Source organism: Alphaproteobacteria bacterium US3C007, assembly GCA_034423775.1.
In the GTDB taxonomy this organism is placed as follows: Bacteria; Pseudomonadota; Alphaproteobacteria; order Rhodobacterales; family Rhodobacteraceae; genus Thalassovivens; species Thalassovivens spotae.
This window is the reverse complement of the sequence record CP139918.1, coordinates 2,537,548-2,595,218: the sequence shown is the minus strand read 5'-3', so window position 1 is coordinate 2,595,218 and position 57,671 is coordinate 2,537,548. Positions and strand designations below refer to the sequence as shown.

The following is a 57,671-nucleotide window of genomic DNA, read 5'->3' as shown; positions in this document are numbered from 1 at the left end:
CAGATATTTTTTTGATTGAGAATACGATAAATTTGAGCACTCCGGTCGCAGGATCCGCACATCTGCTAGGGCAAACCATATATATCACAGCTCCGATTGCAGGTCCGCTTTACGCTTCGGGGCAGTCCATCACGCTCAGCACGCCCGTGGCCACAGTGGGAGATACAGCCCATTTGCTGGCACAAACGATCACTATTGGCTCGGCGATCAAGGGCGCCTTATACGCAACAGGACAGTCCGTTCTTATCAATGGGCCGGTTTCAAAAAACGTGCAGATCGCGGGAGAACGCATTCAAGTTAAAGGCCAGATCGATGGGCATCTGCGCGCTTTTGGCGAACATATTGAACTGCACGCCCCCATCTTCGGATCCGCATATGTAAGGGGCGAAACCGTTGTCATCGCCTCTGTAATTCACCAAGACCTTGATATTAAAGCTCAGAAAATCGAATTTAAAGAGGGCGCTGAACTCTTGGGAAAGCTCAGATTATCAGAAACGACAGAACTCAGCGGGCCCGCCTTAACGACGCTTATCAGCGAGGATCGCGTAACCATGACCCCCGCGCCTACCGCACTTTTTGAACGCGGCAAACCGGTCCCACCAAATCTGTGGCTGTTGCAGCAAGTCGGCTTTATTTTGAAAATAGGCGTTTTGATGATCTTATTTGGCTTGTTTATGCCCCATCGTATTTTTGAAAACTCCGAAACGCTAAAAACGCGCCCCTTCAACACAGGATGGAATGGTGTCCTCGCCTTCGCCATGATTTTAGGTCTGATGCTGGTTTTCGCGCTCACGGGCGTTGGCGTAATTCTTATGCCTTTCTTCCTGCTTGCAGCGGCCATTGCCGCCGGATTTGGGGGGATTGCGGCCGGATATTTACTAGGCAAAATTGCTTTGGAAAATATTTCTGGATTTGCGCCGGATCAGCGGAGTGACCAGCTGAAAGCCGCAGGTTTGGCGACCGCTCTGTTATTCATCCTCTCTTTGGTACCTTTTTTAAATTACCTGGCGTTTTTAATTCTGGCTTGTCTTGGTATGGGACTGACAATTTGGCCCCAGATCAAGCGTATGTTAAGATTAGCCCCTTGACCCTGGAATGATCTACCAGATGAAACTTGGCTTCCCTCTGGTTCGTGCCCTCGGTCTATGATAGCGGGCTGCATACGCTAAGGATAGAGCAGAGTGACATCATGAGAAAACCCAAATGGGTTGTTCAGAAAGAGCAACAAAAAAAGGCTGCCAGCCAAGAAACCATCTGGTTGTTTGGCATCCACGCTGTTCAAGATGCGCTTAGAAACCCGCAACGTGAAAAACTACGGCTGGTGGTCAGCAAAAACGCGGCCGATAAATTGGCAGAGGCAATCGCTGTGGCGGGTATCGAACCTGAATTTTCCGATCCCCGCAGCTTTGCCGCGCCCCTAGACAGCGGCTCAGTGCATCAAGGGGCTGCTTTAGAGGTGAAACCGCTTAACTGGGGTAGCCTTCAGGATGTTGCCTTGGCCGCGGGTGACGGCGCGCCGCGTTTGGTCTTGTTGGATCAAGTCACCGACCCGCATAATGTGGGCGCGATTTTGCGATCTGCAGAAGTCTTTGGTGCCAATGCGGTGATTGGCACCCAAAGGCATAGCGCCCCAGAAACTGGAGCCCTAGCAAAAACTGCCAGCGGCGCATTGGAACGCCAACCCTACCTGCGCCTGCGTAATTTAAGCGATACGATCATTGCGCTGCAAGAAATGGGATATTGGGTTATCGGGCTCGATGGAGAGGCCAATCTCACGATCGAGCAAGCGAGCGTCGGTAAACGCGACCGACCTCTTGCGCTTGTGTTGGGCGCCGAAGGGCCAGGCTTGCGACAGCGCACAAAAGAGACCGTGAATGTTTTGGCGAGAATACAGTCTGCTAAAAGCTTCGGATCGTTGAATGTTTCGAACGCAGCAGCGGTTTCGCTTTATTCCTTACAATCTTGATCCGAAAAATAAAACGTCCAGCTTCCAGCTTAAGAAAAGAAGCTGTCGGTTCAGAGTACAGTTCAAAAGCAATACTGCCTCTGGTCAAATCTTTTTAAACCCACTAAAGCAGGGCCAAAGCGCTGGAGCATAGCCATGAATTATGAAACTGCGGGCGAGGTCGAGAACGCCTATAGCGACATGATCTCTTCGATCGAGGAGATCATCGAAGACGCCCGAAACGGCAAGATGTTTGTTCTTGTTGACCATGAAGATCGTGAGAATGAAGGCGACCTCGTGATACCTGGCCAAATGGCCACACCGGATGCGATCAATTTTATGGCACAGCATGGGCGTGGGTTGGTTTGCTTATGTCTGACCTCTGATCGGATTGACCAGCTTGGGCTACAACTTATGAGTACGCATAATTCATCGCGCCACGAAACCGCGTTCACGGTCTCAATCGAGGCACGCGAAGGGGTGACGACAGGCATATCCGCGCAGGATCGGGCCCGCACCGTTTCGGTGGCGATCGACGCGTCAAAATCTGCGTCAGATATCGCGACTCCAGGCCATGTTTTTCCTTTGCGCGCACGCACAGGCGGTGTGTTGGTGCGCGCCGGTCATACTGAAGCCGCCGTTGACATCAGCCGTTTGGCCGGTTTGAACCCTTCCGGGGTAATATGCGAGATCATGAATGAGGATGGCACCATGTCGCGCCTGCCCGATTTGGTCGGCTTCGCGCAGCGTCATGGACTGAAAATTGGTACAATCAGCGATTTGATCGCCTATCGCCGGCGGCATGACAACTTGGTACGGGTTCAAAGCGAGAAAGAAATCATATCAGAATTTGGCGGCAGTTGGGTGATGCGCAGTTACGTAGATGAAACCCACGGGGATGAGCATATTGCGCTTTGCAAAGGCGATCTTTCGGGATCTGACCCTGTATTGGTGCGGATGCACGCATTGGACCCTATGCTCGACATTATTGGCACTGGCCCCAATGGGCGCGCCGCTGAATTTGGCGATGCCATGAAATTGGTCGCGCGCGAGGGTCGCGGTGTTGTGGTTTTATTGCGCGACACAGCGATGAAATTAGAAAGTAGTGAAGAAAGCTCGCCCAAGAAATTACGCCAATACGGGCTTGGCGCGCAGATATTATCTTCGCTCGGCCTGTCCAAGCTAGAACTTCTGACCAACTCTCCGATTCCTAAAGTTGTGGGTTTAGACGCCTATGGGCTGGAAATTGTGTCAACGCGCAAAATATCGGTGTTAGGGTAATGGCGCAGTCAGAACAACATTACACGCTAGCTCAGCCAAGCTTTGAGCAACCGGTCAAGCTTTTGATCGTGGTGGCGCCTTATTACAAAGATATTGCCGATAATCTTTTGCAAGGGGCCACGCAGCAAATCGCGGATGTGGGGGGCACGTTCGAGATGGCCGAAGTCCCTGGCGCTTTAGAGATTCCGACCGCGATCGGCATCGCCGAGCGCTTGCAGAAATTTGATGGCTATGTCGCGCTGGGCTGCGTTATTCGCGGTGAGACCACGCATTATGAAACCGTATGCAATGACAGTTCGCGGGCTATTACGCTTCTGGGTCTGCAAGGGCTTTGCATTGGCAATGGTATTTTAACGGTTGAAAACCGCCTCCAAGCCGAAACGCGCGCTGATCCGAAGGCGCAAAATAAAGGCGGAGGCGCCGCTGCCGCAGCGTTGCATCTGATCGCGCATAGCCGCGCCTGGTCAGGTGACCAAAAGAAAATCGGGTTTGCCCCCGGCCCCTTAGCCCCCAAGACAGGCCTATTATGACAAATTCCGATACCGCTTTTACGATAAGTGGAAATCAAAAGCGTAAGATGAAAAGTGCAAGCCGACTTTATGCGATGCAAGCGCTGTTTCAGATGGAAAGCTCTGGTCAAACCAGCGAAACCATCTGCACCGAATTTCTAGACCATCGCTTCGGCGCTGACTATGAGGGCGATCTGCTCGTTGAGGGCGATGTTGACCTATTTAAAAATATAATCACTAAGGCCGTAAACCTACAGGCGCCTATCGACCAATTGACCGATCAGGCTTTGGTTGCAAAATGGCCATTGGGGCGGTTAGACCCAGCCTTGCGTGCCCTATTTCGGGCTGCCGGAGCCGAGCTTTTAGACGGTGAGGCTCCTCCGAAAGTGATTATATCCGAATATATGGAAGTTGCCTCAGCTTTTTACCCAGAAGGAAAAGAGGCAAAATTTGTAAATGCCGTTTTGGATCATATGGCGCGCAGTACCAAACCAGAGGCCTTTCCCTAAGCCTTGATATGAATGCTCTGAACACGCGCTAATCGTCACGGTGCGTCAACCGGGTAATTCCGACAAAAACATCGTTTTTTTGATGCAGGATAAACTGATTTGGACGCGTGATAAATTTCAGGTTGACCTCGTGTTTTTCCCCTTGTACGAGGCAGTGTGCTCTTTCAAGAGAGCAGTGGGCGACAGGCCGCAAGGTGTGGCAGGGGACTGTAACTCCCTCGCGGAGACGCACGCCTGGTTCGATTCCAGGGTCGCCCACCATTCAGACTTCCTAAAACTATCGACGGTGCGCTTGTGCGGAAGAGTGTCTATATTTCCGTGGGTTATGGGGAAGTGGTGCGCCAGAGACCTCACAAATCGCCTCTGATCTCAGCACTTTCGGGGTTGTTTTGGGGAAAGTCTCAGCGGGGCATTTGCACGTGTGGTCTTGAGCTGCTCAAAACGAACTCAAGATTGCGCAAATCCAAGGATACGTTGCTGCTCGGCCCAATCCGATGGCAGCTCGGGAAGCGCGCGTAGTGTTTTCGCGGTGAGATGCGGTGGCTGACGACCTTCCAGAATCGCCGTTGAAATGTCTGGCGCCAGCCAGGCAAGCGGAAGAATGCGGCTGACCGATCCGCTACGCAGACCTTCCCGTTCAGTTATCTGCTGGATCGAAGACGCTCTCCCTTCAAGGAGTTCACTTGCCCACCGTCTTGCGTCTGCAATCAGTGCAATAAGGTCTGGGTCCTGTTGCGGAGCGTGTTCGGCGGCAATGACGATCGGTTTGGCACATCCGTTCTGACGCTTTTGGAACGGGATCTCGAAGGTTGCGGATATTGGTGTGTGAGTGGCATCAGGTTCCGCGAGCGCCGCGAAGTTCAGCGAGACGACCAACCGTTTTTTGTGAGCGTCGATACGATCAATGATGCTCAGGAAGTCTCGTGCTTGAGCATCGTCGTTGATGATGTCCTCATCCACGACGCGCTGTTCAATTGTCCGTAAAATGCAGACCGCGGTTGTTTCTCTTACCTGCCCGTTAATCTGATCCGCTAGCCACCGCATATCAGCGAGCCGCTCGTTCAGCGCGTTCATCACAACCCGTTCGATCTCATCCGCTGGAAAGCGCTCGGTCTCTGTTTTGTTTTCCGAAACGGACACTGCCGTCATGTAATACCAGTATCGCTTCGTTCGGGTTGTCCCATCTGTGTGGATTGACTTGCTGGCGTAAGTCGTTCGCATCGCTCGACCTTTTGCGTCGAATAGAACCCCATCCAGAAGACGCGTGGCGGGTCGCCGGGTCGACCTGATCTTTTTGCCACCATGATCCGCTAGTTGAGTTTGAACCAGCTTCCAGGTGGCGTCATCGATGATCGCCTCATGCAATCCTTCGTGCAGTTCCTCCTTGTGCCGGACTTTGCCGATGTAGATTGGATTGCGCAGGATGTTGTAGAGGGCCCCGCGCGAGAAGGTCGTACCACCACTGACCCGACCAAACCGATTGGTTCGTTGTTTGCTGACGATGCCCAATGCATCAAGCCGTGCGCGCAATTGGCGTACCGATCCTAGCGCGAGATATTCCGCAAAGATCGTTCGGATCGCAGTAGCTTCTGTCGGGCTCACCACCAGCGCTTTGTCCTCCACATCGTACCCAAGGGGAATGGCACCGCCCATCCACATTCCTTTGCGTTTGGAGGCGGCTACTTTGTCACGGATCCTCTCAGCCGTCACCTCGCGCTCAAACTGCGCAAAGGACAAAAGCACGTTCAGGGTCAGGCGACCCATTGATGACGTGGTATTAAACGCTTGCGTCACAGACACAAACGACACCTCTGCCCCGTCAAACACATCGACCATCTTCGCGAAGTCCGACAGCGCTCGCGTCAGTCGGTCTACCTTATAAACGACAATGACATCGATCCGCCCTGCCCTGACGTCTTCGAGCAGCTGTTGTAGGCCGGGACGTTCCATTGAACCGCCAGAGAAGCCGCCATCATCATACCTGTCACTAAGCTCGGCCCAGCCTTCGTGTTTTTGACTGAGGATATAGGCCGCACAGGCTTCCCGTTGGGCATCGAGCGAGTTGAAGCTCTGCTCAAGCCCCTCCTCTGTCGACTTGCGCGTATAGATGGCGCAGCGCTTGCGGATCATGACTTTCTCCCCTCACGCAGCCCGAAGAACTTTGGCCCGTTCCGATTTGTGCCAGTCATTGCTCGCGCAACGGCTGATAGTGAGGAATAGGTCTGCCCGTTCCAGGAGGCGCCGTCTTCGGTCACCAATACTTCATGCGCGGTACCGCCCCAATTCTTTAAGATGCGGGTCCCACCGCTGGCTATCGGATTTGGTGGAGTTTTGGCGGGGCTGTTAGTAGCGCCACCCCCTCTTCTCTTGATAATGCGGTTCCACTCTTGCCGAGTTTTGACTGGCTCGCGGCCCTCCCTCGCCGCTTGGGCATCCCATGCCAGCGCTAACCGCATCAGGCGTCCAGTGAAGGTTTTCGGCGGCGCGCTCCCTATGATCTCCGTCCAAAGCCTTCTAAGCATGGCGGCATCTGCCTCTTCGAGTTGCGGGATGTCCAGAGTGATGGCACTCACCTTCATCGCTCTTCGCCAGACACGGCGCGGTAGCGGGCGACCTTGCCAGACCAGTTGAGTTCGAGCGACAGGCCCGACGATCTCAGGCGCGAGATCGCAGCACGAACCGTATGAGGCTGCCACCCAAGTTGTTTCTGAAGCTGTGCAACGGTCGCCCCATGCCGGCGCGACAACAGTCTGCGCAAGGTATCGCTCTTGGGTCTACCAGGCTGCCCAGTGGGCCTGACTCCTGACGGGAGCGCTGAAGGGGCTTCTGTAATTTGTTCGGTCATTCTGATCTCCGTCCAGTCGCGAGGCATCCACGCCCCGTACTGACCAAAGCCCGACAATCCGGGCAGGAGATTTGGGTGTTCTGTGACGTCAGTAACGCTCTTGTCGCCAGCGAAGTCCAGTGGAAGATCGAAGACATAGCGAAAGGTCTAAAAAGAATGGCGGGCAGCGTTTGCCGCCCACCCTACCCTTAAATGTCGATCTTCTCGGCAATACTCAGCGCGTCTGCAAGTTCGACACCGAGGTAGCGAACCGTGCTGTCCACCTTTGTATGACCAAGCAAAAGCTGGACTGCGCGTAAATTGCCGGTCTTACGGTAAATCAACGCGGCCTTGGTGCGTCGCAGTGAATGTGTGCCGTATCCGCTTGGGTCAAGACCAATCGCCGCCACCCAATGGCGAACAATCCGGGCATATTGCCTGGTCGACACATGCGGCCGGTCATGAAACCTGCTCGGGAAGAGATGGATGACCGCCAGCATCGCTGGACTGCAAACCCAATTCCAGATGGAATCCCGTGTGCCTTCCGAGACTTCGAATTGAACTGGTCGCTGTGTCTTGCTCTGGATGACCGAAACTCGCTCCCGGACATGATCGCCGACCACGAGGTCTCCGACCCTTAGTCGGACAAGATCGCAGCCGCGCAATTTACTGTCGATGGCAAGGTTGAACAACGCAAGATCTCTGAGATTTCCGGCCAATTCGAGCCGCGCCCTGATGGCCCAGACCTGTTTCGGCAGGAGCGGGCGTTTCTGACCGATGAGGCGTCCCTTGTTCCAGGGCTTGGATTTTGGCTTGATTGCAGGAAGTTGGATTTTGGACATGTGATATCCTCCATCCATCCCTCCCGCTCCAAGCACCGACTCCGTGTCGATTTGTGGATACTAACAGAGCTGCGAGTGTCCGGTTTCCTCTGCATCACTGCCATTTGTGATATACGCAGCGAATGGCAGCTGAGAGCCCAAAGTGACTAATGCTGCAATCAGTTCCAATGTCCGGAATTAAGAACCTTAGCCTTCTGCCGTCTTTTTAGTGGTGGCCTGACACACTTGCACGGAACAGGTTATTTTTTTAGAAGGGACAGATGAAGATTGGCCATCGTTTCAACTTGCCAGAGTATTCGCCTTTGCCACTCAGGGCTCAGATATGTGAGTTGATCGGTTCAGCAATTTCAACCGGAACAATTGGGCCAGGGCAACCGCTGCCGTCATGCCGCGATTTGTCCCGCCAGTTGGGTGTGTCCCGAAACACCGTTTTTTCCTCTTATGAACAACTCAAGGAGATGGGTATTGTCATCTCAAAGGACCGCAGTGGATATTTTGTAAATCTGGAATTCGTGCGAGGTTCTGTCGAAGTCAAAATACACGCTATTCAAGAAAATTCGGTTGTGAGCAGTCGGCTCCCTTCACTTGGCAAACGTCCTTCTGATTTGCGTAAGATTGAGCATCCCCTTGACTGGAACCAATTTCCCTTTCCGTTCGTTTACAACCAGATCGATCCAAACAAGTTCCCAATCCAAAACTGGCGGGAATGCATGCGGTTGGCACTTAACAAACAGCGCCTGCCTGTCTGGAGTGGCGATTCAGACGGCGCGGACAGCACGGCGCTTGTCGAACAGCTGCGCAAGCGCCTTCTAAGCTACCGTGGTCTCCGAGTGAGCCCCGACGAAATTCTGATCACCGCGGGCGCGCAAAATGCGCTTTTTATCATCGGCCTTCTTTTTCACGACACTTGCGGCGCTGTCGGTGTAGAGGAGCCTGGATACCCCGAAGCGCGAAATGCGTTTCAGCTTTCGGGCAACCGCATCCAAGCTCTGAAAGTCGATTCGGCGGGGTTGGACCCCGATACGATCCCTGCGGAATGTGGAATGATCTACACCACCCCCAGCCACCAATTTCCCACTGGAGTGACAATGTCCCTGGAACGCCGCAAGCGATTGCTGGATGTGGCGCAAGCAAACCAAACGATCATTGTCGAGGATGATTACGAGGCTGAGATGAACTACGTCCGCGACACGCTACCCTCGGTTCTGGCCTTGGATCAGACAGGATCGGTTATTTATGTCGGCAGCCTGTCCAAAACGGTTTCCCCGGGGCTTCGGCTGGGCTTCATGGTCGCGCCTCCGGATATCATCCGCGAAGCGAGAGCTCTCAGGCGCGCGATCCTTCGGCATCCACCTACGATTTTACAGGATGCAATGGCTCATTTCATCGGACTTGGTTATTACGATGCGAACCTTCGCAGCCTGCATCGGCGATACAGATCCAGATGGCAGGCGATGAAAGATGCCATTTCGCGACACATGCCATCAAGTCAATTGACGCCTGGCGAAGGTGGGACTTGTTTCTGGGCCGATGTGGGGCCGAACGTTGATACCAAAGAGCTTGAATCGAGGTTAAAGAACAAAGGCGTTCTTTATGACAACGGATCCGTTTTTTATATGGAACCCGATCGGGGAAACGGAAAGCTGCGCCTCGGTTTCGCTTCGGTACCGCTGAAATCCATTGAACCTGGCATTCGAGTTATCGGCGAAGAGATCGCGGCGCTTGCCTGACGTTTGTCGAGCTTCTGTCTTTTTTATTGCGGGTATCTGTCCCCTATGCACAACAGCAGGCTGTCGTTAACTTTGCGGCGAACACTCAAAGCCGAGTGAAGGGCGAAAATGTGAAAGGACAAGATGGTGAATGGGAACCAAATATCTGCGGCTCCGGTTTCTTGGGATACTAAGTCAATCATTGAAAAACGCGACCGATACTACGCGGCCTCACAGCGCGCCTTCGTGCCGTATGAAAAACCGCTGATCCTAAAACGCGGCAGGATGCAATATCTGTGGGATGAAAACGGCAACAAACTGATCGACCTTCTGGGCATGAACCTATGTATCAGCGTGGGCCACGCCCACCCGGCGGTTGTCGATGCCGTGCAGCATCAGGTGGCGCAGTTGACCCACTGTACGACCATGTTCCACCACCCGGTGCCCGCACATTTTGCCGAGGAATTGGCGGCGACCATGCCGGTAGGCCACGACTGGGTCGTGCATTTCACAAATTCGGGCGCCGAGGCCATTGATCTGGCGATGATGATGGCGCGGGCATCGACCGGTAACCATGACATTGTGGCGCTTCGCAATTCCTATCACGGCGTCACCTATGGAGCGCAATCAGTAACCGGTGTTCAGGGGTTCCGGCAGAACATTGGGCAATTGTCCAACATAGCCTTCGCGGTGGAACCCAACCAATATCGCGGTGCTTTCGGCACCGGTACCCAACCCTATCTGGATGATCTGGACCGCACACTAGCCTACACCACTTCAGGCCGACTGGCCGGGATGCTGGTTGAGCCCGTTCAAGGCTATGGGGGTATCATTGAAATGCCCGAAGGATATCTGAAAAGCGCAGCAGAGCGCATACGGGCCGCGGGTGGTCTGATGATCATCGACGAGGTTCAGTCGGGCTTCGGCAAGACGGGCAAATCGCTGTGGTGTTCTGATGCCCATGGCCTTGTCCCGGACATCCTGGTGCTGGCCAAAGGCATCGGCAACGGAATCCCACTTGGTGCCGTGATCGCAAAGCGCGACGTCGCCGAAGTCATGGGTGAAAAATTTCTCTTCCACACATATGGTGCTAACCCAGTTGCCTGTGCCGCAGGGCGCGCGGTACTGCGTGTGATCGAGGAAGAAGGTATGGTCGAAAACGCGCGGGTTGTTGGCGCCGAACTTCACAAAGGGTTACAGGCAATGAAGAAGCGCTACGAAATCATCGGAGACGTACGAGGAACCGGGTTCATGCAAGCCATTGAGCTGGTGAAAAACCGCAATACGAAAGAGCCCGCGCCTGAAGAAACCGCATATGTGTTTGAGCGAACACGGGAAAACGGGTTGGTTTTGTCGAAGTCCGGAAACTTCAAGAACGTTCTTAGAATGGTACCCCCACTTTGCCTGTCGATAGATGATGTGGAGCCTGTTCTCAGCGCGTATGACAAGAGCTTCCGTGACCTGATGGACAAGTTCCAGCCCTGAATGTTGGAGCGTGGTTTGTGAATTTTTTGACTTAGGGGAGAACCGGTCGTTCGAGGAAATACGTTGAATGGCCAATTCGTCCGCAGAGCTGCCGTTCGCTGTGCGCTATACCAATGTCAGCTATGCGGACGAAGCTGTCATTTAGCCAATGTCAAATTTGCGACTTTGGCCGTTTGTTGACGAGTATGACACCTGCAAAGATTAGTACGGTGGCGACGTAATCCCAAACGACGATAACTTCACCTAAGAATAGCGCACCCAGAAAAAGAGCGACGACTGGCGGGACATACGTGAGCGCGGATGCACGCACCGCACCAAGCTTGCTAATGACATAATAATAAAGAACGTAAGCCAGTCCCGTTCCCAAGAAGCCAAGGCCGAATACCAGAACAGCGAAGGAGGTCGGATTGTCTAGCCCCCTATACTCGCCCATTGAGTTTTGGTTTCTCTAATAAGGTTTCTGGGACGGGTGGGCGCATGTTTAATGCGTGATGAGGTCTGATCTGGTTGTATTGCCTGAGCCAAACATTGATAGCGACCTGGGCTTGCCGTGTGGTGTGGAACCATTCAGCGTTTAGCACTTCTTTTCGCAAGGTGCCGTTAAAGCGTTCGTTGTATCCATTTTCCCAAGGGCTGCCCGGATAGATTTGCATTGGTTTGATACCGATCCTCTTCAGCCAGTCCTGTAGATGCGTGGCAATGAACTCGGGTCCGTTGTCAGAGCGAATAAACTCTGGCTTACCATGTTTAATCAGCAGCGGGTGCAGTGTCTCCAAAACGTCGTTCGCATTCATTTTGGATCGCACTGCCACGTAGAGCGCTTCACGGGTATATTCATCTAGAACCGTGAGCATTTTATAGCTGCACCCATTGCTAAGCTTATCGTGCACAAAGTCGATCGCCCAAATATGGTTGGGATGTGTGGGCCGCAGCCTGATGATGGAGCTGTCTTTGTGATAAAGCCGTTTGCGCTTCTTGTGCCGGCGCGGCAGCTGTAAACCTTCTTCGTTCCATAAGCGCTCGATCCTCTTGTGGTTAACACGCCAGCCTTCCATGCGCAGCAGGGCTGTGACTTTCCTATAACCATACCACCCATACTGTTTGGCCAGCCGGATCATCGCCAAGCGTAGTTTGGTATCATCTACTTGTTTGGCTTGATAGCGCAGACTTGAGCGGGCTACATCCAGAACAGCGCAAGCACGCCGCTCAGAAATATCCAGCTTTTGACGCGTATGAATAACAGCCTGACGAAGCTGAGCCCGCGTCAGGCCCGTGGCTTTAGATGATCAAGGCTCTCCTTCAGGATCACCTTGTCTAACTGCAAGTCAGCGACGATCTTCTTCAAGCGCTCGTTTTCTTTCTTGAGCGATTTCATCTCTGAAACCTGTGAACGAGAAAGGCCTCCAAACTTCTTACGCCAGTAATAATAACTCTTATCTGAAATCCCAGCTTTGCGACACGCACTCACAACGTCCAAACCATCGTGCAAATGAACATCAATCTCGCGCAATAACTTCAACACATCTTCATCAGAATAACGCTTCCGAGCCATGTTTCCTTACTCCCTATGCCAAAATATACTGGCACAGTTCTAGGGGGCTAAGACAGGATTGCCGACCGGCGAATATGTTGCGGAAGTAACCTTTTATCCGAGATGGGGTGCCAAAAAAGGCCCTTCCGAAGCCAAGCGCATTGACGAAGAAATCAGTGGACAGGCTGACGTTTCGTTAACAGGATCGGGCGCTAGTAAGACCCAAACCGACGAGCAAAACATTGCCCAGAAGTGGGTTATGCTAAACGTCAATATTGGAGTGCTTTGGAACGAAAACCAGTTCGTAGAGAAACTAGGGCCGTTCTCGAAGACGGATTCCGAATTGAACCACCACGATGCTTACTATTTTGAAAAAGCGGATATGACGATCATCGTAGGCCGTATCAAGAATACCGTCGCTACTTGGCGCATGGGGCGGGCAACGAAGTAAGCAATTGTAAAAATGCCTCGGCTGCGTCGGTTCGCGCAAACCGGGCTAGTTGTCGCGTGGCAGTTAGGGATGGTTTGTTAGAGGTCAAAGTGACCAATGCTGCAAAGCGCATGAATGTCTGAAATACGCCTTGCGTTGTTTGCAGATTAGCGGGCCGTCTCCAATAACGCTTCTGCCGCAAGCCTACCAAGTTTGTTGGAAGCCATAGGGCTGGCACCCGTGATTAGATTTCTATCTATGTGGCAAGTATCGTCGGCTTTTTTGTTGACGATGGTTAATCCCAGCTTTCCTAATTCCTCGCCTAACTCGTAAGGCATATGGCCCGGCAGATAACCCAGCATTGGTGTCTGCTTGTCGACTTTGTCCGGGAAAAGAGCAATTTTGTAACCATCAAAGATGAAATTTCCATCGTTTCTAGCCGACATCAATGTTCCTGGGCCATGACAAAGGGAAACGATGGAAATGTTTTTTCCGTGTGCCCAGCGCAGTATTTTACCCAGGTCTTCGTTTTCAGGAAGGCCCAACATCGCGCCGTGGCCGCCTGGAATGAAGACGCCAACATAAGGCGTATCGTCGATCAAGGAATTGACTGCGAAATTTACCAGGCTACCCGGATTTTTAATCGCATCGGCATAATCTCTAAAAAGTTTTGTAACTGCAATATCCTCTTTCGGCATAGCCCACATTTCAATAGCTGCCGGCGCACCTGTTGGGGTGACGATATCAAGCGCGAACCCGGCAGCTTGCAGATGCAGCATGGGCAGTGCCATTTCCACTGGATGATTGCCTGTCGAAAACTTCTTGCCATTCGCCATTGTCATATTGCGTTCTTCGGTCAACACCACCAGAACGCGGGACTTTCCACCCTTGTAGGGCTTGAGATATGCGCCGCCATCGTAATCCGTCTTGGAGGAGGTCGCTAATTTCAGGGCAAGACGTGATGGCATAAAGGCGCCGTCTTCGGTCGGGTTGGGCGCAATGCCCAGAAGTCTTTTAAACATGATTAAGGCTTTCTGTTTCGCGGCATTTCGTCAGCACAAATTGGCATTCACCACGTGAGTTAAATGTAAGAACAGCGATTACTTGACGGCTATAACGATCTTGCCTTTGGCACGACCGGTTGCCAGCCTGTCGAATGCTTCTGCGGCTTGATTCATCCGAAAGATGCTATCTATGACGGTTTTGACGGTGCCTTGGCTGATCAGTTTAGCCAGCTCAGAAAGTATCTTGCCATCCGGAGACATAAAAAACCATTCAAAGTGGACGCCGTATTTTTCAGCGAGGTTATCATTATCTTGGCTTTTAACCGAAACCATCGTGCCACCCTTTTTCAACACCTTAAAAGAGCGCGCGAGCGTTTCACCTCCAATAGTGTCGATAACCAAATCGTAATCAGACAACTCATCTTCAAAATTCTGGGTCGTATAATTGATGATCAAATCAGCACCCAGCTCTTTGACAAAACCTGCATTTTTGCCACTGGTGGTCGTTGCAACGAAAGCTCCGAAGTGCTTAGCTATCTGTATGGCAAGGGTCCCAACACCGCCCGAACCGGCATGGATCAAAACTTTACTGCCTTTTTTAATCTTACCCTTGGTGACCAGCGCTTGCCACGCGGTCAACCCAGCGAGAGGGACAGAGGCCGCTTGTTCATGGGTCATGTTAGAAGGCTTGATCGCTAGTTCGTCTTCTTGAATGCGCGCAAACTCAGCAACCGAACCAGCATCCATTTGGTTAGGGCGGGCAAATACGTCATCCCCAATTTTAACGCTTTTGACATTCTCTCCGATTTCAACAACCGTACCCGACACATCATAGCCCTTCACATGCGGAAACGTGAGCTCTAACATCTGTTTCAAATAACCAGCCCGTAGAATGTTGTCGATCGGGTTCAAACTGGCAGCATATACTTCCACTAAGACGCTTGAATCTTGTAATTCGGGCTTGGCGACCTCGGCGATTTCAACCGGGCCCTCATATTCGTGAAAAACGGCTGCTTTCATGTTTTCTCTTACTTTCTATCATTGCTTAAAAGATCATAAATTTGTTTGATCTTATTGATAATATCACAAATTTAGCTATGACTGATGTCCAAAAGGCAATAATGCAAAGGTCGAGTTATGGATAGGCTTCGCGCGTTCCGCTATTTTGCAATGCTAGCGCAGACATTAAACTTCAGCGAAACAGCCAATCATTTTGGTGTACCGTCTTCCTCTGTTTCCCGGCGTATAAAAGATTTGGAGGTTGATCTTGGCGCAGCTTTGTTTATTCGAACAACGCGGTCGGTCAGTCTCACTGAGCTAGGAAAGGTCTATCTGAGCGAAATCAAAACAGCATTGCAGTCAATTGATTTGGCAGATGAGATGGTGAAGGCTCAATCTTCTGCACCAACAGGAAACGTACGCATTACCGCCATGCCTGGATATGCCGAGTTATACGTATTTCCCGCATTGCAACGATTGCGACGTTTATACCCAGAAATATTGTTTGATTTGAATATCACGGACCAGATGCTCAATCTTTCGAATAACGATGCAGATATTGCAATTCGCGCGGCCGCAGAATTGCCAGAGCAAGTTGTCGCGCGGCGTTTGGGTGAACATCGATTTATATTGGTGGCGTCACCCGACTATATCTCCGAACACGGCGCTCCTCAGTCGTCAGATCAGCTTAATCAACACCCCGTTGTTATGTATCGCACGCCACATGGTGTGTTAAAGTGGCAAATATCTAAGAACGAAACGTGGAAGACAATAGATCTGGCACCAGTATTTGTCAGCAATCATGGACCCTCACTTATGGAGAATGTGATAGAAGGGCGAGGGCTTGCACTTCTTCCCAATTGGGCGGTTGCGGCAGAACTCGCTGATGGACGCCTACAGGCAATCGATCTTGAGGACGGCCCTCTTTCAACCAGCGGAGATACAAAAATGGCGATGTATCTGCTTTACCATCCACCCAAGTTCCGCCTTCAAAAAATCAAAGTAACCGCTGAGTTCCTAATTTCCGAGCTAAAGCGCGAAACGCTCAATTTTTAAAATTGCGTCATTAAGCATGTATCACATAGATCAGAGCGCGCGGCTTTATTCCGGATGCCACGAAACCGCGCTTTGTCCACAAAGCAGACCTTTGTGCAGCGCACAGCGACCGGCAGCTTTGTGGACGAAGCAACCATGGCTGTTTGAGATGGCAGCTTTAAAAACCGCCAGCCTTTTTCTATAATTCCGCTATGCAACGGATTACTCTGCAGCGACGGATACAGTGGCTTCATCCGCTTCACCAAAGCCTTTGGGGATTGGTAAATCTGGCAGTTCAGCTGCACGCTTTTGCAAGGCACGCCCTATAACAACGCGGCTAATTTCTGTTGTGCCATCAACTATCCGCAGCATTTGTGCGAGACGAGACAAACGGTCCAGCCCATAAGGTTGCAGCAAACCCATTCCGCCCAAAACTTGTGTACAAGTGTTTGCAGCTTTAACAGCCGCATCAGGTACAAATCGTTTTGCATGTGCGGCCATAAGTGGCCCTTTTGGTGTGCCAAGCGCTTCTGCGGCTTTGCGATACAAAAGTTTAGAAGCTTCAAGATCAGTTGCCACTTCACCTAACATCCATTGGATGCCATCTAGATCAAGGTTTGTAGCGCCGAACATTTTTCGATTTTTAGAATAAGAGAGGGCTGTGTCGAGGGCTGATTGCATCAGGCCGCAGCATCCTGAGGCTATAGAAACGCGCGCAATATCAATCGCCATCAGCGAGCCTTGAAAGCCCTGACCGATGGGTAGGATGATATTATCTTCGCTGACAACGACATTGTCTAAATACATCTCTGACATCGGTAGAAACTTATAGGATGGCGTATCATACATTGGACCAAAGCTGACCCCTGATGCATCAGCAGGTATAGCAATCATCGCCATATCTTTGTGCCCAGGTACATCGCTTGTTTTCACGACCGTGAAGTAGACATCCGCCTCAGTTGCCAAGCTTACCCATGCTTTCGCACCGCTGATTGTCCAAGTGCCATCCTCGTTTATCGTGGCGCGGGTATACATCTTCATTGGGTCAGATCCCGATTGAGGTTCGGTCAATGCGAAATTCGCCAACTTTCGACCGGAGGTGAGTTCCATTCCCCATACGTCTTTAAATGCTTCGGTGCCGTATCCACATGCAGCAAAAGTGCAAATATTATGCATCGAAAGGGCAAACGCGTAAGCGCCATCTCCTAGCCCTAGCTGTTCATAGACTTGTATACCCTCTGATAGCGGTAAGCCCTGCCCTCCAAATGCTTCGGGCGCGTATAACCCCATGAGGCCTGCAGCACCTGCCTTGTCAGAAGCAGCACGGGGCCAAGTTTTTGTTATATTCCAGTCATCAACATGCGGTAAAATCACCTCTTCTGCATGAAGACGAGCAGCTTCGAGAATTCCATTGAGTTTTTCGGACATAGAATGTTCCTTTCGATAGGCCACCCTTTCCCATCCCGCCAAATCCATGAAGAGGGCGAGTTTAAGAAAACGCAGTGGTTTACATAAATTGGTTATTTTATGGATGAATAACGTTCTTAAGTTTCTTTATCCATCTCTTCAGATGACAGGTTATTGTCAAAAAGTGACAAATTAATCTAATGCACTATTTCCCGTTTCGATAAGAGCTTGGCGTGGTGCCTGTCCAACTTTGAAAAGCGCGGTGAAAATTTGCGGCAGAAGAAAAACCAACCTCATGTGCAATCTCTTCGATACTTTTCAACCCTATTGAAAGGTGACGGATTGCGATATCGCGGCGCAAAGCGTCCTTGATGGATTGGAATGATGTGCCGTCGGCTTCTAACCGGCGGATCAAAGTGCGTGACGTCAAATGCATCGAGCGAGCAACCTCGGTCAGATTGGCGGATTCCCAACCCATCCGGCTTAAATAACTGCGGACCCGCAATGCCTCGGTATGTTCGCGAGAGCGCGTAAAAATCCAATCGCGCGGAGCATTCTCCAAAAACAAGTCAAGATCTGCTGTGCTGCGGATTTGTACAGGGCCGAGATCTGCCAGATCAAAAGAAATGAAAGTCTGCCGACAAGAAAATTTCACTAATGACGGAAAAATTACCGAATAATCATCTGCAAAGTTGGGGCTATCAAAGGCAAACCCTACCTCGCTTACAGGAACCTCCTTACGGTCTAACCAAGAAATAAGACCATGCGCCAGCTTGAGGATCAGCATATGTCCAAATCGCTGCGGCATGCTTTCATCTTGCGCCTCAAGCGCGAGCACAAGCCTGTTGTCTTTTTCATTTAGCGTGAACTGATACTCGTCCAATAATAGGTTCCAAAACGTTGAAAACCTATAAAGCGCTGATGTGAGTGATGTCGCTTCGCGTACAGATGTCAAAAGGTGCTGCAAAGCACGTGCTCTGATAGGGCGCTTCCAAAGCCCCATCATTTCATCACCAGTTTCCACTGCAGAAAGTTGATAAAGACGAACCAGTTGATCTAATGTCACACGAGCCTGTGATAGGTTGTGTTCGATCGTTAAATCAGCGTGTTTCAAAAATGAAAGATACTTTTCTTCAGTACAAAGGAGGCGCAACGCGTATAACCAGTCTTCTATGAAAAGGTATGATACAGTTGAATACTGTGCTGATGAAACTTTAGCTTTCATATCGATGTCGCTACCACGTGATCAAAAGTTTTTGAAGCCACCCTGAATATTAGGTGTTCACGTTTACGGATATCAATTTATCTATCATCATTGGCCTGTCTTAACCCTATCAGACGAACACGATCCCTTCGTTCGACCTAAAATATTGCGGGTTCTAAGTGGTCGACTACACCAAATCATCGACCTCAAGTTAAAGATTTTCTAAGCCCGCAGTTTTTTACCCGTGGGATCGAAGGGGGGCTGATGCAGTATTTTGGCTTTATGCGGTTGGCCAAGCACCATAACTTCCACCTCATCCCCTGGTCCTACATCTTTGACCATAGCCAGTGCTAAAGAGAGGCCAACGCTATACCCATATGCGCCAGATGTCACCCGTCCAACGCCATTACCGTCTTTGAAAACGGGCTCACCCCCTGTGGCATCAGCGTTTGAAGCGGTTACCGCGGCCTCATTAAGATGCAGCAACACCATCTGTTCGCGCGGCTCTTGCGCCAAAACCGCTTGCAGCGCGGCTTTATTGAGAAAATCTTTATCCATTTTACACAGGCGATCCATGCCCTGCTCATGCGGCCAATATTCGGGGCTGTATTCACGCGACCAGCTACCATATCCTTTTTCTACACGCATCGCCATAAGCGCGCGGCTGCCCACTGGCCCAACTCCAAATTCTTTGCCTGTCTCAAGTAAAGCTGTGTAAAGCGCCTTTTGATCCGCTGTGTTACAATGTACTTCCCAACCGAGATCGCCGGTAAAAGACACACGCAGCATTTTCACATCAATACCGGCCAAGTCGGCACATTTTGAGCGCATAAATTGAAAATCTTCGTTATTCAGCGATGTATTTGTCAGGCGTTGCAAAATTTTGCGAGATAGGGGACCGGCCAGGTTGAACCCGCAGACTGCTTCAGTCCGACTGTCAAACCTAACGCCCTCTGGCAGTGGCACTGAATCAAAGAACCGTTTGTGATAGCGCTCCGCCATGCCTGAGCCGAAAATCCAATACTCATCCTGTGCAATCAAGGTGACGGTAAAATCCCCCGCCAGACCGCCGCGCCTTGATATCAGCGGCGTCAGGCAGGATCGCCCCACCTCAGTTGGCATTTTATTAGCAAAAACCGCATCCAACCAGTCACGCCCTTTTTTGCCTTGCACCACATATTTGGCAAAATTGGAAATATCGATAATACCGGCTTTTTCGCGCAGCATTTTACATTCTTTGCCCACTGGCTCGAACCAATTTTGACGGGTAAAACCATTGGTGTCTTTAACCCCCGGCGTCTGGGCGAACCAAAGCGGATGTTCCCAGCCATAGTTGAGCCCCATGACCGCGCCCATCTCTTTTTGCATCTGATAAATGGGGCGCGTGCGCACCGGACGACCTGCAGAGCGCTCTTCATTGGGGAAGTGGATGCTAAAACGATGGGCATATTGATCACCAACACGCGATTTGGTGAATTCTTTGCTTGCCCATGCGCCAAAGCGTGCCACATCCCACGCAAACATATCGTATTTTGTTTCGCCCTCAATTATCCATTCAGCCGCCAAAAGCCCCAAACCGCCTGACTGGCTAAAGCCCGGAATAACACCGTTGCAACAAAAATAGTTTTTCAGTTCAGGCACTGGGCCAAACAATACATTACTATCTGGTGACCAAATCATCGGGCCGTTGATCACCCGTTTAATTCCTGCCTCGCCCACGGCAGGTACGCGTTCGATTGCGCGCATCATATTTTCTTCGATCCGCTCCAGATCATCTTCAAACAACTCATGGCCAAATCCGGCAGGCGTTTCGCCCTCGGCCCAGAAGCGTAGGTTGCGCTCATAAGCACCAACCAGAAGGCCTTTGCCCTCTTGACGCAAATAATATTCACCATCGCGATCTGCCACCGATGGCAAACGGCAGTCCATCGCATCAATCTGGGCAATTGTTTCAGTGACAAAATACTGGTGTTCGGTGGGTTGCAGTGGCAATTCAACCCCTGCAAGCCTAGCAACTTCGCGGCCCCAAAGACCAGCGGCATTAACCACCCATTGGGTTTTAATGTCACCTTTAGATGTTCGCACGACCCAACTGCCATCAGGCTGAACTTCAGTCCCTGTTACTGGTGTAAAGCGGTATATTTCTGCCCCGTTCTGACGTGCGCCGGCGGCATACGCGGCGGTCACGCCCGAGGGGTCGACATTGCCGCCATCAGGTTCCCACATAATCGAGCGGATGCCATCAAAATTCACCAGTGGATGCAACTCTTCAGCTTCTGAACGGGTGATTTCAGAAAAATTCATTCCGTAAAGCTTCGCTTTTGCCGCCTGAAGCTGCAATTGGTGTGATCGATTCTGAGTTTGCGCAAGATAAAGGGATCCGGGCTGGAAAACGCCGCAACTCTGGCCGGTTTCCGCCTCTAGGTCTTTATAAAGCCCCATGGTGTAATGCTGTATGCGACTTATATTGGTGCTATCGTGAAGTCCGTGGATATTGGCAGCCGCATGCCACGTTGAGCCTGAGGTCAACTCATCCCGCTCCAGCAGAATAACATCGTTCCATCCTAATTTCGTGAGGTGATAGAGGATCGAGCATCCAACAACCCCGCCGCCGATTACCACTGCCTGTGCATGCGTTTTCATTTCGTTCCCCTGTTTAAACCGATCTTGTTGCTTTGTCTGTCAACTATAGGGGTGCTGGAGACTCCCTATAGTCTATCTTTACACGTTCAACCAAGTTTCCACTGATGCCACCAAATAAAAGATTACGCATCAATTCCTGCTTAAAAACGACAAAAATCTATCAACTGCTTTTCTTGCAGCCACAAAACGTTTGGTTCAATCCACGCCTCATGCCGCACTCACCTCAAATTACGATGAACATTTTTGCAAACACATCAACTTCTGGGTAAACCATGACTCGTTCTAAGCTTCAGATGCTTAAGTTGGTTAGCCTAAGAGCGCCAAATACTACCTAATAAGGGAGTTTGGGGTATAAAAAATTTTGGTTTTTGATAGTTATATCGACCTTTTTATTCACCTTTTAAGTCTGTATGGCCTGCCCGGATGCGGATGCGATAGACTGCGTTAAAACTGCTGGGGCAGTAAAGAACCAAAATACTCAGTACTATTGATGGACGGGTCGGTTTCGAACCTACAGATTTAAAATATTCCTATATAGCACAACCTATGACGCCCTATGGAAAAGCTATCTTCTTTGCGCTGCTATCGACTGCAGGATTTGCGATTCAAGACACTGTAGTGAAACTTCTCACTCAAGTGGGATCAATTTGGCAGTTGATGTTGCTGAGGTCTTTAGTCGTCATTGCACTTTTATGCCTGTGGGCACGCTTTAAAGACAGATGGAGTGATATTACACCCACGACCTTTAGTTGGCCGTTAGTACGCGCTTTTTTTATGTGTCTCGCTTACACACTTTTTTATGGCTGTTACCCGTTCGTATCACTTTCGGATGCGGCTGCATGTTTTTTTATGGCCCCAATTTTTGTTTGTGTGTTCGCCCACTTATTTTTAAAAGAAAGGATAGGCCGTTGGCGTATTTTTTCGATAATCATAGGGTTTCTCGGAGCCTTGTTAATAATTCAACCGGGCTCTACGGCGTTTCGGCCAATTTTGTTTATGCCCGTTTTAGCGGGCGCTTGCTATGCAGCAGGAGTAATTGTCACTCGTGGCTTTTGCAAAACCCAACCCAGTCTTGCTTTGACCAGTGTACACAATCTATTTTATGCAGGCCTCGGCATATTTATGGTATCTTTCTTGCCAATCTTTCCGATTACGCCTGATGTCGCTTTAAAAAATCCGTTTTTATTCCAGGAATGGGTGCCATTGGCACCACCGGTAATTATCATGATTATCGCAACTGCTGCCACCCACATCGTCGCAATGACCGCATCTATCCGAGCCTATCAGATGGCCGACGCTGCCTTTGTTGCACCAATTGAGTACTGTTACCTCGCATTTGCGGTGATAATTGACTTTGTAATTTGGGCCTTGCTTCCAAGTGGCTCAACCTTGATTGGAGTGGGCTTAATTGCAGGGTCGGGACTTTTGATTTCGCTAAGAGAACGCAGCGCCAAGCAAGCTGGACCAGATTAACTAAAAACTTACAAAATATATCTATGTGGATCATATTTATTAAAATATATTAATCAAATGTTGCCACTCTGTAAGCCTTCGTTTCGGTGGTTCAAATCCGCCCTCGGGCACCACCTTTCAAACAGGTGTCATTGACTTAAATTTTCGACACTCATGCTATGCGTGTCTATTTCAAAAGACCAACTACGCAGGGTGTCGCATGTTAGATGGGCTTGACTATAGGTACAAACACTGTGTCGAAACCATATTGGAAGTACAAAGCTTTTATGTTGTTCATTATTTTGCAAAATGCAGGGTCGTCGAAAGCAGAAACACCGCTGCACGTGGAGTTGAAAGATGGCATGGCTGCGCCTATTGCGATTGTGCAAGCCAACTTTTAGGAAACTGAAATGTATATAGCGCAATAAATGTTTCCTGCGTCACCGGTTTGAACCCAAGCTGAATGTAGTAAGCTCGCTCTCCATAAATTACGGCCCGCTCTTTTGAAAACCAGTCTCAATGGTTCCCATACAAATTTAACCATAGCGGCGGCCCCACCTATTGATTGCGCCTAAGGGTGGATTGCTACTGGCCTAAGAAGAAAGACCGGTATCTTTGAATTTTTGTATCGCAAACGCGTGAATATGATACATATCAGTAGGTCATGACCTAACGTCTTGCCGTTGCGATATTGAGTGCCGTGCAAATGAAGCGCATATTTTGTGCTTACAAGCTACGGGAAGAGCCAAGGTGAGCATAGTTTTCACGACAGAGCCTTGAAATCCAGCGCTTGTATAGTGCCATGGGCTCAGCTCAGGGGTGCAAAAACTGAACGAAATGGGCTTAGGAATTATTTTTTAATTGGATGATATTATAAACTCTTTGTGTCCGGATGAATATTGCCCCTTTCATACCGTCTTAATTGGTGGGCACTTACAATGCCCAAAAGAGTAAACGTTCCAACTCCAAGAATCATCACCAAAAGTGTTCCATCAAAAAGTTGACCAACAATTGCAGCTAAAATAACTGATCCAATCGTGGCTGTAGCACTGATTAAGCTCGCAGCGGTTCCTGCAATATGGCCAACCGGTTCCATTGCAAGCGCTGTGAGATTTCCCATGGTTAAACCAGCTTGGAAAAAGATGCTAAACATCCAAAACACAAAAAGAGCAAAACCAAAATTACCGACAAAATATCCTAATGCGTAAATTAAAAGCATCATAAAACTCAGTCCCAGCTGTGCTGTAAAAGCAATATAAATGAGTTTGCGCATTCCCACCTTACGAACAAGTTGTGCGTTTAAATAACTAGATGAAGCCGCAAGCAGAGCTATTAAAGCAAACCATAATGGAAAACTCTGAGCTTGATGAAATACCTGCTCAAAGACTGGTTGGATCAAAAAGATACCCGTGAAGAGTATACTATAGGCAAAAACCAGCGTGATAATCGACATCTGTATCATAGGGTTGTGTAGAACTTCTTTGGTTGCTTGCAAAAATTGATCCAATCGAAATTCAATGCGCCGCTCAATCGTAACAGTTTCATCAATTCGAATTCCGACCCAAAGGGTACTGGCAACAACAAAAATTATGAACATAACAAAAATGGCTCGCCACTCGAACATGATTATAACAAATGAACCTAACAATGGGGCGACCGCAGGTACTAAAGCAAAAACGATCATAATAAATGACGAAATCCGAGCCATTTCACGGCCTTGATAAAAGTCTCTTACTAAAGCTTGTGCAATCACTCTTGGTGCCGAAGCTCCGACGCCTTGCAAAAATCGAGCGACTAAAATTACCTCAAAACTATGGGATATGACACATAAAATAGAGGTAAAAATATATAACGAAGTCCCAAAATAGATAACTGATTTTCGTCCAAAGCTATCAGATAATGGTCCAGTAAATAATGTGCCAGCTGCCATGCCGATGACAAAGGTAGACAAAACCATCTGCGCTTGATTAGGGCTTTGTGGCGTAAATTCTTCGGAAATAAGTGATAAAGCAGGTAATATTGCATCTATAGACATTGCCACTGTCGCAACCAGCATCGCCATCATAGCTACAAATTCTGTCGTAGACACACGCAACGATAACATCCTTTTTCCGTGAATAAAAAACGGCTGTGAAACCGCCTTCCTCCTACAAACATCCAAACTTTGCTTATGGGAGTTTAGCGTTCATTTTTTGCAATATTTGCCAATAGAAATCAATAACTTAAAATTTGATATATTAAACACCAGCAATACCCTCAATTTCGTAAAATCAGATTCAAATTAGGTGAGTAAGACCAAAAGTTGTTCATAAGCTCGCGGATAACTGCATTATGGCAAGGTATAAGGCTTGAAACCTCTCGTAATAGTTTTTAGGGATACACGTTTTTAGTTTAAACACACGGCAGATATATAGAAAAATTTGTGACTAAAGAGAAATGACCTTATTTTCGATTGATCTCAAAGAACTGGCTGAGGACATCATTACAGTCTCTTGGTCCTTATTTCGCGTAATGATTCCTACTTTGATCGTGGTAAAAATTGCGCAAGACTTGGGTGCTGTGGATATTCTTGATATTTGGCTGCAACCGGTCACTGAATTGATTGGCTTGCCGGCCGCGTTATCTATTGTGCTGACAACAACAATGCTCACAAACCCCTATGCTGGCTTGATCGTTCTGGCATCTCTTGAGATGATCACCGAACTTAGCGTCGCTGAAACAAGTATCCTTGCGAGCTTTATGTTATTCGCGCATGCTTTGCCAGTTGAGGCGGTGATTTCTCGACAGGCGGGAACAAAAATAATTTTTGTTGTCTGCTTGCGCGTTTTCACGGCTGTTATTTTTTGTTTTTTACTGAATCAAGTTTTAACAAGCTTTGATTTATTGCAACAAAAAGCCTTGATACATCTACCGGAATTTCAAGTTGCCCCATCCTGGTTCGAGTGGAGCGTGGATCAAATCAAAGGTCTGATCTTTATTCAAATTGTAATAATTGCGTTATTAACGGCGCTGGCAATCCTCAAGATCCTCGGCATTGAAAGGCTGATAGCGCTTTGTATGCGGCCTTTCTTGAATTTAATCAAGATCGATGAAAATGCTTCGACAATTATGGTTGTTGGATTAACCCTAGGCTTGGGCTTTGGTGGTGGTCTTATGATCAAAGAGGTAAAGGCCGGCCATGTGAATAAAATGCAGGCTTTAAGTGCCTTGGTTTTTATCAATTTATTTCACTCGGTTTTTGAAGATACAGCGCTGATGATGCTTTTGGGACCCAGTTTGCTGGTGATCTTAGTCCTACGCTTTCTGTTTTGTGTGCTGGTTGCCTTTCTCTTGATTGCGGCCTTCAGGATCTTAGCTTGGCCAATTGTTGAATGGGCGTGCGTACGTTCCAAAAGCTTCCCACCAACTACCAACCGTCACCCAGACCAAAAGGCTAATTTTTAGGAATGAGTGGTGTGCCACATTTTGGGTGGTCTGGGTTAATCGTTAGTACATCTTGGGCCTCTGGTCTACTGGCACGATGCTTTCCGGCGCAGGCAGACGATAGCGCTGTGCGGCCTAACTGTCTTGTAGTGGACGGGCCATTTCTCGATCAAGATTTTGGCCTCATTCAAGGTATAGAACATGTCGCCATTGAGTAATTCGTCTCGGAACCTTGCATTGAAGCTTTTGCAGTATCCGTTTTCCACGGTAAGCCTAGCTCAATGTGAGCCGTCTTGGCACCAACGGCGGCAATCAAGTCACACACATTCTGGGCGATAAATTCCGGCCGATAGTCGGATCTTATATATTCTACCGGACCGCGCAGGATGAACAGATCTGAGAGTGCACCCAGCCTTACTCGACCCCTTCTTCCAAATATTAATAATTTACCCCAAAAAACTAACGCTTATCCGATGCCTCTTGGCTGGATGGTTATATCCATTAGTTGTCGTGATCGAACTGTGATCAACGGTTTGCTGAATGTACTCACCAGCTATGCCAGCTTCGAGGGCTTCATTGATAACGTTGTTCGGGCAGAGTGGCGCGTGACTCCTTCGGGCAAGTCCTGCGATACGGGCGTATTTCATGAAAAGATGACCGGACACTTGGCACGTAAGAGGTCCACCTCTATTTTGTTCCCACCCTCGACCGCCTGAAAAAGCTGAGAGGAAGGGTCTGCGCCGGGGCCAGAGGCCTCAAGATATTCCTGAATGGCGCCGTGGTATTTAGGATGGATCGCGACCGTGCTGGTTTTGCCACCTTTCATACCCAAGCGCGTACTTGTGTTACTATGGTTCTATGGTTGTTTTGACCGTCTGTACCAGGATTTATTGCATCAAACATACTTCCGATTTTAGAAGAACCTTCTTTTGCGCCTTGTTTCTTGCCCTTCTTATCGGTCTAGACCATGTATTTATGATAATATTTCTCTCCAGCAATAGGTTGCTCACCCAAGTAAACATATTTAACTGCTATATTTTGAACTCTCATCTGATCCATGTGGTCCACCTCGGGCGAAATATTGGTTCCCATTTTTATTAGTGTAAACAATATATTTATAATGCCCAAAATGCTGCATCTCAGTCACAACACCGTTATAAAAAACTTTTATGGACTCTGGCATTACTTCCTCCCTAAAATCAAAATTGCTTGGAAAAACAAAAATACTTTCATCGTTTCACTCAGCGTTCCAGTTTCGATAAAATGTATAACCCGTAACCATTATTTCTTTTCCTTCATATTCCTGATACTTTGGACCAAAAACTCTTGAGAAAAAGCTAACATAATCCCTATTGTAATCAGTAAGATATCTTTTAACGATATCAATTTCGTCGGCACTTAATCCGTTCAAACTGTCTGGTTTTATGTATTCTGCACTGAGTCGAATATTTTCTTTGATCAATTCCAACAACGTTTGATTATCAACGATTTGATCTTCATATAATTCAAAAATCGGAGTTAAATTCTGCGCCTAGTAACCAGTCCGATAGTTTGCAAATGCATCTGTCTGCATTGGATCTTTTTAAATGATTTCTTTCTCAATTATCTTAATAAAATTTTCAGAAGTTATCATTTCACCCTCGGCTTGTAACGCAGCTTTACAACCAAAAAGCATCAATAGAGCAGCAACGCATGGGCAAGCATTCTACGTAATAAGAACGCCATAATTCCCTCCTAAAGTTGCCGTCCCAACTTTTCGAAAAAACTGACCACAGACCTAGCTCTCGTTTCTTATATTTAAGGCTTCCTCTGCAACACCTGAAAGGTTTTCTTTTATCCATTCATAACGTTCTTTGCTGTCATCACCGCTTGGGGTGTAACACTTGACGATGGATGAAAGCTTTTTCTTATCGTTGCCGTAAGTGATGAAATCGAAGGGGTTTTTGCCCTTTGGCGCAGTTTTTCCATCGCTATCGAGCAGCCCATGAATGTGGATGCCGACAACACCCATTTTTCCATTCCAAGACTCAATGATCTCATGATTGATCCATTTTCGGTTGGCTGTGTCTGCCCCGATTAAAACAATGGTGCATGAACGGCCTTTCATCTGGTTGGTTATCCAGTTTTTGATAGCCGCATCACCTTTTGAAGAGATGCTTTCCCAGTCGTTGTCGGTCGCAGCTATGTTACCCTCAATCGCCCCAATATTTCGAACCTGAGCAACCCGCCAGTTATCGGGTTTGTAGTGGAAGCTGTAAAAGCACCTGCGCATCATGATCTAAATTCCTTTTCTAAAATGATTGGTAGACACGAAACCGCAACCAACGCGGCTGCGACCGCCAAGTAAAACCAAATTACAGACCACGAAACTGCGATCCGTAGCGTCGATGAAACATCCTTGTTGAAACTGGTGGTGTTCATGCTGAACGCCTCAAAGTCTCTGCCCTCCCGAATGTGATCGTAGAGACTTCGGAATAATCGCTCCAAGCGCAGATACTTCGCATCTATTAGCCAGAAAACCACAACAGGGAAAAGGCCAACATATGAAACCGAAGCGGGGGCGTCTTGCTGCGCTCCTGCAATAGCAAGGATAGCCGCCGCAATAGTCACGGCCAGAGCTTTTAAAGCGAATGAATTTGAGGCCATCCGATTGATTACGCCCTGTATCATCCCAAGGTGCGCAATCTGCTGATCTGACAACGCTGCTGTGCTTTCCTCTGTCACCTAATCGCTCTTTCTCTATCTCAGCTTCTCTTGCGTCTTCGCCCACCTGACGAAGGCCGCGCCGGCTTTCTGGGGCGGGTTGCCCTTGGCCGTTTCCGCCTGTGCAAAGGCTAGCCATTTCTTGCGCAACACGTAGTAATCCCAGCCAAGCCCGCGCGCGATCTCCCACGCCTGTTCGTCTGCACACTCTGGCAGCTTGAGGGTGGCAGTAACCGGCATTGCCAGTTTGTTTTAAATAAATTGACCCATGACTGCGTGCCCGAATGATTTAAAACTTGCCCCACAGAGGGTGGTAACCATAAGTATATTTAATACAACTTAAGGGTATAAAAACAACCCCTGCTGTCTTGCTATTGAGTAAGCGTAACAAACATCAACAAATACCGCCTCATATGTGTCCATTTCCAGACAAACGCGTAGCAATGCATTCGATCTATAGAGGGGATATACGCATCAACTCGTTTCAAAACACACCGGATAAAGGCAGTCATGAAAACCACCGAAAACAGCCTGGAAAAGCAAGATCACGTGATCGAGCAAGCTTGGTTGTCAAACTTACGGACAAAACAGTCAGGCTGTCGCCTGAGCTATCAAAGATTGTGCCGATCGTACCATCGCAGAAGGCGTTGGCGGATTTAATTTGTAATATCGAATTTAAAGCCATAAGCGCAGAGAGTCGGACCGCGAACGAGCCTTCTGCTGTCTTAGCCATCTTACATAAGCTGGGGCACGGGCGCGGCCCACACGATGCGTTTACTGAAGCAATCGAAACGGCACAGGACGCTCATGCAAACCCGTTACTTATCGCGATTTCTAAGCAAGCTGCCACTGATGCTGACCTCTTTAGCATTTGGCGGGATGACGCGGTAGCTGGAAAAGATCGGCGCATTGTCTCTTACTTTGTTCAGCTATTCGAGACAAACCGGACCTATGCAGCCGCGGCTATTTCTTAGGCCGCATTCCCTGACTTTTGCGGCGTTGAATTTGTGGCAGGTCAATGAACACCGCCACAGCGGTCATTGGGCATCATTGATGACCTGAAAATGCAGAATAAACGCCAAATGCACCAACGAAGATAAGGGTCAGCGCCCAAAGTAAATCAAGATTGAACCAACTTTTTGAAATGAATTTCAAACCAAACCAAGTGTAGACAAAGGTCGCAATCGCAGCACCTGCAAAAGTCATCGCAAAGGTGTGGGTTGCGGCCACTAAAAAGGCTGTCGTTATATTGTTGCTCATGAGCACTTGTGCAGCGGCATGACCTGTTTCTGACACACTTTCGCCCAGCACTAAAAGTCCGCAAATACCAAGATAAATAGGCACCAACATAAGTCCCGCACCATGGGCAGTGGCGGCCAGAAACGACCAGAGCCCTAGCTTGGCAGGATGGATGCGGGCCAGAATTTTCGGGTGCCGCCGATTGATCAAAAGATAGATCCCCATTGCAATCACTAGCACGCCTGCACCCATCCGAATTTCACGCTCGTTATTGACGAAGAAATACATCATTGAAAACGGCAGCAAGATGATAATCATCGCCAGAAAATGACCCGTCGCAAGCATTGCACTGGCTTTGATCATGGCGCTTTTCTTGCGTTCAAATAGAGCCGCTGAGACAGCCAACGGCCATCCCATACCAGGGTTTACGCCATGGTATATACCCGAAAAAATGACGGCCCACCAAAGGGCCGTCGCAGTCATGGTTTCCATATTTTATACAGAGGGGTAACAGAAACTATCGGTGGAACAATCGCCGCCTTCCAGACGAATTTGGTGGGCCCGTGTGTTCTCTGGGAAGTCAATGTAGAAGTCAGGATCAAGGGCAAAACTGCCATCTTCTCCAACATTCGCCATCACCATTTGCCCGCCTTCCTGATGCGGATAGAACTGGTTGTCCCATGAAGAATAAAGCGAATTTGTCCAATACACTCTTTTTCCGTCGCGGCTGATCTCGACCATTTGCGGTCCGTAGATAACCTCCTTGCCGTTAGGGTGCTTATGTTCGGTGGCGATACCGCCAAGCTGCACCTTACCGTTGAGCACGGGGTTCATTGGATCAGATACATCATATTGATGCATCTCGCCCAAGCCCCAACAGGCGACATAAAGGTATTTATCGTCAAGGCTCAGGTCGATATCAGTGACCAAGGGTGGCACGGCTCCGAAGCCTTTAAGCAAATCAGGAAGGTTTTCTGGATCTTCCGGGCGTGGATCGATCGTGATCGTCTTCTTGGATTGCCACACACCATCATCACCACGCCACCAAGTAAAAATCGCGCCTTGTAAGTTTGTTGTATCAACCACGACACCGCAGAACCCATAAGATTTGGTCGGATCATGGGCAGGGCGGATCTCTAACGCCATCTGGTAGTTTTCACCAAAATCCATCGTTTGGATATTTTTGCGCGCGCGCAGATCCCAGAAGTGGATCGAATGGCCATATTTGTTTGACAGTAAATCTTCTGGTACGACGCCGTTTTCATATTGCGGTGGAAGACCCCATTCTGAGCTGACCATATAGTTTTGTGGCAAGTTCCACCAGAAATCATAGTGTTTGTCTTGCGCACCGCGATCCATTTCGTAGCGACCGATAATTTCAAATGTTTCACAATCCATAATAAAAATACCTGGAGGGCCGTCTGTGCCATCAGGTCCGCCCCCACCAAGCGTCGATACATAGATCCCTTCAGGCCCGCAATGGATTGTATGAGGGCGCGAATACCCCGTCTTTTCGAACAGTTCTTCCGGTTCAATAATTTTATGAATATGAGCCTTTAGTGGATCTTTGACGTCAAAGATAAATATACGCGACGAACGGATGCCTGGCACAATCAGATAGCGGCGTTCTAAAAACGCGTGGCCCGATAGAGGCGAGAGAGATGATGAACACGCGTTCCAGCCGAAATGGTGAAATTCATCTCCGGTGGTTTCAGTCATCACCTTATGAACGATCTCGCCATAGGTTTTCGACCCTTTGCGCAGGTCAATAACGGCTAGTCCGTCGTGTTGATCAGCGTCTTTGCCCAGCATTACCGTAAAGGCAAAATTTTCAGGCGGTGCTTCCATCGCTAGTTTTGCGGATGCATGAAATGTTGGATCCGGCTTCATCGGTTTATTCATCGATCTTCCTCCCTAAAGTTATTCCCCGCTCATTGGGGTTTGATACAATATTTCCGCGGTTCCTCCTTAGACCTCGGCGACGTTGCATAGTTGAATGGCACCGCTGATCTTTGTTGCAAGCTGTGTCAGCTGACGGCCGATATTATGTCTGTAATCTGTGCCAAACCTGCGTACGGGTCCGACTGCGCCGACGCTAAAGGTCGCACCGATATTCCCGATTGTGATTGGGGCGGCAACGCTTGAGATGCCAATGTCAATCTCTTGATCGCAATCGGCAAAACCTTGCTTTCGGATGTTATCGAACTCTGCAAGCAGGTCTTCTCGCGTCGCCTTTGTGTGGTCTGTATAGGCTTGGAGACTTCCTTGCAAAATTTTGTCTTGAAAGTTTTGTTCTGTGAAGGCTGCGATTGCCTTTGAACAAGAACAGGCATGCATCGGGCGTTCACCAAGCCCTGGATGGATGAAGGCACGGGCGGGATCGTCCGGTGTTTCAACATGAATAATTTCGACTTTGCCATCTCGGAAGCGTGCCAGAAACACAGTTTCATTGAATTTGGTAGCCGCCACTTTGAGAAGAGGCGCCGCAACACGGCGCACATCCACGTCGGATTTTCCCAATAAAGCAATGCGGATCAGCCGTTCACCAATCACATAGCGCCCGTCATTGTTTGGTTCTTCGATCAGCCCTTGTTCTTGCAATGTTTGCATCAAGCGATAGCAGGTTGGCTTTGGCAACCCACTTGCTATCTGCGCTTCGGTTGCGCTGATCGGACGACCGACGACGGCGATAATTTCAAGCAGATGAATGAGACGTTCTAGATGCACTTCAAAGGTACCTATTGAAATATGAGACACTTTCTCAGATGATGAGATCGAATCATAAGAAAAATCAAGCAATTTTTTTAGGAGAAAAAATGCGAACACGTGCTGCTGTCGCCTTGGAGGCTGGAAAACCACTTGAAGTTATGGACGTTGAACTCGACGGCCCGCGCGCTGGAGAGGTTTTGGTTGAGATCAAAGCTACAGGTCTATGTCATACAGATGAATTCACCCGTTCGGGCGAGGATCCGGAGGGCATCTTTCCGGCAATCTTGGGTCATGAAGGTGCAGGCGTAGTGATCGAAATTGGAGAAGGTGTGACCAGTCTAGAGGTGGGTGACCATGTGATCCCACTTTATACGCCCGAATGCCGTGAATGCGAATATTGCTTAAACCCTAAAACTAATCTTTGCCAGAAAATCCGAAGCACCCAAGGCGCTGGGCTTTTGCCTGACGGATCGACACGGTTCAAAATGCTCGATGGGACGCCAATCCACCATTATATGGGATGTTCTACCTTCGCCAATCACACCGTTGTGCCCGAAATTGCTCTGGCGAAAGTTCGAAAGGACGCGCCGTTCGATAAAATTTGTTACATTGGTTGTGGTGTCACAACCGGCATAGGGGCAGTGATTAACACTGCTAAAGTTGAGATTGGGTCAACTGGCGTGGTCTTCGGCCTTGGCGGTATTGGACTCAATGTTATCCAAGGTTTGCGCCTTGCGGGGGCAGACCAAATCGTTGGCGTTGACCTGAACGAGGGTAAGGTCGAGATGGCCAAGCGGTTTGGTATGACCGATTTCGTGAACCCTTCAAAAGTAGACGGGGATCTGGTTGCGCATCTGGTTGAGCTGACACGCGGTGGTGCGGATTACACATTTGACGCCACTGGCAACGTGGGCGTTATGCGCACAGCGCTGGAATGCGCGCATAAGGGGTGGGGCGAAAGCATCATTATCGGCGTCGCCCCTGCTGGCGCAGAGATTAGCACAAGACCGTTCCAATTGGTGACAGGGCGGGTTTGGCGCGGTACTGCATTTGGTGGCGCTTCCGGGCGCACCGATGTACCCAAAATCGTGGATTGGTACATGGACGGCAAGATCGAAATCGACCCAATGATCACTCATAAATTGAAGCTAGAGGATATCAACCACGGGTTCGATTTGATGCATGAAGGCAAATCTATCCGCGCCGTCGTGGAGTTTTAAAAAATGCGGCAGTCCTCTCCCGAGGTGCATACGTTCTTTGATGAAGCCACAAACGCGGCTTGTCATATCGTAAAAGACCCAGATTCAAACGCTGTGGCGATTATCGATTCCATCTTGGATTTTGACGCCGCAGCGGGCCGAACCGAAACGACCCATGCCGATATGCTGATCGATGAAATCACGCGAAATGACTGGCGGGTCGCTTGGATACTCGAGACCCATGTGCACGCCGATCACCTGTCTGCTGCACCCTACCTGGCCGAAAAGCTGGGCGGCAAAATTGCGATCGGCGCCAATATAACCGCCGTGCAAAAAGTTTTTGGCAAGATCTTTAATGCAGGCACCGAATTTGAGATGGACGGCAGCCAATTCGACAGATTGTTCGCAAATGGGGATGTCTTTGACATCGGTTACCTTAATGTCACAGTGATGCACACGCCGGGGCACACGCCTGCCTGTGTAACCTACGTCATCGGCGATGCTGCCTTTATCGGTGACACGTTATTTATGCCCGATTTTGGCACCGCTCGTGCAGATTTCCCGGGCGGGTCTGCAACCAATCTTTATGCTTCTATCCAACGCATATTAACATTGCCTGAAGAGACGCGCTTGTTCTTGTGCCACGACTACAAAACCAAAACGCGTGAGACGTTCTGTTGGCAAACAACAGTAGCAGAGCAAAAGATAAAAAACGTTCATGTCGGTGGTGGCAAATCCGAACAAGAATTCGTTGATTTTCGCACCAAGCGGGATGCGCAATTGGCAATGCCGAAACTTATCATTCCATCGATTCAAGTGAACATGAATGCAGGCAACATGCCTGCCGCTGATATGGACGGAGACGTCTACCTGAAAGTGCCAATTAACAAACTGTAAGGCTCGTTAGGGCAAGGGTTGGGAGGCCCCTAATATAATGGCAGATCATCAAATACTTATCGTAGGTGGCGGCGCCGCGGGTATTGCAACGGCAGCCAGCCTGCATAAACGGGACGCGTCTCTGGATATAGCTATTATCGAGCCCTCACCGACCCACTACTACCAGCCAGGCTGGACCATGGTGGGTGCCGGCGTTTTCAAAAAGGAAGAAACGGCACGATCCACGGCCAGTGTCATGCCTTCTTATGTGACACACATAAGAGGGACCGTCGCATCGTTTCAACCAGACGAGAATAGCGTCAAGCTTGAAGACGGAAAGGCGCTTACTTATGACTCTCTCGTAGTGGCGGCGGGGCTTCAGCTAGATTGGGCTGCGATTGAGGGGCTTGAGGAAGCGCTTGGTCGAAACGGCGTGACCTCGAACTACCGATATGATCTTGCACCTTACACATGGGAACTGGTTCAAAAAATGCGCGGGGAAAAAGCTATTTTCACCCAACCGCCTATGCCGATCAAATGCGCAGGCGCGCCGCAAAAAGCAATGTACTTGTCATGCTCAACCTGGATGCAGGCGGGTAAAATCAAAGATATCGATGTGTCATTCTGCAATGCAGGGCCGGTCCTCTTCGGCTGCGCAGATTATGTGCCTCCGCTAATGGAATACGTGGACCGCTACGGAATAAATCTCGACTTTGGGTATACTCTGGTGAAGGTCGACGGCCCCAATCAGATAGCAACCTTCAAGGTGGCCAAAGAAGGCGAAGATCCGCGGCTGGTAGAGCGCAAATTTGATATGCTGCATGTCTGTCCACCCCAATGCGCGCCAGACTTTATCAAAGACAGCCCCCTTGCAAACGAAGCTGGCTGGATGGCTGTTGACCAATCGACGATGCAAAGCACTATCGCCCCAAATATCTTTGGCCTTGGGGATGTAACCTCAACCCCCAATGCCAAAACAGCAGCCGCCGCGCGTAAACAAGCCCCAATTGTGGCTGACAATCTGATTGCGCAGATGAAGAACGCCGCGATGCCGCAAGCCTATGATGGGTATGGATCGTGCCCGCTAACCGTCGAACACGGCAAAATTATTTTGGCAGAGTTCGGTTATGGTGGAAAACTCATGCCCAGCTTTCCGTGGGACAGCACAAAGCCAAGGCGCGCCGCATGGTTCCTAAAAAAGTCAGTTCTGCCCTGGATCTATTGGAATGCCATGTTGAAAGGCAAAGAATGGCTGGCAAAAACGACCTCTTAGATTAGCGCTTTAAGGGTTGTCATGTTCGAATTCGTCCGAAAAACGCTATGGACGTTTAAAAGTATTATACGAGCCAAATGAACGATGGGCTCTAACGCGGTAGTTTGACATGACAACACGCGAATATAAAGTTTCAGGTGCTGCCAGCGCGCGCGGCACTGAAATTGTACCCACAGATTGGACTCAACGCCACCATTTGCTGCACTGGGATCAAATATCTGCTAATGGGGGAAGAGCAGCCTACCGAACAGATAATTATGTTTTCAAAATCACCGTAAATTTGTCAGAAATTTACTTCCCTAATCAGTTACTTTGCCTGCCTGCTAATCTGATTTCTTTCCCTGTTGCGAAAAAACCAGAAATAACCGCGTAACAGTCTGTAAACATTTACGGAAACTATATGGAAATCAACAAAATACCCAATCCGGGAAAGGATCCCAAAAGGTTCCCTGCAAATTCCCTTTTACCGCGGCAAATTCGGCAGCAACCAGTTTGATGGAAACTGCGCCCGCCTACATTCAGTCTTCTCAAAATCACCGTTATCTAGATCGTTTCGAGTAATGTGTATTTTTTGCGCATTATAGCGTTACAAACTGGCAAAAGTATCACAAATGGACTTCAATTTTGATAATTTCGAAGCCACTTTCTAGAAAACGTCAGAGCCGCAAACGCATGTGATATCTTATGTCTATTCTCTTTGGTTCAACAAGACGATGCGCCTAAACTTGAAGCAAGCCCCTGCAAACTGAGCCATTAACGAAATGTAACGCGTATGACATAGAATGCCTCAGAAACGAAAGTGTGATGAAGATAAAGCGAAACGATTCTCCGAGACCAATGGTCATTGGCATGATGCTTTGGTTCTTGTGACTGCGTGTTGCGACGCTGAACTCCCGCTTCGCGTTCACCTCCACCTCCGCTTGAGATGTCCAAGGCCCTCATAGGGCTGTTAAATCTATTTAGGCCCGAACAGCCGTGTTCAGCAATAAGTCTTCACTTTCCAAGACGCCTGATAGAGTTCAGCGCGCGACAGGAACGCTAACCTTCATCTTAACATGGCAAAGCTGGACCCACAGCACGCACCCCTTTTAAAACCCAAATGGGCCATCTCCACGCACTGGCTCAATGCGGATTGACTTAAACCCCTCGGCCCATTGATGCAGCAATACGCCACCCTCTTGTTTTAAAAATCCGATCGGGGCATCGTGATGGGTGTTAAACAGAAAACTGCTGCAAACCGAAGGTGCCGATATAACAGTGTGGCCCGCCAAGCGGGTTGATATATTTCTATGAATATGTCCGCATAACACCAAAATTTCACCCTGATATTCAGCTAGGATCTCGCTAAGCTGCTCAGTGCCGTTCTGCAGGCCGATGGAATCCATAAACGCCATTCCAGATTTAAAAGGTGGGTGATGCATCATCACAACCGCGGGGGCCTGTTTCAAATCTGCTAAACATGTCTTCAAAAACTGCAAAGAGTCTTGATCTAATTCTCCACCCCCCTGCCCTTCGATCAAGGTATCAAGACCAATAACTTGCAAAGCGCCAAGCCTATGTTGCCAGTTCAACTTACCGGCCTTTGGCAAATAACCTGCTCCGTCAAATGCTGCGCGAAAAGGTGCGCGAGCATCATGATTTCCAGGAATACAAAAAATTGGCAGATCCAAAGGCTTCAGAATTGATTTGAAAAGCGCATAGCTTTCTGCCGTGCCATCATCGCTCACGTCGCCCGTTACAACGATGCCATCGAGCGGTCCAACTTCAAATTGCAGCTCTGCTATGCGTAAAGCCAATCGCTTTAAAGGGCCCGAAGTTTCCAAGCGCCCAGAGACAAGGCTACCTGGTTTCACAATATGCGTATCAGAGATTTGTAAGAATTGGGTCATTTTAGCACCTCATAGGCCTCGCATCATCACTCGTCTGCGCATCTTAAACACCTTAACAGAACCTGTTAATTTTCAGGCTAGGGTAGAAATAACCCGCTATCAAACAGGACTACCAGCATCTGTTAGGATCAGGTTATCCTGCAAGCTTTCAAGCAAAGTCGCATAATTTCCATTTGGCAAACGATCAAGGATAACCGTATCAACATCGGCAATATTTTCACCTGCTGCCGGTGCCAAGCGGCCAAATTTCGAATGATCAATCACAAGGATCGACCGTTGCGAGTTTGCCATAATCTGCTCACGTGCGCGCACCTCTGCGGCATGAAACTCAAGCAGCGATCCATCCTCAGCAATACCTGCCACGCCAAATATACAAAATTCGGCGCGGTAGCGGCTAAAAAACGCCAAAACATCTTCCCCTAAAATATCGCGATCCGGCAATCGCAATTCGCCCCCGGGTAAAATAATCCGATTGGTCATTTCGTCGCTCAACGCCAACGCCGCGCTTAAATTATTGGTAATAACCGTCAATCCTTTGCGGCGGCGTAACGCGCGTGCCACGCTCAGCGGCGTCGATCCGATCGAAATAAAAACAGTGGCCCCATCCGGGATCAGCTCTGCTGCAGCCTCGCCAATATTACGCTTTTCCGCCAGATTGGTCGAAAGCCTCTGATCAAATGGGGTGTTTGACTGCCGCGGCGATAGCTCAACGCGACCATGCCGCCGTTTCAGCAATCCCCCTTCGCATAATTTATCCACATCGCGGCGGATCGTTTGCGTCGAAACATCCAAAACTTCAGCCAAAGCGCCGACAGACAGCGCTCCACGTTCAAGAACGATGTCCTCAATTAACTTGTGCCGTTTCTTCTTTTTCGCTGACATGAATGCTCCCTACATGGTTTCAATCAAACGCTCAAGGAAAGCGGCGGTTTTGGGTACACGCCCTATGTTTTTACGAACTTCAATGATTAATTTCGGTGCAGATTCACTCTTTTGCAAAGCATCCATAACGGGCTGCCAAGAAATTGCACCTTCGCCAGGAAGCCAATGACGATCAGCATACCCATCCACGTCTTGTAAATGAACATGCGCGAGCCGGTTTTCTGCAGCCGCAATAAAATCCACCACCGAGGGGGCTTTATAATTGCAATGAGATAATTGCGCATGCCCAGTATCAACCGAAAGCTGCAGGTTTAAATGATCAATTTCACGTACAGCGCGCATCCTCATATCCGGATCCGTGTCATCACAGTTTTCCAAGACCAACGTGCATCCGATATCAGCGGCGCGTTGTAAAGGTACCTTTAAAATATCACCCATTGCAGAAATAACGCCGGATTGCACGAATGGATATTGCCACTGATTCAACTTTATCCAATCGTTAAACGGGCTATGAATAACCATATATTGGGCGTTCATATGCTCGCAAATTTCCAACGCGCTGAGTAATCGCGCCGTGATCAATTTTTGAAAAGCTGTCTCCAAATTGCCAAGGTCTAGGCCAAAAAACGGCCCATGCAACCCGCGTGGCCCTTTATGAGCTTGCAGCTTTTCTTGATAGCGAGAAACCAAACCCGACAGATCGCCTGACAATATATTTGGTAGCGTAAAGTCTTGAATTTCAATCGGCCTGTCTTGCTCGCAAAGCCAGTTAAATACCGCATCAATATTATCTAATGTAACGGCCGCTCCGATTTTCGAAAGCGTCATGACCTCTCCCTATTTAATTCCTGCGCGAATGAAGCTTTGCACAAACTGCCGCTGGAAGAGCAGAAAAGCAATAAGCAACGGGCCCGATGTCATCAAAGTGGCTGCGTTTATAACGGACCATTGTATGCCTGAATCTGTAACGGCAAAGATCGACAAACCAACGGTGAGCGGGCGCGTTTCGACCGAGTTGGTCACGATAAGCGGCCAGACGAAATTGTTCCAATGATGGCTCACCGAAACTAGCCCATATGCCAGATAGGTTGGTTTTGCGAGTGGTATGTAAACGCGCCATAATACCCCTAAAAATGAGCACCCCTCAACCCGCGCGGCTTCATCTAATTCCTTGGGAACCGTCATGAACGTTTGGCGCAGCAGAAAGATCCCAAAGCCAGAAGCGATATAAGGCAGACCAATCGCGGCGATCGTATCAATCAACCCGAAGGACCGCATGGTTTGATAATTCTGAACAATCAAAATATCGGGCATTACCAAAAGCTGCAGCAACACCAATGTAAACAGGACGTTTCGGCCTGGAAATGTAAAGCGCGCGAAGGCATAAGCGGCGAGCGTACATAAGAAAAACTGCGCTGCTACGATGCCAGTTACAAGAATAACAGTGTTTAAAAAATACCGTGCAAACGGCGCCTCATTCCAAGCCTGTACAAAATTCTGCAACGTCAAAGGTGCGAATAGGCTAAACCGCGTTTCATATTCACTGGGATGGAACGCCGTCCAAACAGCATAAAGCAAAGGCAAAAGCCACAAAAGAGCCAAACACCAAGCGGCAAATGTGTTTAAAGAGCGGTCAAAATCAAACGGCTTACGTTTCAAAACTGACTGGGGCGCTAGAGAAGAATTTTCGATCATTTATAATGCACTTTTTTATCTAGAAAAAAGAATTGTCCGATTGCAACCGTCGTTAAGATGGCAAGCATGACCACCGTCAGCGTTGCAGCATAAGCCGTGTCCCAATAATCGAATGCCACTTCGTAGATATAAAACAACAAGAGGCTCGACGCATTATTTGGACCGCCTTCGGTCATCACAAAAATATGATCCACCAAGCGAAAGGAATTGATCACAGCATTCACCGAGACGAATAGGGTTGTGGGCATCAAAAGTGGGAAGGCGACGCGCCGGAAATAATAGAACTTACCCGCCCCCTCAATCGATGCGGCCTCGCGCAACGAGGGTGGAATGGTTTGTAAAGCCGCCAAGTAAAAGATCATGAAAAAACCGGCCTCTTTCCAGATTGCCACTGCAATCATTGAATAAAGCGCCGTGTCGGGCGAGCCCATCCAATTTTGCTCAGGGTAGCCAAACACGCCACGGATCTGATCAATCAAGCCAAAGCCCGGCGTGTAAAAAAACAACCAAATATTGGCAACAGCGATCAAAGGCAGAACCGTTGGTGTGAAATAGGCCATACGTAAAAATCCGCGTCCACGCAGCTTTTCATTGACCCAAAGCGCCATCGCCAAAGATAAGATAATTGAAAGCGGAATGGTCCAAACGGCGTACCAAAAATTGTTCACCAGAACCTTCCAAAACACTTCGTCGGCCATTAATGTCGTGTAATTGTCCCAGCCGATGAAAACCGATTTTCGCCGTCCTCGCGCCGTTGAAAAAAACGAACTGATAACAGTTTGCACCGCGGGATAATGGGTGAATGTGATCAAAAAAATCATCGCTGGGCTGAGCAGCAACCACGCATATATCCATTGATGTCGGGTAGAATTTCGCATTTTTATGAAGCGCTTTCGAAATGTGAACCTGCCCAGCAAGCTGGGCAGGCCTGAATGATGTGAAACTTAACGATAAGGTTTCAGAATTCTATCCGCTGCAGCCTGCGCTTGATCAAGCGCTTCTTGAGCGGATTTTTCACCAGCAATTGCAGAGGCCAACGCGTCATTGAACGTTTGGGTTACTTTGCCATTCTCATAGGTTGATAACTCAGCAACCGCAAATTCCAACTGATCTCGCGCAACCAATGCGGGGGGGAAATCAGCAGCATAGGCTTTCATTGCATCGGTTTCCCATGCGTCCGGGCGCGGCGCAACATAACCGGTGGCAATCGACCAAACCGCCGCTTGCTCGGGGCTTGTAATCCACTGAACAAAATCAACCGCAGCGTCTTTTTGCTCATCCGTTGAATCTTTGAACAAATAGAAGTTACCACCACCTGTCGGCGCGCCGCGGCGCTCTTTCGCAGGCAGCATTGCAACACCGAAATCAAACGGGGCATTCGTGCGCACATTTACCAAGTTACCCGTGGTTGTCCACATCATCGCTGTTTCCCCCTCGAAGAAGGCTTTTGGCGTTGGACCCCATTCGATAGAGCCTGGCTGCATCACACCATGCTTGGCAGAGAGATCAACCAAATATTCTAATGCTTCAACAACTTTGGGATCGTTGAAATTGGTTTTATTGCCGTCAGAATTGGCCAAGATTGCGCCTGCCGGTGTGGAAAGACCCTGGAACAACCAATAAGGAAAGCCCGCTGATGGAATACGAACGCCCCATTGCGTGACGTTGCCACTAGAGTCTTTTTTGGTCAGCTTTTTGCCGAACTCAACCATTTCATCCCAATTTGCAGGCGCGGCATCCGGATTGAGACCAGCCTCTGCAAAGGCTTCTTTATTCCAATACAAAACCGGCGTTGAGCGCTGAAACGGAATACCGTAGGTTTTCCCACCGGTTTGACTGTTTTCCATAAAGGAAGGATAGAATCCATTTATCCAACTTTCTTGCTCTTCTGCAGAGACAAAATCGTCGAATGGCACAATAACATCTTCATCGATCAGGGTGAACATTTGGGTTGATAAAAGAACCGACAATTGAGGTGGTTTGCCGCCACGCGCCGCGGTCAAAGCTTTTACGCCCGCATCGCCGTAACTGCCCGCATAAATTGCCTCGATATTGACCCCAGGATTGGCGGCCACGTAATCTGCGGTTAACTTTTCAATCGTAGTTGCGGCAGCGCCGCCCACGGCCACCGGAAAATAAAATTCCAGATCGACTGCGAAGGCCGAACCAACGGCTGCAAGTGATGTCAGGGATGCAACACTGGCTATCTTAAACATTTTTGGAAACATGATTTACCTCTGGGTTTGAGTTTGACGTGCCGACACAGAGCCGGCGTTTTGGGATGACAAAGCCATCTCAATCTCTGAACGCATCGTATCCTCGCGCCGGCCCGAGGCCGTTTCGAACACATGCAAATCGCTTACATTAAAGGCCAATTTGATTGCCATTCCGCTGGTCAAGCGAGTTTGGCCCGGCGCTCGGCAGAGCAAGCTTTCTTCACCAACTTTACATTCAACCATCGCATCTGCGCCCAAATATTCAACCTGGGCCACCTGCCCTTCTATCACGCCATTCTCAGCCGGCACCAACGCCTCTGGACGAATGCCAAAGGTTAAATTTTGGCTTTTCTGCAAAAGCTCTGAGGGAACCGCGCCCGCCAAAAGGCTGGGCGAAAACGTCACCATAGGCGGCGTACCGATAAACTTTGCCGCAAATAAAGTTGCCGGGGTTTCATACATCACGCGCGGTGATGCAACCTGCTCAACCTGACCTTGATTCATCAACACAACTTGATCCGCCATGGTGACCGCTTCAACTTGATCATGCGTCACGTACAGCATCGTCACTCCAAGCCTGCGTTGCAAATCGCGGATTTCTTCGCGCATCTCGGCGCGCAACTTTGCATCAAGATTGGACAATGGCTCATCCATTAAGAAAATAGACTTATCGGCAACAATCGCGCGCCCCAAAGCAACACGCTGCTGTTGGCCGCCTGACAATTGGCTTGGCCTACGGTCTAACAAATGCCCCAAACCCAGCAGCTCAGCCGCGGCCTTCAACTTTTGGTCACGATCACTGCGCGACAGACCGCGCACGCGCAGCCCAAAAATAATGTTTTCCGCTACGCTTAGATGTGGAAACAACGCATAAGATTGAAACACCATCGCAATGTCGCGCGCCGCTGGCGCTGCATCCGTGACGTCTTCGCCATCAATAAACACCTGCCCAGATGTTGGATCATCCAAACCAGAAACAATTCGCAACGCCGTAGATTTCCCGCATCCAGACGGACCTAGCAAAGCCGTAAATTGACCTGCCGGAACATCAAGCGAAACATTGTTTAAAGCCGTTGTGTCACCCCAACTTTTGGTAACGCCTTTTAAGCTAACAGACCCCCCGCTCATATCTGCCTCTGCCACTCACAAAGAGAAACCAGCAAGGGCAAGCGAATATTTCGCCTCGCATTTTGCGAGTCAGATCTAACCATATTATATTCCATTGTAAAAATAATCTTCATCGCCTTTTTCACTCACAAACCAAATCAATTACACCTAAAAAAGCGGCGCTCTTGCCAACCTGACCGGCTCACATTGCATCCGCTTTGGGTTGAAATATTATAGACATAGCCGACGGGCCCAGCCCTATCCCCCATGATCTGTTTGGTTTTTACATCTCCCTAAATCGAGCAATTAATTTTTTACGCTTTAGCGCCTAAATATCATCCATGCGCGGCACCGCAAAGCCATTGCTTCTTCTTTGAGGGAAGCATGCCCCACAAAAAACAACAAAACAACAAAAATATTAGATTTCCAAAAAATTTTTGATGAAAAATTATGAAAAGAGAATTTTTAAACTACAAAACTACAAAAATTTGGCGTTTTTTCTTTTTTTTCGATCAGCTTCAGGTAAGCTGGCACGAGTCTGCTGGGTGTTCCGGCTTGAAATGATCAAAAAGTGACTTTTAAATGCTATCAACCGCCACCGCCTTTCAACGTTACCAAGAAATCCGACACAAACTGCCGACCGCCCCGCAAAACAAAACTATGTTGGATATTGAAAACCTCACGGAGATCTCGGGGAAAGCTGGCGCCTTTGTCTTTGATGCTTTTGGCGTATTGAATGTCGGTGATTGCCTTATCGAAGGGGCGGATCAACGCTTAAGCCAATTGCGCCAACAGGGCTGTGAAATACGCATTCTCACCAATGCCGCGAGTTATGATCGCACCCGTGCATTGGAAAAGTTTGATCGGCTAGGCGTAACGATAGAAGCCGCAGAAATCATCACCAGCCGCGATGCCACGCTATCTGCGCTGACGCAAAACCACTGGGGTATAATTGCCGATCCCGATGACGCATTGACCGATATCAAATTTCAGCACACCCGGCTTGGGCAGAACGCTAGCGAATATGAGGCAGTGGATGGGTTTTTATTTCTATCCTCGGCCAATTGGTCGGCGCAAAAACAACAGCTGCTCGAAGCCTCACTGATCACAAATGCCCGCCCTGTGCTCATCGCAAATGCGGATTTGGTGGCCCCGCGGGAAACTGGTTTCTCGCTGGAGCCAGGGTTTTATGGGCATCTTCTGTTAGATCGCGGCATCACCGACATACGGTTCTTCGGAAAGCCCTTTCCGGAAGTTTACACATTGGTGGAGAACAGCCTTCCGCAGCTTAACCCAAATGAAATTATAATGTGCGGCGATACGCTTCATACAGATATTTTAGGTGCCACGGCCAGAGGGTGGCGCAGCGTGCTTGTCACACAGGACGGGATGTTTTCCGGACATGAGACCGATATTTTCTGCAAAGAATCTGGTATTTTTGCCGATTGGCGCGTTAAGCGGATTTAACACTGCACGATTGCCGGCAAACCGGCGGTTAAAATCTTAGCTTGAAATTTCAAAAATACGAAAAATGAATATGCGTTTGTGTGTAATCCGGCACTGATACCCCTCATGGCGCCTGATTTATGCTGAAAGGGATAAGGCTGTCTCTAAAATGTTCCATAAACTCCAACGTGACCAAGGAGGGTTTTTTCAAAATTGGCCGCACCAAAGACAACCCATGCGGTAGACTGGGCGTAAAGGGGCGAAATCCAAGACCAAGCTTTTGATACTTAACCGCATCCAATTCACTGACGACCGACACCCCAACACCAGTGCAAACCAGTTCGCAGGCTGCGGTGAATTGACGGACCTCTATATGCGAATTCATTGGAATTTGAGCATCTTGAAAACAGCGCGATAATTTCAAGAAGAAATCACTGTCTCGCCTTGTGTGGATGATATTTTCATTTTCAAGATCAGCGGGCCCAATCTGCGTTTTGGCCTCTAAAGCATGGCCTTTGGGAAACACACAAACCGTACGGATCTCAAGATAATGGCGGTCTACCGCTGGATGTCCGATAAATCCGTCCGTGATTCCAAAATCATATTGCTCCCCTATCATCCATTCTAGAATGCGCTCCGGGCGATCAGGCTCGATGGTGAGGCTCACGCCTGGACGGCCCTTTAAAAACTCGGCAACAACTTGTGGCAAATGGCTCGTGGCAAACCCTGGCAAGCATGCGATACGGATGTGACCGGCTTTTCGATTTGTGATATCTTGGCTCAGATCTGAAATCTGCCGCATCAGCTCTAAGACCCGCTTGATATCGGGCACCAAAAGCCGCACCTCTTGCGAGGGCACCAACTGACCATCACGCTTGTCAAATAAAGGAAAATCAAACTCTTTTGCCAGATCGGCGATCAGACGGCTGGCCGCAGGTTGACTGATTCCAAGATCAGCCGCTGCAGCGGTGACCGACCCATTTGTAATAACAGCCATTAACGCCTCTAACTGGCGTATACGCGGCGCTTTTCGTTGTGTCATCGCCCATCTCCCTTCATGATTCGAAATATTTATAATATAATGTTATACGTTTTTATATATTCGGCATCTTGAATTATATTTTTGCGCTGATAAGCTCATCTTTAGTAACGAGGTCCGCGGGCAACACGGCACGCGGCGTAACAAGCATCGCAAACGATGTACGGGAGAGTAATATGAAAAAACATTTGATCGGCGCTGTCGCCGCAACCGCTGTGCTGTCACCAATTGCAGCTATGGCCAAAACCGAGGTGCATTTCTGGCACGCGTTTACCGGGCGTTTGGGTGAATTGGTCGCCGCGCAAGTTGAAGATTTCAACGCCGGCCAAAGCGACTACGAGGTCGTGCAAACCCACAAAGGAAACTACTCAGAAACGTTAAACGCTGGTATTGCTGCGTTCCGCGCAAAAGAACAGCCGAATATTCTGATGGTGTATGAAGTTGGTACCGCCACGATGATGGCTGCAAAAGGCGCTGTTAAACCGGTGTACCAAGTGATGGCTGAAAGTGGTGCATCTTTTGACCCCGATGCTTATATCGGCGCTGTCAAAGGCTATTACACAACCACCGAAGGCGATATGCTATCTTTGCCGTTCAACTCATCCACACCAGTTTTATGGGTAAACCGCGATGCAATGTCTGCAGCGGGTGTTGACCCCGATAGCGATATGTCAACTTGGGAGCAAGTGGGAGACGTTTTAGACCAGCTTAAAGCCGGAGGTGAAGATTGCCCCTTGGTAACTGCTTGGCAAAGCTGGATCCATCTTGAGAATTTCTCTGCCTATCATAACGTACCATTTGCCACACAAGACAATGGTTTTGCAGGCCTTGATACCGAACTAAGCCTGAACGGGCCGGCGCAAGTGGCGCATCTGTCAGCGATGGGCCAATGGGCGAAAGATGGAAAGTTTATCTATACAGGCCGCCGCAATGAAGGCGGTGCAAATTTTCGTGCCGGCGAATGTGCGCTGTTTACCGAAAGTTCGGCTGGCTATGCGGGCATCAGCTCGGAAGCAAAGTTTGATTTTGAAGTCCGCCCACTTCCCTATTGGAAAGCCGTCGCTGATGAGCCTCAAAACACGATTATTGGCGGTGCATCACTTTGGGTGATGGAAGGCCATAGCGCAGATGAATATAAAGGCGTTGGGGCATTCTTGAGCTTCTTGTCTACATCGGATGTGCAAGCCGCATGGCATCAAAACACTGGCTATTTGCCGATCACATCCGAAGCTGGCGATGCAACCCGCGCCTCGGGATTTTATGATAAAAACCCAGGCACTGATATCGCTGTGATCCAAATGACAGCGAAGCAACCTACAGCAAACTCGAAAGGGTTACGGCTGGGCAGCTTTGATCAAATCCGCGGCATCATCGATGAAGAGCTGGAAGCCATCTGGTCTGGTGACAAATCAGCACAAGAGGCAATGGACAGCGCCAAAGAGCGCGGCGATGCTCTGTTGCGCCGCTTTGAACAAGCAAACCGCTAAGTGGATTGTGAATCGCGGGCTCCGGCATAGGGGCCCGCACCTTTTTTAAACGAGGCCCTCTATGGAAAAGCGCGTCACCTTTCGCGGTTGGCTGCTGCCGCTGGTGTTGATTGCACCGCAGGTGATGATCTCGGCGATATTTTTCTTTTACCCAGCCGGACAGGCTATTTGGCAATCGCTGTTTATACCCGATCCGTTTGGCCTCTCTGCTCGCTTTGTTGGGCTTGGAAATTTCGAATTTCTTATCAGCGATAAATATTATCGCGCATCTTTTATCACCACAGCCGTGTTCTCTTTGTTGGTCACGCTCTGTTCGATGATCCCAGCGCTGTTTTTAGCCGTGCTGGCAGATCGTTTGATAAAGGGCTCGGGCGTGTACCGTACCCTGCTCATCTGGCCTTATGCGGTTGCACCGGCCGTTGCGGGGGTTTTATGGTTGTTCATGTTTAACACCCGCGTCGGCGTTGTCTCATGGTATCTGGGGCATTTGGGCTATGATTGGAACCATGTGCTCAATGGTGGCGAAGCCATGGGGCTGGTCGTAGTGGCTTCGGCATGGGGGCGTATCAGCTATAACTTCCTGTTCTTCTTCGCCGCGCTGCAATCCGTACCACGCTCAGTTGTTGAAGCAGCAGCGATCGACGGCGCACGGTTTTGGCGGAGGTTTTTCACAGTTATATTACCACTTTTATCGCCTACAGCATTTTTCTTGTTGGTGGTAAACATCGTTTACGCGTTTTTTGAAACTTTTGGCGTCATTCATACGATTACGGCAGGCGGCCCGCAGCAATCCACCACCATTCTTGTATATAAAGTATTTTCCGATGGGTTTGTCGGCCAAGATCTTGGTTCATCCGCCGCCCAATCGGTGATCCTTCTCTTCGTGGTTGGCCTGCTCACGGTTATCCAATTTAAATATATCGAGAAAAGAGTGCATTACTGATGGAACAGCGCTCTGGCATGGTTGAAAAACGCGGCATGGGCCTTTGGCTTACGCATGGTTTCATGATTACCGGCGTTTTAATTATTTTCTTTCCGATCTGGCTGGCCTTTGTTGCATCAACCGTGACGCAACCAGAGATCGTCTCGCCGCCCATGCCTCTCCTGCCGGGAGGCCATTTTTGGGAAAATTATAAAACCGCCTTGTTATCGGGGGTAAACGTGCCCGTGGCCACCATGTTGATGAACAGTTTGATTATGGCGATCGGAATTGCCGTTGGCAAAATTATCATCTCTCTGCTCAGTGCTTTTGCCATTGTATATTTTCGGTTTCCGGGCCGCACCATTTTCTTTTGGATGATTTTCTTAACCTTGATGCTGCCCGTCGAAGTGCGTATTTTACCCACCTTTGAAGTGGTGGCCGGCTTTGGTATGCTGAACAGCTATTCCGGCCTTATTTTCCCGCTTATCGCATCAGCCACCGCAACCTTTCTGTTTAGGCAATTTTTTCTCACCATTCCGGATGAGCTGGCCGAGGCTGCGCGCGTTGACGGCGCGCAACCGATGCGGTTTTTCATTGATATCGTTCTGCCCATGAGCCGCACAAATATCGCAGCGCTCTTTGTGATCTTATTTATCTATGGCTGGAACCAATATCTTTGGCCCCTTTTGATTACAACCGACCCTGAAATGAACACGATCGTGATGGGTATAAAGCAAATGTTCCCCAGCGGCGATGATGTGGCTGAATGGCCCGTGATCATGGCAACATCGATTCTGGCGATGATCCCCCCTGTTATCGTTGTTGTCTCGATGCAAAAGCTTTTCGTGCGCGGCCTTGTCGATAGTGAGAAATAGAAATGGCAAATGTTACGTTAAAAAATATCAAGAAAAGCTTTGGAGCCACGCATGTTATCCATGGGATAGATGCTGAAATTAAGGATGGCGAATTTATCGTGATCGTCGGCCCATCAGGCTGTGGAAAATCAACGCTTCTGCGTATGGTTGCTGGGCTTGAGACCATTACATCGGGCGATATTTTTATCGGCGATGAACGCGCGAATGAGAAAGAGCCGATGGATCGCGACATCGCCATGGTGTTCCAAAATTACGCGCTATACCCGCATATGTCCGTGCGCCAAAATATGGGCTATGGTTTGAAAATCGCGAAATTGCCCAAAAGCGAAATTGACGCTAAGGTTCAAGATGCAGCAAAACTGTTGCAACTAGAGCCCTTATTAGAGCGCAAACCGCGCCAATTATCTGGCGGTCAACGTCAACGCGTGGCAATGGGGCGGGCCATCGTGCGCGAACCTTCGGTGTTTTTATTCGATGAACCCCTGTCAAACCTTGATGCCAAATTGCGCGTTCAAATGCGGCTTGAAATCCGGGAATTGCAAGAGAAATTGGGGATCACCGCGCTATATGTCACCCATGATCAAGTTGAAGCCATGACCATGGCCGACCGTATGATCGTGATGAATGGAGGCATCGCAGAACAGATCGGTACGCCTTTAGACGTATATGAAAAACCACAAACCCTATTTGCAGCTCAATTTATCGGCAGCCCAGCAATGAATATCTTCGATGCGCATATCGAAGGGGGCCAGGTGAAAATAAGAGATCTGCCTATTGGGCCCGCTCAGGGCCGCGATGGCCCTGTCAAGCTAGGGATCCGTCCCGAGCATTTGGTAAAAACATCCGATGCAGCATTGAACGCCTCGATACAAATGTCCGAACCTCTGGGTGCGAACACGCTGCTGCATGGAAAATTAACGGGGTTCGACAATATAGCAATCACCGCCAGTTTACCCGGCGTGCATCTTTTAGAAACCAAATCCTTTCACATCGGCTTTGCCGTTGAACCCGCCAACATCCATCTGTTCGATCCCGAGACCGGGCGCAGGTTGCCAGTTTGATGCAACATCCCGCAGTTGAAGCCTTTCGCGGGGGTCCAAACCTTATTCGCGTGGTCGGGCATCGCGGCGCGCGCGGTATTTTGCCCGAAAATTCCATGATTGGATTTGAATTTCTGATGCAAACGGGCACCCCACTATTGGAATTTGATGTGTTGATGACCTCGGATATGGTACCAGTCATTACCCATAATCATCATCTTCATGGCGCGATTTGCCGCGGCCCAGATAAAGGTTTTCTAAATGAAGAACCAAAAGTCGCCCATCTAAGCTGGGCAGAAATCCAAAAATTTGATATCGGGTGGATTGATGGCACGACCGCCTATGGGCAGCGCTTTCCTGAAAGGGCCCAGCTGAATAATATTCGTATTCCCAGCCTTTACCAACTTTTAAAAGCCGCAGGCCAACCACCATTTGTCGATGCCAAATTCATGCTTGAAATCAAATCAGATCCCGAATTTGCGCAGGATATCGATTATCGCAGGCAATTGATCGAAATCATTATCGGGCTAGTCCGCGCTGCAGGGGTTGCCCAGCGCACGCTTTTGCACAGCTTCGATTGGGATCTGCTTGCCGAATGCGCGCGACAAGCGCCTGATATTCCAATTTCATTTCTTACCCAAATGCCCAAAAATATGCCGCATCAGGGCGAAGATTCAGCGCATTCCATAAGCCCCGGTTTTTCTGGATGTGAGGATAATATCCCGAAAATGGTAGAGGCTGCTGGTGGCGCGCTTTGGTGCCCCTATATTGCTGACATAACCCCCAAAACGACAGCACTTGCCAAAGAGTTGGGTCTGTGCGTTGCAGCCTGGACCGCCAACGAGCCAACCGAGATTGATCAGATGATCGATTTAGGTGTCGACGCGATTGTCACCGATTATCCGGGCCGGGTTCAACGCCGGCTTTCAGATCGAGGCATCAACTGGTGAGGCCGATGCCATAGAAATTCATGTTTCGCGATAAAACTGAAAGACATGAAATTGAATCAAGAGCCGTGGATTACAGACAACCGGACCGGACTTTACCCATCCGCGCAACCGAAAACTGATCACCTGATAAGAGATAAGCCCACAATTCGTGGCGCGCGAACGTGATTGAACAGTTTTGAGATTTGCCCGAACACGCCCGCAACCGCACCCAGCGGCTCAAATATCACTGATCCACGATGCGTGGAAAAAGCCCTTTCATAAAAAGGTTTTGTCTATGTTTCTTCACAACTGAATTCAGAAATCGTCATTTGTAGCAGGCTGGTTTTATTGCCTAAAAATACGGCTTTCTTACCGCTCTCAGCACAGTGCTCTATTGCTATATCTTTCACATTTTCTGGCAACTTGGCACATTCGTTTAAGTCAGAAGAATATGTTTTGTAAGGGTTACAGCCTGCATCAAAGCCGAAGGATAATTGCGCATATTTAATTTCGATCCCCTCCTCCGAAGACTTCACGATTTTAGGATCAATAATCGTTGATGTGTCGGAAGAAGACACATCTGCTACATCTCTTGGTCTTTCTGGAGCTCCTCCAGAAAGGCACCCAGAAACCATAATACTGCCCATTAGTATAATTGTTAAATTCTTAAACATGACTTTTCCGTCCTTTTTGCTGCAATATAAATTAATAAGTGACAAAGAGCTTTGCGAAGATAGTCGCATGCTGCCGATACGAAAAGCAACTAGAAATGATACTTTTCAACAGCGAACCGCAATACGCCGATGAGGTGATAAATTGCCTTTTCGATATATTAAGAGGCAAATTTTCATTCACTGATGCGATTTCGATCACCTGCGTGAATAAAGATCGAAAGGCTGGATGCGGCATGAACTGTCTATCATTGCAAATTGAACCAAAAACTCTGGAAATTGAGCCTGCGGCTTCCGTTACTTTTGTGCAGAGCGCCCCTGTTTAATCAAGATAAAACCCAGAACCCACCCAATCAGCACAAAAGTGAGTCCAAGGATTATCTCAAACTGCACAACTGAGTTGGACTCAGTTCCGTAATCCGCGTAAGCAACCAATATCAAAAACGCTCCGAAGAGGTGCATCAACACCATAAATATATAGCCAAATACTATTTTCGACTTTGGAAAAAAGTAAGCAACCGAACGGAAAATTAATTTGAGTATCAACTTAGCCGAGATTGGATTGAGCCTATTTCACACTGTAACGCGACAATGCTATACTGAGGCCTCATCAAAAGATCCAATTCTTTAGATTTCTGGGTTGAACGCCGAAACGACACGCACGATCAAGGCAGGCACAAATTAGAGTTTTGGAAAATAACGTAGGCTCTAGCTGCAATTTTGCCTTCCAATTCACAGTACCGCCCCGACATATCAAAATAAATGCGCGGTTATGGCCACCTCTACCCACTCTTATACTTGAGGCGTGAAGAAGCTGAGGCCGCCACCATCCATACCAGGCTTCACAAGCCATAATTTATAAACCCGACCCGACAAAGAGAACTGAAACTAGATTGAAGAGTAAGCCATTGAAAAGGGCCCGACCTCATCCACTTTAGCCAAGCAGAGGATCAATCTGACTACCAAGTCTCAGATATAGTGCCATAAAATTGTCAAAAATCTTCTGTACTCGGTCTTGTCAGCCAATACCTGTACAATGAAAGACTTGCTCTGATTTCACCTATTTTCCAAAATGGCAAACCCAATTTATGGCCCGCCTTTAGAAGACGTCCCGGTAGAGCCCTGCCACATTTCAATCTGGTGCTAATCGGACAAAACGGGCGGCTGGAATTTGAAGTGATCCTTTTTTTAGCTTCGCTGCGGGCCAATAGCCCAAAATTCGAAGGGCGGGTGTTTATTGCTGAACCACGGCCAAACCAAGCATGGACCATGAACCCGATGATCCGCTCTCAGCACACGCGAGATTTGATTGCAGAGCTTGGTGCGGAATTCATTGCCTTTGACAATAAGATTTTCGGCGAAAGCTATCCCTACGGAAACAAAATAGAATGTTTGAAGGCCATCCCTAACGATAAACCGTTTTTATTTTTTGACAGTGACACGCTGATATTGGATGAACTATGCGATGTGCCGTTTGATTTTTCGCGCCCAACTGCCTCGCTGCGCCGCACAGCAACTTGGCCGCAACCTTTGGGGCCAGGGCATCACTATGCGGATATCTGGAAAGATTGTTATGACATTTGTGGCGTTGACTACACTTCTTCGCTAGATGAACAATTTTCCGCTCAGGATTGGCGGCGGTACTTATACTTCAATGCCAGCTTTTTCTTTTACGAAAGCCCAACTAAATTCGGCGCGCGCTTCCTAGAATTTGCCCAAAAGATCAAAAACAGCACGCGCCCTCGGATCACCCGACAATCTTTAGACCCTTGGCTGGACCAAGTGGTTTTGCCCATGGTTATTCACAGCTTTGGGGGGGGAAGACACACACTTGCCCGGGGATGGCTGGACGCAAAGACCAGCTGTCATTATCGGAGGATACCCCTTCTTTACGCCCGAGAGGATGATCGAGTCATCACGACACTAGAAAAACTTGCAAACCAAGCCCACATCCGCGCACGTCTGTCGCAGCACCCGGCTTTTCAACGGATGATTTATCAAAAACAAGGGCGCAGATTGCGCGGAATGATTGATCGCAGCCATCAGCCAACCTCTGAGGTTGCGCTCTATAATAAATTAAAAGCTTTGGGGTATTGGATCCGCTGAACAGAAAAATCTGTTTTCACCGGAAAGCCTTGCAAGTTCCATCTCGGACAAAGCCGCCGAAAAGGAAATACTTTCCCAATAATTGCGAAAAAATAGGATATTATGTTCCTAATTTGGGCGAGCAAGCGCTCATTATAGAATAGTAGCATTGTTTAAACAGCCTGACTTTCTTATCACAACTGGAACTGATTTAGGAGATAGATTGATGACAAGCGAAACAACCTACGGGTTTGATACATTACAAATACACGCGGGCGCCCGGCCTGATCCGGCCACTGGCTCTCGGCAAACACCGATCTATCAGTCCACAGCGTTTGTGTTCCGAGATGCCGATCACGCAGCCGCTTTGTTTAACCTGCAAGAAGTTGGCTATATTTACTCGCGATTGACCAACCCAACCGTGGCCGTATTGCAGGAACGCATTGCAACTCTAGAGGGCGGCGTGGGCGCCGTTTGTTGTTCATCCGGACATGCCGCGCAAATTATGGCGCTGTTTCCGCTGATGCAACCCGGACGCAATGTTGTTGTTTCGACGCGGCTTTACGGCGGCTCAATCACGCAGTTCAGCCAAACAATTAAACGCTTTGGCTGGGGCGCAAAATTTGTAGATTTTGATGATCTTGACGCGGTGAAAGCTGCAATCGATGACGACACGCGTGCGGTATTTTGTGAATCAATTGCAAACCCTGGGGGTTATATCACCGATCTGCCGGCGATCAGCGCCCTGTCTGATGAAGCAGGGCTTCCCTTGATCGTCGATAACACCAGCGCTTCGGCATATCTATGCCGCCCAATCGAGCATGGGGCAACACTTGTGGTGAACTCCACGACCAAATTCTTGACCGGCAATGGTACGGTCACGGGTGGGTGTGTGGTGGATAGTGGAAAATTTGATTGGTCGGCCTCGGATAAGTTTCCCTCGCTCAGCGCGCCCGAACCTGCATATCACGGGCTTAAATTTCATGAAACATTTGGGCCGTTGGCCTTCACGTTTCACGGCATTGCAATCGGGCTGCGCGACCTTGGAATGACGCTGAACCCGCAATCCGCACATTATACGTTAATGGGCATTGAAACATTGTCACTGCGCATGCAGCGACATGTAGAAAACGCCCAGAAAATTGCGGCTTGGCTTGAAACCCACGAGGCCGTTGAAGCAGTGACCTATGCCGGGCTTCCCAGTTCACCCTACAACCACCGTGTCGCAAAAATTTGCCCCAAAGGCGCGGGCAGCTTGTTTACAGTGTCGCTTAAGGGCGGCTATAAAGCGTGCCTGAAATTCGTGGATAGTCTTGAAATTTTCAGCCATGTGGCCAATTTGGGCGACAGTAGGTCATTGGTGATACATTCTGCATCCACCACCCACCGTCAGCTAAGCCCAGAACAGCAAATTGCCGCAGGCGCTGGGCCAAATGTAGTTCGCCTCTCAATCGGCATCGAAGATAGTGACGATTTGATCGCGGATCTGAATCAAGCGCTTGAGATTGCAAAATTCGTTTAAGCACTTTTGGTCAAGCTGGCTATTCCGGCTTGACCAGTATCTCGTACTGAGCAATCACCGACTGCCTGAACGCAACGTCTTGTGGCACAATTCCCGCCTCTGATAAGCTACGTTGCGCGCTCAAAAAACCGGGAGGCCCACCACGCTCAGGGAGACGATCAGACAAGCTGATCAATTGGCCCAATTTCACCTCAGCAGCCTCTGCGTAATCCTGCGCCTTTACCAGCGCGTCTTTCATGGCCTTTTGTCGAGCTAGGCTTTGCCATCGGGCCTCATCCTTGGTCAGAAAAACCAGATTTCCCAATGCCGTTACCCCAAGGTCGAGGCCGATTTGAACGATTTCTGGAAAGACAGGAAGATGGTTAATTGTGACCTCCAGCCGCGTGGTGGCGCTATAATCCAGCAATTTAGGTGGTTGCCGGTCAATATATTGAAAATTTGGTGACAGTGATAAAACCGAGCTTGCTAGATCCTCTTTGGGCAAGCCAAAAGCTTCAAGTGCGGCCAAGAGTGAAGCTGTTTTTGACCTGAGCGCGGCCATTGCTGAGGCCGGTGCATCTGCGCGGGCTTCAATTGTCCAGGTTAACTTTGCCTGATTAGGTTTTACCTTTACCGCTGCCGCACCGGTGACCGTCAGCATTCTGACAGGCTGGGTTGCGAATGCCAGCTGCGGTATAATGACAAAACAGACAGCGAGATAAATAGTGTTTCTGAATATAAATTGTTTAAAATACATGATAGCTCCTTTCTTTCCAGTAAGGGATTTACACCACGTGACAGAAATATCTGTAGCGCAATTTTCTGCCTGCCGCGATAGTTTTGCTTTTCCCTCACGCTATCCTGGTCTAGAAAGGCGTAGTCGCGGTCAAACCGAGCCTTGCTGTAAAAGATAAACTCGAGCAAATGAAACCAGACTTTGCCCTTTCCCTTTCCTTCGATGGCATCACTTTGCTGCATCGAACAAAACCGGGCTGGAATATTATTGGCACGGCGAAATTGGATTCTGCAGCGTTAGAAAGTGATGTTGCCGATATCCGGCGCAAAGCTTTAAGCCTTGATTCGCGCGCCGATAACGTAAAACTTGTGATACCGAATGAACAAATTAAGTTTATCAAATTGCTTCGCCCCCACGGCGCGCAATCAAACGATATTGAGGCGGTCATACTAGACCATTTACAAGGGGCAACCCCCTATCATGTCTCCGAATTGCGCTTTGATTGGATCGCGTCAAAAAATGATCTTTACGTGGCGGCTGTCGCGATCGAAACGCTGCAAGAGGCAGAAAATTTTGCCGAGACCCATAGCTTTAAACCTTTGGGCAATGTTGCAATTCCGCCCAAAGACAGTTTTATCGGCGAAGCGTTTTTTGGAACCGCTCTCGGCGGGCAACAACAAATGGAATGGTATGATCAGGAAATTGATATTTCCCCATCTCCCAGCCCAGAAGCGCTTTTAAAAATCGCGCCCAAACCGCTCCCACCAGAACCTCCCATTGCGCGCAACAAAGGTCGTATAACGGCGCAAAAAAAGGCGGCAAACCCCGATCCTAAACAGCCCCGCCTTTCAACCCAGCTGACCAAACAAATCAACGAAGAAGCCGAAAATGTTCCCGTCAGTCTCAATGATCTCGGCACT

At 49.0% G+C, this 57,671-nt stretch carries 52 protein-coding genes, 1 tRNA gene and 2 pseudogenes (2 of these 55 only partly in view); 26 read left to right on the top strand and 29 right to left on the bottom strand.

The features are described from left to right. The 6 genes from UM181_12375 to UM181_12350 form a co-directional block, all read left to right on the top strand. Positions 1 to 1,088, top strand: the 3' portion of a protein-coding gene (locus UM181_12375; protein ID WQC62115.1) for a hypothetical protein. It extends 88 nt beyond the left edge of the window; 1,088 of the gene's 1,176 nt are visible here — the last part of the coding sequence; its start codon lies beyond the left edge, outside the window; the stop codon is at positions 1,086 to 1,088. A gap of 101 nt (positions 1,089 to 1,189) precedes the next feature. Further along, positions 1,190 to 1,966, top strand: coding sequence for a 23S rRNA (guanosine(2251)-2'-O)-methyltransferase RlmB (gene rlmB / locus UM181_12370; GenBank protein ID WQC62114.1), 777 nt, complete (start codon positions 1,190 to 1,192; stop codon positions 1,964 to 1,966). A gap of 135 nt (positions 1,967 to 2,101) precedes the next feature. Next, positions 2,102 to 3,226 carry a 3,4-dihydroxy-2-butanone-4-phosphate synthase gene (gene ribB, locus UM181_12365; protein WQC62113.1) on the top strand — a complete coding sequence of 375 codons (1,125 nt, stop codon included), beginning with the start codon at positions 2,102 to 2,104 and terminating at the stop codon, positions 3,224 to 3,226. After that, positions 3,226 to 3,756 (top strand): 6,7-dimethyl-8-ribityllumazine synthase, encoded by a 531-nt coding sequence (locus UM181_12360; GenBank protein ID WQC62112.1) that lies wholly within the window; start codon positions 3,226 to 3,228, stop codon positions 3,754 to 3,756. Before ribB ends, UM181_12360 begins: the two co-directional genes overlap by 1 nt. Beyond that, positions 3,753 to 4,244 carry a transcription antitermination factor NusB gene (gene nusB / locus UM181_12355; GenBank protein WQC62111.1) on the top strand — a complete coding sequence of 164 codons (492 nt, stop codon included), beginning with the start codon at positions 3,753 to 3,755 and terminating at the stop codon, positions 4,242 to 4,244. Before UM181_12360 ends, nusB begins: the two co-directional genes overlap by 4 nt. A 177-nt stretch (positions 4,245 to 4,421) precedes the next feature. Further along, positions 4,422 to 4,505 (top strand) — tRNA-Tyr (locus tag UM181_12350). A gap of 186 nt (positions 4,506 to 4,691) precedes the next feature. On the opposite strand, the gene UM181_12345 is transcribed toward UM181_12350, so the two are convergent. Then, on the bottom strand, positions 4,692 to 6,374 hold the full coding sequence (locus UM181_12345) for a recombinase family protein (protein WQC62110.1): 1,683 nt from the start codon (positions 6,372 to 6,374) through the stop codon (positions 4,692 to 4,694). 903 nt (positions 6,375 to 7,277) lie between these two features. After that, positions 7,278 to 7,910, bottom strand: coding sequence for a tyrosine-type recombinase/integrase (locus tag UM181_12340; protein ID WQC62109.1), 633 nt, complete (start codon positions 7,908 to 7,910; stop codon positions 7,278 to 7,280). A gap of 260 nt (positions 7,911 to 8,170) precedes the next feature. Between UM181_12340 and UM181_12335 the strand changes: the two genes are divergently transcribed. After that, the gene (locus UM181_12335) at positions 8,171 to 9,640 is read left to right on the top strand and encodes a PLP-dependent aminotransferase family protein (GenBank protein ID WQC62108.1); all 1,470 of its coding nucleotides are present in this window, start codon (positions 8,171 to 8,173) and stop codon (positions 9,638 to 9,640) included. A gap of 123 nt (positions 9,641 to 9,763) precedes the next feature. Continuing rightward, on the top strand, positions 9,764 to 11,104 hold the full coding sequence (locus tag UM181_12330) for an aspartate aminotransferase family protein (GenBank protein ID WQC62107.1): 1,341 nt from the start codon (positions 9,764 to 9,766) through the stop codon (positions 11,102 to 11,104). 151 nt (positions 11,105 to 11,255) lie between these two features. Here UM181_12330 and UM181_12325 read toward each other — a convergent pair whose 3' ends face one another. Further along, positions 11,256 to 11,537: a DMT family transporter gene (locus UM181_12325; protein WQC62106.1), complete on the bottom strand. Its 282-nt coding sequence runs from the start codon at positions 11,535 to 11,537 to the stop codon at positions 11,256 to 11,258. Beyond that, positions 11,524 to 12,656, bottom strand: a pseudogene (locus UM181_12320) (IS3 family transposase). Before UM181_12320 ends, UM181_12325 begins: the two are co-directional and overlap by 14 nt. A 58-nt stretch (positions 12,657 to 12,714) precedes the next feature. Between UM181_12320 and UM181_12315 the strand changes: the two are divergent. Beyond that, positions 12,715 to 13,086, top strand: coding sequence for a hypothetical protein (locus UM181_12315; protein ID WQC62105.1), 372 nt, complete (start codon positions 12,715 to 12,717; stop codon positions 13,084 to 13,086). Positions 13,087 to 13,232: 146 nt separating this feature from the next. Here the strand turns inward: UM181_12315 and UM181_12310 are convergent, their stop codons facing one another. Together UM181_12310 and UM181_12305 are read right to left on the bottom strand one after the other, a co-directional pair. Then, positions 13,233 to 14,087 (bottom strand): DJ-1/PfpI family protein, encoded by an 855-nt coding sequence (locus tag UM181_12310; GenBank protein ID WQC62104.1) that lies wholly within the window; start codon positions 14,085 to 14,087, stop codon positions 13,233 to 13,235. Between the two features lie 78 nt (positions 14,088 to 14,165). Then, positions 14,166 to 15,089, bottom strand: coding sequence for an NADP-dependent oxidoreductase (locus UM181_12305; GenBank protein ID WQC62103.1), 924 nt, complete (start codon positions 15,087 to 15,089; stop codon positions 14,166 to 14,168). Positions 15,090 to 15,206: 117 nt separating this feature from the next. Between UM181_12305 and UM181_12300 the strand changes: the two genes are divergently transcribed. Next, a complete protein-coding gene (locus UM181_12300) occupies positions 15,207 to 16,124 on the top strand; it encodes a LysR family transcriptional regulator (GenBank protein WQC62102.1) in 918 nt (305 codons plus the stop codon). 201 nt (positions 16,125 to 16,325) lie between these two features. Here the strand turns inward: UM181_12300 and UM181_12295 are convergent, their stop codons facing one another. The 3 genes from UM181_12295 to UM181_12285 form a co-directional block, all read right to left on the bottom strand. Continuing rightward, entirely contained in the window at positions 16,326 to 17,531 is a 1,206-nt protein-coding gene (locus UM181_12295; protein WQC62101.1) for an acyl-CoA dehydrogenase family protein, read from the bottom strand. Positions 17,532 to 17,715: 184 nt separating this feature from the next. Then, positions 17,716 to 18,624 (bottom strand): AraC family transcriptional regulator ligand-binding domain-containing protein, encoded by a 909-nt coding sequence (locus UM181_12290; protein ID WQC62100.1) that lies wholly within the window; start codon positions 18,622 to 18,624, stop codon positions 17,716 to 17,718. Positions 18,625 to 18,936: 312 nt separating this feature from the next. After that, positions 18,937 to 21,357: an FAD-dependent oxidoreductase gene (locus tag UM181_12285; protein ID WQC62099.1), complete on the bottom strand. Its 2,421-nt coding sequence runs from the start codon at positions 21,355 to 21,357 to the stop codon at positions 18,937 to 18,939. Positions 21,358 to 21,903: 546 nt separating this feature from the next. On the opposite strand from UM181_12285, the gene UM181_12280 reads away from it, so the two are divergent. Continuing rightward, positions 21,904 to 22,830, top strand: a complete 927-nt coding sequence (locus UM181_12280; protein ID WQC62098.1) for a DMT family transporter — start codon at positions 21,904 to 21,906, stop codon at positions 22,828 to 22,830. An 850-nt stretch (positions 22,831 to 23,680) separates the two neighbouring features. Here UM181_12280 and UM181_12275 read toward each other — a convergent pair. Next, the gene (locus tag UM181_12275) at positions 23,681 to 24,898 is read right to left on the bottom strand and encodes a multidrug effflux MFS transporter (GenBank protein WQC64750.1); all 1,218 of its coding nucleotides are present in this window, start codon (positions 24,896 to 24,898) and stop codon (positions 23,681 to 23,683) included. Between the two features lie 347 nt (positions 24,899 to 25,245). Here UM181_12275 and UM181_12270 point away from each other — a divergent pair, with 347 nt between their 5' ends. Beyond that, positions 25,246 to 26,253, top strand: coding sequence for a nucleoside recognition domain-containing protein (locus UM181_12270; protein WQC62097.1), 1,008 nt, complete (start codon positions 25,246 to 25,248; stop codon positions 26,251 to 26,253). Positions 26,254 to 26,295: 42 nt separating this feature from the next. Here the strand turns inward: UM181_12270 and UM181_12265 are convergent. The 6 genes and pseudogenes from UM181_12265 to UM181_12240 all read right to left on the bottom strand — a co-directional run bounded on the left by UM181_12265 (position 26,296) and on the right by UM181_12240 (position 29,175). After that, positions 26,296 to 26,635: pseudogene (locus UM181_12265) on the bottom strand (transposase). Positions 26,636 to 26,875: 240 nt separating this feature from the next. Beyond that, a complete protein-coding gene (locus UM181_12260; GenBank protein ID WQC62096.1) occupies positions 26,876 to 27,058 on the bottom strand; it encodes a hypothetical protein in 183 nt (60 codons plus the stop codon). 411 nt (positions 27,059 to 27,469) lie between these two features. Next, entirely contained in the window at positions 27,470 to 27,700 is a 231-nt protein-coding gene (locus tag UM181_12255; protein WQC62095.1) for a hypothetical protein, read from the bottom strand. Between the two features lie 309 nt (positions 27,701 to 28,009). Next, the gene (locus UM181_12250; GenBank protein ID WQC62094.1) at positions 28,010 to 28,507 is read right to left on the bottom strand and encodes a TIR domain-containing protein; all 498 of its coding nucleotides are present in this window, start codon (positions 28,505 to 28,507) and stop codon (positions 28,010 to 28,012) included. After that, complete coding sequence (locus UM181_12245; protein ID WQC62093.1) at positions 28,504 to 28,956, bottom strand: hypothetical protein; 453 nt, start codon at positions 28,954 to 28,956, stop codon at positions 28,504 to 28,506. The genes UM181_12250 and UM181_12245 overlap by 4 nt, the downstream gene beginning before the upstream one ends. 15 nt (positions 28,957 to 28,971) lie before the next feature. Beyond that, the gene (locus UM181_12240; protein ID WQC62092.1) at positions 28,972 to 29,175 is read right to left on the bottom strand and encodes a hypothetical protein; all 204 of its coding nucleotides are present in this window, start codon (positions 29,173 to 29,175) and stop codon (positions 28,972 to 28,974) included. Between the two features lie 203 nt (positions 29,176 to 29,378). Between UM181_12240 and UM181_12235 the strand changes: the two genes are divergently transcribed. Then, entirely contained in the window at positions 29,379 to 29,909 is a 531-nt protein-coding gene (locus UM181_12235) for a hypothetical protein (protein WQC62091.1), read from the top strand. Between the two features lie 73 nt (positions 29,910 to 29,982). Here UM181_12235 and UM181_12230 read toward each other — a convergent pair whose 3' ends face one another. From UM181_12230 to UM181_12220, 3 genes are all read right to left on the bottom strand, one after another. After that, complete coding sequence (locus UM181_12230; protein WQC62090.1) at positions 29,983 to 30,657, bottom strand: hypothetical protein; 675 nt, start codon at positions 30,655 to 30,657, stop codon at positions 29,983 to 29,985. A gap of 12 nt (positions 30,658 to 30,669) precedes the next feature. Then, positions 30,670 to 32,076: a selenium-binding protein SBP56-related protein gene (locus UM181_12225; GenBank protein ID WQC62089.1), complete on the bottom strand. Its 1,407-nt coding sequence runs from the start codon at positions 32,074 to 32,076 to the stop codon at positions 30,670 to 30,672. A 66-nt stretch (positions 32,077 to 32,142) separates the two neighbouring features. Beyond that, entirely contained in the window at positions 32,143 to 32,931 is a 789-nt protein-coding gene (locus tag UM181_12220; GenBank protein ID WQC62088.1) for an IclR family transcriptional regulator, read from the bottom strand. A gap of 59 nt (positions 32,932 to 32,990) precedes the next feature. On the opposite strand from UM181_12220, the gene UM181_12215 reads away from it, so the two are divergent. From UM181_12215 to UM181_12200, 4 genes are all read left to right on the top strand, one after another. Continuing rightward, entirely contained in the window at positions 32,991 to 34,103 is a 1,113-nt protein-coding gene (locus UM181_12215) for an S-(hydroxymethyl)glutathione dehydrogenase/class III alcohol dehydrogenase (GenBank protein WQC62087.1), read from the top strand. Positions 34,104 to 34,106: 3 nt separating this feature from the next. Then, a complete protein-coding gene (locus UM181_12210) occupies positions 34,107 to 34,979 on the top strand; it encodes an MBL fold metallo-hydrolase (protein WQC62086.1) in 873 nt (290 codons plus the stop codon). Positions 34,980 to 35,016: 37 nt separating this feature from the next. Beyond that, entirely contained in the window at positions 35,017 to 36,231 is a 1,215-nt protein-coding gene (locus UM181_12205) for an FAD/NAD(P)-binding oxidoreductase (protein ID WQC62085.1), read from the top strand. A gap of 109 nt (positions 36,232 to 36,340) precedes the next feature. After that, complete coding sequence (locus UM181_12200; protein WQC62084.1) at positions 36,341 to 36,604, top strand: hypothetical protein; 264 nt, start codon at positions 36,341 to 36,343, stop codon at positions 36,602 to 36,604. A 715-nt stretch (positions 36,605 to 37,319) separates the two neighbouring features. Here the strand turns inward: UM181_12200 and UM181_12195 are convergent. The 7 genes from UM181_12195 to UM181_12165 form a co-directional block, all read right to left on the bottom strand. Continuing rightward, a complete protein-coding gene (locus tag UM181_12195; protein ID WQC62083.1) occupies positions 37,320 to 38,120 on the bottom strand; it encodes a phosphodiesterase in 801 nt (266 codons plus the stop codon). Between the two features lie 99 nt (positions 38,121 to 38,219). Next, a complete protein-coding gene (locus tag UM181_12190) occupies positions 38,220 to 39,002 on the bottom strand; it encodes a DeoR/GlpR family DNA-binding transcription regulator (protein WQC62082.1) in 783 nt (260 codons plus the stop codon). A 9-nt stretch (positions 39,003 to 39,011) separates the two neighbouring features. After that, a complete protein-coding gene (locus UM181_12185) occupies positions 39,012 to 39,830 on the bottom strand; it encodes a TIM barrel protein (protein WQC62081.1) in 819 nt (272 codons plus the stop codon). A 9-nt stretch (positions 39,831 to 39,839) separates the two neighbouring features. Then, positions 39,840 to 40,697: a carbohydrate ABC transporter permease gene (locus UM181_12180; GenBank protein WQC62080.1), complete on the bottom strand. Its 858-nt coding sequence runs from the start codon at positions 40,695 to 40,697 to the stop codon at positions 39,840 to 39,842. Beyond that, the gene (locus UM181_12175) at positions 40,694 to 41,575 is read right to left on the bottom strand and encodes a sugar ABC transporter permease (GenBank protein ID WQC62079.1); all 882 of its coding nucleotides are present in this window, start codon (positions 41,573 to 41,575) and stop codon (positions 40,694 to 40,696) included. Before UM181_12175 ends, UM181_12180 begins: the two co-directional genes overlap by 4 nt. A 66-nt stretch (positions 41,576 to 41,641) precedes the next feature. Continuing rightward, positions 41,642 to 42,913: an ABC transporter substrate-binding protein gene (locus tag UM181_12170; protein WQC62078.1), complete on the bottom strand. Its 1,272-nt coding sequence runs from the start codon at positions 42,911 to 42,913 to the stop codon at positions 41,642 to 41,644. Between the two features lie 15 nt (positions 42,914 to 42,928). After that, a complete protein-coding gene (locus tag UM181_12165; GenBank protein ID WQC62077.1) occupies positions 42,929 to 44,041 on the bottom strand; it encodes an ABC transporter ATP-binding protein in 1,113 nt (370 codons plus the stop codon). 561 nt (positions 44,042 to 44,602) lie between these two features. Between UM181_12165 and UM181_12160 the strand changes: the two genes are divergently transcribed. Beyond that, positions 44,603 to 45,487 (top strand): HAD hydrolase-like protein, encoded by an 885-nt coding sequence (locus tag UM181_12160; GenBank protein ID WQC62076.1) that lies wholly within the window; start codon positions 44,603 to 44,605, stop codon positions 45,485 to 45,487. 103 nt (positions 45,488 to 45,590) lie between these two features. Here UM181_12160 and UM181_12155 read toward each other — a convergent pair whose 3' ends face one another. Continuing rightward, on the bottom strand, positions 45,591 to 46,508 hold the full coding sequence (locus tag UM181_12155) for a LysR substrate-binding domain-containing protein (GenBank protein WQC62075.1): 918 nt from the start codon (positions 46,506 to 46,508) through the stop codon (positions 45,591 to 45,593). Positions 46,509 to 46,681: 173 nt separating this feature from the next. Between UM181_12155 and ugpB the strand changes: the two genes are divergently transcribed. From ugpB to UM181_12130, 5 genes are all read left to right on the top strand, one after another. Then, positions 46,682 to 47,992 (top strand): sn-glycerol-3-phosphate ABC transporter substrate-binding protein UgpB, encoded by a 1,311-nt coding sequence (ugpB, locus tag UM181_12150; protein ID WQC62074.1) that lies wholly within the window; start codon positions 46,682 to 46,684, stop codon positions 47,990 to 47,992. A gap of 61 nt (positions 47,993 to 48,053) precedes the next feature. Beyond that, positions 48,054 to 48,935, top strand: coding sequence for a sn-glycerol-3-phosphate ABC transporter permease UgpA (gene ugpA / locus UM181_12145; GenBank protein WQC62073.1), 882 nt, complete (start codon positions 48,054 to 48,056; stop codon positions 48,933 to 48,935). 17 nt (positions 48,936 to 48,952) lie between these two features. Continuing rightward, positions 48,953 to 49,789, top strand: coding sequence for a sn-glycerol-3-phosphate ABC transporter permease UgpE (gene ugpE / locus UM181_12140; protein WQC64749.1), 837 nt, complete (start codon positions 48,953 to 48,955; stop codon positions 49,787 to 49,789). A gap of 2 nt (positions 49,790 to 49,791) precedes the next feature. Continuing rightward, positions 49,792 to 50,850 (top strand): sn-glycerol-3-phosphate import ATP-binding protein UgpC, encoded by a 1,059-nt coding sequence (locus UM181_12135; protein WQC62072.1) that lies wholly within the window; start codon positions 49,792 to 49,794, stop codon positions 50,848 to 50,850. Next, positions 50,850 to 51,779, top strand: a complete 930-nt coding sequence (locus UM181_12130) for a glycerophosphodiester phosphodiesterase family protein (protein WQC62071.1) — start codon at positions 50,850 to 50,852, stop codon at positions 51,777 to 51,779. The genes UM181_12135 and UM181_12130 overlap by 1 nt, the downstream gene beginning before the upstream one ends. Before the next feature lie 272 nt (positions 51,780 to 52,051). Here the strand turns inward: UM181_12130 and UM181_12125 are convergent, their stop codons facing one another. After that, complete coding sequence (locus UM181_12125; GenBank protein ID WQC62070.1) at positions 52,052 to 52,432, bottom strand: hypothetical protein; 381 nt, start codon at positions 52,430 to 52,432, stop codon at positions 52,052 to 52,054. A gap of 1,173 nt (positions 52,433 to 53,605) precedes the next feature. Between UM181_12125 and UM181_12120 the strand changes: the two genes are divergently transcribed. Next, positions 53,606 to 54,535: a hypothetical protein gene (locus tag UM181_12120; GenBank protein WQC62069.1), complete on the top strand. Its 930-nt coding sequence runs from the start codon at positions 53,606 to 53,608 to the stop codon at positions 54,533 to 54,535. 205 nt (positions 54,536 to 54,740) lie between these two features. Then, positions 54,741 to 56,036 carry an aminotransferase class I/II-fold pyridoxal phosphate-dependent enzyme gene (locus UM181_12115; GenBank protein WQC62068.1) on the top strand — a complete coding sequence of 432 codons (1,296 nt, stop codon included), beginning with the start codon at positions 54,741 to 54,743 and terminating at the stop codon, positions 56,034 to 56,036. Between the two features lie 19 nt (positions 56,037 to 56,055). On the opposite strand, the gene UM181_12110 is transcribed toward UM181_12115, so the two are convergent. Then, a complete protein-coding gene (locus UM181_12110) occupies positions 56,056 to 56,772 on the bottom strand; it encodes an SIMPL domain-containing protein (protein ID WQC62067.1) in 717 nt (238 codons plus the stop codon). A 167-nt stretch (positions 56,773 to 56,939) separates the two neighbouring features. Here UM181_12110 and UM181_12105 point away from each other — a divergent pair, with 167 nt between their 5' ends. Then, positions 56,940 to 57,671 carry the 5' end (the start) of a hypothetical protein gene (locus tag UM181_12105; GenBank protein ID WQC62066.1) on the top strand. 2,079 nt of this gene lie beyond the right edge of the window, so 732 of the gene's 2,811 nt are visible here — the first part of the coding sequence; the start codon lies at positions 56,940 to 56,942; the stop codon falls past the right edge of the window.

Excerpts from the sequence above, each read along its gene's own strand:
- UM181_12230 (WQC62090.1), bottom strand. The coding sequence starts at position 30,657 with ATGACTGCGACGGCCCTTTGGTGGGCCGTCATTTTTTCGGGTATATAC.
- UM181_12360 (WQC62112.1), top strand. The coding sequence starts at position 3,226 with ATGGCGCAGTCAGAACAACATTACACGCTAGCTCAGCCAAGCTTTGAG.
- UM181_12175 (WQC62079.1), bottom strand. The coding sequence starts at position 41,575 with ATGCGAAATTCTACCCGACATCAATGGATATATGCGTGGTTGCTGCTC.
- rlmB (WQC62114.1), top strand. The coding sequence starts at position 1,190 with ATGAGAAAACCCAAATGGGTTGTTCAGAAAGAGCAACAAAAAAAGGCT.
- UM181_12325 (WQC62106.1), bottom strand. The coding sequence starts at position 11,537 with ATGGGCGAGTATAGGGGGCTAGACAATCCGACCTCCTTCGCTGTTCTG.
- UM181_12170 (WQC62078.1), bottom strand. The coding sequence starts at position 42,913 with ATGTTTAAGATAGCCAGTGTTGCATCCCTGACATCACTTGCAGCCGTT.
- nusB (WQC62111.1), top strand. The coding sequence starts at position 3,753 with ATGACAAATTCCGATACCGCTTTTACGATAAGTGGAAATCAAAAGCGT.
- UM181_12270 (WQC62097.1), top strand. The coding sequence starts at position 25,246 with ATGACCTTATTTTCGATTGATCTCAAAGAACTGGCTGAGGACATCATT.
- UM181_12235 (WQC62091.1), top strand. The coding sequence starts at position 29,379 with ATGCATTCGATCTATAGAGGGGATATACGCATCAACTCGTTTCAAAAC.
- UM181_12240 (WQC62092.1), bottom strand. The coding sequence starts at position 29,175 with ATGCCGGTTACTGCCACCCTCAAGCTGCCAGAGTGTGCAGACGAACAG.
- UM181_12340 (WQC62109.1), bottom strand. The coding sequence starts at position 7,910 with ATGTCCAAAATCCAACTTCCTGCAATCAAGCCAAAATCCAAGCCCTGG.
- UM181_12185 (WQC62081.1), bottom strand. The coding sequence starts at position 39,830 with ATGACGCTTTCGAAAATCGGAGCGGCCGTTACATTAGATAATATTGAT.
- UM181_12260 (WQC62096.1), bottom strand. The coding sequence starts at position 27,058 with ATGAAAGGTGGCAAAACCAGCACGGTCGCGATCCATCCTAAATACCAC.
- UM181_12310 (WQC62104.1), bottom strand. The coding sequence starts at position 14,087 with ATGTTTAAAAGACTTCTGGGCATTGCGCCCAACCCGACCGAAGACGGC.
- ribB (WQC62113.1), top strand. The coding sequence starts at position 2,102 with ATGAATTATGAAACTGCGGGCGAGGTCGAGAACGCCTATAGCGACATG.
- UM181_12280 (WQC62098.1), top strand. The coding sequence starts at position 21,904 with ATGACGCCCTATGGAAAAGCTATCTTCTTTGCGCTGCTATCGACTGCA.
- UM181_12295 (WQC62101.1), bottom strand. The coding sequence starts at position 17,531 with ATGTCCGAAAAACTCAATGGAATTCTCGAAGCTGCTCGTCTTCATGCA.
- UM181_12345 (WQC62110.1), bottom strand. The coding sequence starts at position 6,374 with ATGATCCGCAAGCGCTGCGCCATCTATACGCGCAAGTCGACAGAGGAG.
- UM181_12135 (WQC62072.1), top strand. The coding sequence starts at position 49,792 with ATGGCAAATGTTACGTTAAAAAATATCAAGAAAAGCTTTGGAGCCACG.
- UM181_12300 (WQC62102.1), top strand. The coding sequence starts at position 15,207 with ATGGATAGGCTTCGCGCGTTCCGCTATTTTGCAATGCTAGCGCAGACA.
- UM181_12110 (WQC62067.1), bottom strand. The coding sequence starts at position 56,772 with ATGTATTTTAAACAATTTATATTCAGAAACACTATTTATCTCGCTGTC.
- UM181_12225 (WQC62089.1), bottom strand. The coding sequence starts at position 32,076 with ATGAATAAACCGATGAAGCCGGATCCAACATTTCATGCATCCGCAAAA.
- UM181_12130 (WQC62071.1), top strand. The coding sequence starts at position 50,850 with ATGCAACATCCCGCAGTTGAAGCCTTTCGCGGGGGTCCAAACCTTATT.
- ugpE (WQC64749.1), top strand. The coding sequence starts at position 48,953 with ATGGTTGAAAAACGCGGCATGGGCCTTTGGCTTACGCATGGTTTCATG.
- UM181_12190 (WQC62082.1), bottom strand. The coding sequence starts at position 39,002 with ATGTCAGCGAAAAAGAAGAAACGGCACAAGTTAATTGAGGACATCGTT.
- UM181_12195 (WQC62083.1), bottom strand. The coding sequence starts at position 38,120 with ATGACCCAATTCTTACAAATCTCTGATACGCATATTGTGAAACCAGGT.
- UM181_12215 (WQC62087.1), top strand. The coding sequence starts at position 32,991 with ATGCGAACACGTGCTGCTGTCGCCTTGGAGGCTGGAAAACCACTTGAA.
- UM181_12285 (WQC62099.1), bottom strand. The coding sequence starts at position 21,357 with ATGAAAACGCATGCACAGGCAGTGGTAATCGGCGGCGGGGTTGTTGGA.
- UM181_12155 (WQC62075.1), bottom strand. The coding sequence starts at position 46,508 with ATGACACAACGAAAAGCGCCGCGTATACGCCAGTTAGAGGCGTTAATG.
- UM181_12330 (WQC62107.1), top strand. The coding sequence starts at position 9,764 with ATGGTGAATGGGAACCAAATATCTGCGGCTCCGGTTTCTTGGGATACT.
- UM181_12165 (WQC62077.1), bottom strand. The coding sequence starts at position 44,041 with ATGAGCGGGGGGTCTGTTAGCTTAAAAGGCGTTACCAAAAGTTGGGGT.
- UM181_12305 (WQC62103.1), bottom strand. The coding sequence starts at position 15,089 with ATGAAAGCAGCCGTTTTTCACGAATATGAGGGCCCGGTTGAAATCGCC.
- UM181_12335 (WQC62108.1), top strand. The coding sequence starts at position 8,171 with ATGAAGATTGGCCATCGTTTCAACTTGCCAGAGTATTCGCCTTTGCCA.
- UM181_12250 (WQC62094.1), bottom strand. The coding sequence starts at position 28,507 with ATGATGCGCAGGTGCTTTTACAGCTTCCACTACAAACCCGATAACTGG.
- UM181_12160 (WQC62076.1), top strand. The coding sequence starts at position 44,603 with ATGCTATCAACCGCCACCGCCTTTCAACGTTACCAAGAAATCCGACAC.
- ugpB (WQC62074.1), top strand. The coding sequence starts at position 46,682 with ATGAAAAAACATTTGATCGGCGCTGTCGCCGCAACCGCTGTGCTGTCA.
- UM181_12125 (WQC62070.1), bottom strand. The coding sequence starts at position 52,432 with ATGTTTAAGAATTTAACAATTATACTAATGGGCAGTATTATGGTTTCT.
- UM181_12115 (WQC62068.1), top strand. The coding sequence starts at position 54,741 with ATGACAAGCGAAACAACCTACGGGTTTGATACATTACAAATACACGCG.
- UM181_12200 (WQC62084.1), top strand. The coding sequence starts at position 36,341 with ATGACAACACGCGAATATAAAGTTTCAGGTGCTGCCAGCGCGCGCGGC.
- UM181_12205 (WQC62085.1), top strand. The coding sequence starts at position 35,017 with ATGGCAGATCATCAAATACTTATCGTAGGTGGCGGCGCCGCGGGTATT.
- ugpA (WQC62073.1), top strand. The coding sequence starts at position 48,054 with ATGGAAAAGCGCGTCACCTTTCGCGGTTGGCTGCTGCCGCTGGTGTTG.
- UM181_12180 (WQC62080.1), bottom strand. The coding sequence starts at position 40,697 with ATGATCGAAAATTCTTCTCTAGCGCCCCAGTCAGTTTTGAAACGTAAG.
- UM181_12210 (WQC62086.1), top strand. The coding sequence starts at position 34,107 with ATGCGGCAGTCCTCTCCCGAGGTGCATACGTTCTTTGATGAAGCCACA.